Genomic DNA, 54,963 nt, shown 5'->3' with positions numbered 1-54,963 from the left:
GCGTGAAGGTCTTGATGCCGCCCTGGTCGGGCTTGCCGTTGGCCTTGTGGTTGACGATCTGCCAGTGCTTCTTGGCCATAAGATAGTGGACGGCAAACAGCGGCTGGCCGCCGAGCACGCCGACGCGCCAGTCATATTCGGTCGGAATGAATTTCTGCGCGATCAGAAGATCGGAATCCTCAAGCCATTCCGTGGCGAGCGTCTTCAACTCCTCGAAGTCAGCGCATTTCTTGACGCCGCGCGAGAACGACGAATCGGGGATCTTCAACACCAACGGAAAGCCGAGCGTCTGCGCCGCCAGTTCGAGATCCGAGCTGCCGGCGATCATCACCGTCGGCGGCACCGGCACTTTGTTGTAGGCCATCAGCTCGTTGAGATAGACCTTGTTGGTGCAGCGGATCATCGACAGTGGATCGTCGATCACCGGCATGCCTTCCTGCTGGGCACGGCGGGCGAAACGATAGGTGTGGTTGGAGATCGAAGTGGTCTCGCGGATGAACAGCGCGTCGTAGTTGGCGAGCTTGGCGAGGTCCCGCTTGGTGATCGGCTCGATTTCGACGCCCATCTTTTCGGCGATCTTGGCCCAGTAGCGCAGCGACGAGATCTCCGACGGCGGCAGTTCCTCATGCGGATCGACCAGCGTGGCGAAGGTGTAGCGCGCCGGCGTGCGGCCCTTGGTGTCGCGCCACTCGCGGCTGGTGTAGGTCTCCAGGCACTGGATGAAGCTTTTTTCTTCGTCCTCGGTCATCCGCGCCAGCGGATGGAAGCCGATCTTGCGGATCGAAGCCCATTCGGCGCTGTCCTTGATGTGGACTTCGAGCGCCGGTGCGCGGAACCAGTCGAACAACAGCTTGGCGAAACGGTCCCAGATTTTCGAGGGGCCGATGCCGAAGAAAATGCAGACCTTGGTTGGAAAGGCGCCGCCGAGATCCTTGCGGCACTTGTTGAGTGCCAGTTCCAGTTCCGGCAACGCATGTTCGTAGAGCTTGCGCTCCGACAGGTCGATCATCGTCTCGACGGTCGGAATGACCTTGTGGCCACGTGAGCCCGCCAGCAGCGAGGCGTAATAGCCGCGGCTCTGGTAGCCGTAATTGTTCGAAAGGTTGATGACCTTCGGCCGCTGGCCGCGAAACAGCGACGGATGCGCAAGATAGTCACGGTTGGTGATGATCTTGTGCGGTGTCGCCACCTGATCGAGATCGCTCTGCCGGCCGGTAAGGATGACCCAGGTCATTGTCTGTCGCGCTTTCCCAGAGTGATGGCGGCACGCAGTCCGTCGCGGCCGAACTGGGCCATGTTCATGAAGATGCCGTAGGGCACGGGAATGTTGGCGGCATCAAGGATGGTCTCCTGTCTTTCGTCCTCGACCCAGGGATCGTGGATCAGGATATGGTCGCCGTCATCGCCGATGGCCAGCACCCAGTGCGGGACCTTCTTGCCGAACATAAGGAAACCGCTGATCAGCACCAGCACCAGTTTTCCCTCCGCGATCGCGGCGCGAATGTCGTCGATGGTGAATGGACGGTAATTCACCGGGATGCCGTAAAGTTCCGCGCGGCGGCGAAAGTCGACCTGGGCCAGTTCCATCACCCGGCGCTTGTCCTCGCTGCGCACCGACTGCAGGAACAGCGCGCCGTAGAACGAAACATAGATCTCCGCCGCAAGCCCGCTTTCGTAGCCCGAGACAGCCAGGCCGAACGGTTCGCAGCCACCAGGCCCCGACATCATGAAGACAGTCGTCGCCTCGCGCCACAGTCGGATTTCCATGACCGGATCCGGCACGAAGCCGCGATCGAAATTGGCCATCGCCATCATCAGGCAGCATGGGCCGCAGGTGAATTCACAGGTCTGCTGGTAGAACGGCACCTTGGTGGCGATCGGAATGTCGCCGCGCAAGGTCTTTTCATAGCGAAGCGCTGTCTCGCCGTCCTCGTAGTAGCCGGATTCGCGGCCGATCTTGCGATAGCCGGCGTGCTCATAGATGCGGATGGCCCGGCTGTTGTCCTCGCGCACCTCGAGACGCAGCATCATGCGGCCGTGCTCGAAGGCGGCGTCTTCCGCGGATCCGAGCAGCATGCGGCCAACACCCAGCCCACCGAAGAAGGGGCCGGTCGCGATCGAGTAGAGACGCGCCACGCCGCTACCCTTGCGAAACAGCACGATTGCATAGCCGGCCACGCGGCCATCGACTTCAGCGACCAGCGTCTCGGCGGTTTCGCGCTCGATGAACAGGCGGAAGGAGCGGCGGGAAATACGGTCGCTTTGGAAAACAGCTTTCTCGATGGCGGCGAGATCATCGACGTCAGACGCGCGGGCCGTGCGGATTTCGGCAGGCATGCGGCTTGAGAAAACCTCGATTGGTGGTGGGAAATGTCCTACTCGAAAACGCTCAAGACATCAGAAGAAATACCGATGGCCACAAAGCGCTATCGCACCTCGAATAGGGCCGAATTGTGACAGATTCGGCAGCAGCCTGGCGATGCAAAACGCTTTGAACAGGATCACTATTCATGGATTGGCGTCGCCATCAAAGCGCCTTTTCAACTGGCCAGGCCAGCCATAAGCTGGCCATAGGCGCTCTTTGCCACGACTGCCAATTGCTCGCGTGGCAGCGAACCGACGACGGCACAGCCATAGCCCTTGTCCAGCCAGTAGACGGCCTGGGGACCGTCTTGCGCCGATGCATAGGTTCCCTTCGCATTCTGCGCCGATTGCGCGGTGACAAACAGAGATATGCGCTCGCCCTTGTCGTCCTCGTAGAGCAGCATCGCGGCCTTGCTTTCTCCGGCCGGCAGCAACCGGCCACCGACCAATTGGAAGCCGTTTGCCGTCAGGTCGGGCGCGACCAGCTTCAGCCCGACCCGGTTGGACAGCCAGGTCTGCAGATGATCCTTGTCGCTGGCCGGCACCTCGACCGCATGCCGCTTTTCGGCGGCGAAGACGACATGGGCCGCGATCGCCTGTTCGGCCAGCCGATCTTCGGCCGGATTCTCCTGTCCGACGCCGTCGATGCCGGCAAGGTAGCCGCCAAGCCCGCCGGCGACCACAAGCATGGCCGCCGCGGCGGCAAGCCACCAGCGCGAGCGCGACGCCGCAGCCTTGACCGGCGTCTCGCCGAACACGACCTTGCGCAACCGCACTGGGACGGTTTCGTCCAGCACGCTGGCGAAGGCGGCGCGCAATGCCGTCCGATCGGCGGTGAAACGGGCGCTCCTGGCCTTCATCTCGGGATTGGCGTCGAGCCAGGCATCATAGGCGGCGCGCTCGTCAGCCGGCAGCTCGCCATCGATCGCCATGTGGATGTCACGTTCGGAGAAGTCGCGGCGGATCATTTCTCGACGATCCTTATTGCGCGACGGCGCGCCGTGTCGTCCAGCAGCCCGCGCAATTCCTCACGCCCGCGCGCAATGCGCGACATCAGCGTGCCTGCAGGGACGCCCAGAATGTTGGCGGCTTCGGCATAGGAAAACCCTTCGATGGCGACCATGACAAGAGCCGCACGGCGGTCGGGGCTGATCGCCTGCAAAGCGTCGATGATCTCGCGCGAAGCGATGCTCTCCATTTGCTCGGCCGGCTGGGCCACCGCCTCGCCGGCTTCCAGCGGAAGCATCGTCGCCTCGCCGCGACGGTTCACCTTGCGCATCTGGTCGATGAACAAATGATGCATGATCGTAAACAGCCACCTCCTGGGGCTTTCTCCCGTCTGCCAGTTGTCGAGCCGGACAAGCGCCCGCTCTAGGCAATCCTGAACGAGATCGTCGGCAGCATCGCGGTCGCGCAAAAGCGAGCGTGCGTAGCGGCGCAGTCGCGGTATTTCGCCAAGGATTGCTGCCTTCTTTTCGTGCATGACCGCTGGTTCTGGGTCGCCCTTGTTGATCCGATATTGAACGCGCCTTCTCGGCGCGGCGCAAGCGGCCAGCGCGAAGCGGTCCGCCGCCCCGGTCACCCAAGCAATGAGATAACGAGATGACCGGCCGTTTTATTCCCACCAATCAGGGGAGAAGCCGAATTATCCTAAATCCGTCAGCAAGAAATCGCTGCCCTTGTAGAGCAGCGGAACATTGAGGGTCTTCGCACAAGCATAAGCGAAACAGTCACCGAAATTCAGATCGGCTTGATGCCCAATGGCCTTGCCATAGCGAGCGCTGGCATTGATGGCGTGGAGACCGATCTCTTCGCCGATCACCACATTTTCTCCGCCAATTTCCAAGGTGAATTGATCGACCAGATCGCGAGCCTTGAGGAGGGCCTCAGCCGTCGGTTTGCGGGAGCCGGAGGCTGCGCGCGCCAGCGCCTGTGTCGCTTCAAAACGCACCAATGGAGAAACGTAGGACCGGCCGGAAAAACCGGAAAGCCGCTTGATCAATTCCTCCCAACCCGGATCCCGGTTGAGAATGGCGACGATCACCGACGCATCGACAAACATCAGTCTTCCCACATCTCGTCGGTGAACTTCTTCATGTCGAAGTCGGGATTTGGCAGCCCTAACTTGGTCGCCTCCGCCTGCAGCCTCGCCAGCCGGTCGAGCAGCGGCACCTTGGCGCGATTGCGCTCGAGTTCGTGCACAAGTGCGGTCCTAACCGCCTCCGTCTTGCTCGGAGCGTTCGTCTCGCGCTGCAATTTGGCGGCCAGCGCATCCACTTCGTCGTCACGGATATAGAGCGGCATCTGAATATCTCCTAATCGATATTCAGATATTCCATCTTGCATATTCTATCAAGGATGCATCTTCATGTCCCTTTTGCCGCCCGCGTCAAGAGCCGCTGGTAGAACAGGCCGATGCCGATCAGCACGGCGCCAAGGCCGATGAAGGACAACGCCCGCAACACGCCTTCCAGCTCCGACATGTCGAAGACAAAGACCTTCAGCACGGCGACCGAGATCAGCACGGCCGAGGCAATGCGCAGCACCTGCGATTTCAGCCAGACGCCGGCTGTGAGCAGGACCACACCGATGACCAGCCAGAGTGCCGAGTAGGTGTAGGTTTCCAGCTGGCCGAGACCGCTCCACAGGCCAATGAACTCGCCCTTGAACAGACGCCTCACCGACAGAGTGGCGTAGGCGAAGGCAAGCACGGCCGCCACCAGCGCCAGCATCTGCGCATACCATTTCGGTCGCTTGTCCCTTGCATATAGGGCCAGCCCGCCGGCAGCGATGGCCGGCAGGAGATAGGCAAGGAACAACAGGTTGAAGACCGGGATCTGGCCTGTCGATTCGTCGGTGAACAGCGGGTTCAGCACCACGAAATGCCGAATGACGATGAAAGCCACCGAAACCACGCCCGCCGCCATCGAGCCATAGCGCAGCACCGAGCTTGGCGAGCGCATGTCGATGGCGACCAGGATGGCGCCGGCGCCGATGGCGATCAGCGTGTAGATCGCCTGCTCGGCGAGCGTCATCGCACCCGTGTCGATGACGCCGCCATGCATGGCATGGCGCACCAGCATGGCGAGCGTGAGCAACGCAAACAGTGCCGCCGCCGCTTCCATGGCGAGGCGTGGGCGGCCGTTGGTGGTGCGGGCAAGCTGCCAGGCGGCGAAACCGAAGGCGAGCGCCGGCACGCCGTAGCCCGGCAGCAGCCAGTTGAAGACCGGCGTGGTCGACAGGAACTCGGCGCCGACAATGGTCGGGTCAAAGGCGACGCGGCCAAGCACGGCAATCACCGCGCCAACCGAAATCCAGCCGAGCACCGGATAGGAACGCCAGCGCGTCGCCAGCGCCGGCACGATCGCCGCTGCGCCGATCAGGATGGTGGTCCAGCCGGAATCGAACGCCATATGCAGCATAAGGAGGCCGGCGACCGCCGCACCGCCCAGGGCAAACGACACCGCCACGCCGCCGGTGAGAGGCGGCTCTTCGCTGCGTGCGATCCACTCGCTGCCGGCCGCGAAAACCACGACCAGCAGTGCTGCGGCGGCGGCGTAGACAAAGTCGCGGTCGAGATTGCCGAAGGTGAACCAGAGCGCCAGCAGCACGACCAGCGGCACGATGACGCCCCACGCCGCCCATGAGGCCGCGCGGATCTGTGTCGCGGCGGCGAACCTGCGGGCGGCCCAGAAGCCGGCGCCTATGAAGACCAGGCCAAGCGCGATGCCGATGCGCAATGTCAGCGCGTTGGACGTGGCCACGGGCAAGCCATCGACGCCCAGAGCACCGGCCGAAAAGTCGGAGGCGATCGAGGTCGGCGGGATGATGCCGAGATAGATCATCACCGTCACCAATCCTGCGGCATAGAGGAGCGGCAGTGCCAGTGGGCGATAGAGCGCGACGGCCACCATGGCGGCGATCAGCACGGCGCCCGGCAAAGCATCGCCGGCGGCGGCGAAGACCGGGTCGACCGACAGGCCGAGCGCCGAGAATGCGACGAACAGGCCAGGCACGATGGACGGCCAGTCGAAAGCCCTGGCCGGTCCGGCCTCGCCGCCACGACGGCCGAGCCAGACAAACGCAAGCACGGCCAGCGTGACGGCGTCGATGAACAGGATGGTGGAGAGGTTCGCGCCCGGCGCATCGGTCATGTAGAGGATGGTCCAGACACCGGTGCCGAAAAAGGCGGCCGCCATCAGCAACGTCCAGTCGCGCATGCGGGCGATGACGCCGGTGGCGACAAGCACGATCGCGAGATAGCCGAACAGCGCCCAGGGATTGGGCGCCTGCGAGGCAATCAGCATCGGCGTCACCATGGCGCCGACGAGGCCAATGCCGGCCAGCGCCTGGCCATGGACCAGGGCTGCAGCAATGGTCGCCACGCCGATGGCGCCGAGCAGCGTGAAGGCGAGCGCCGGGCCAATGAAGCCGTAAATGCCATGTGCGGCATAGACAGTGCCGAACAGGATGAAGGCACCGGCCGCTGTCAGGATCGCTGGAATATAGGCGCCGGCAGCGCCTTGCACCGGCACCTTGAAGCCGGTGCGGCGGATGAACTCGCCGCCGGCGACCAGCACCAGGCCGAGAACAGCGGCCATGGTCAGCCGCACGCCGGGGCCGAAAATGCCGGCCTCGATGGTGTAGCGGATCAGGAACAGGCCACCCAGCGCCAGCGCGAGGCCGCCGACCCAGACCGCCCAGCGGGTGCCGAGTGCCGTTTCGACATCTGACTGGCGGGCGGCTTTCGCTGCCGCGGCGGGCTCGGCAGGTTCTGCTGCCTTCGGCGCCGCATCACTTGGCGCCCATGGCCCGGGCACGGCCTCGCCGGTCGGGATTTCTGCCTCCGTCACCGGAGCCTGCGCGGCGACCGGCTCGCTCACCGCCGGCAAGACGATATCGGCCGCTGCCGGAACGGCTGGAGCCACATCGTTGGGCGGCGGGCTGTCGGCCGCTGCCTGCTCGGACGGCTTGGCCGCAGGCGGCACAGCGCCCGAAAGGACAAAGCTGCGCAGTGCGCCAAGCTCGCGCTCGATCAGGCCGATGCGGTTCTGCTGGCGCGAAATGATGACGAACAAGGCAATGATGGCGACAAGGCCGATCAGGCTTTCAAACATGGCGGTTCCCCCAAACCAGGCCAGTTTTCACTGACGTTCAGTCTCACTGACATTCAAATGCGGCGGCCAAACGGCCTGAAAGTCAACGCGCCGCCAGATTGGCCGCGGAAAAGATCGAGCATGTTTCGGTGCCAAAAGCCAGCAGCTTGCCGCCGGCATCCTTCAGCGTCGCTTCCGACACCGCCAGCGTACGCCCCTTGTGGACGACCTTACCCTCGCAGATCACCTCGCCGGTCTTCGGTGTGATGGGCCGCGTCAAATTCACCTTGAACTCCGCGGTCGTATAGGCCTCACCCTTTTCGAGCAGCGTCTGCACGGCGCAACCCAATGCCGAATCGAGCAGCGTCGCCGCCCAGCCGCCATGCACGCTGCCCAGCGGGTTGAGGTGGCGCTCGTTGGGCACGCCTCGGAACACCGCACGTCCTTCCGACACTTCGGTCAGCGCGAAGTTGAGCTGGAAGGAGATCGGCGGCGCCGGATACTTGCCGTCGATGATACGCTGCAGCAGGTCCAGGCCGGTGTATTCGAGGATGTCGGCATGCGGAATCGTGCCGAGGCCGAGCGGTGAGACCCAGCCCGGATACAATTCGACCTCGCTCATGCTGCGTTCTCTCCGGTTATGGTCTTGCTGCGCGCGTGGTGTTTGCGCAGTGCGGCAAGGAAGCCGGCGCGAGCGTCGGGCGGCTCGATGCCGCGGGGCTCATAGACGTGGCGGGTGAAGAAGAAGCCGGTGAGGCGGAATGCGTCGTCTACCGCCGCCGGATCGCCGCGCTGGCCTGAGCCGCGCTGCAGGAAGGCCGGCAGCGCCAGCATCTTGTCGCGCCATGGCAAGCCTGCTTCGCGCGATACTGCGCGTCCGGATTTGGGTGAGACATAGGCTAGGTCCTGCCGCGTGCCGGTGGCGGCGCATTGACTGAGATCGAGGCCAAAGCCGAGTTCGTCCAGCACCAGAAGCTCGAAGCGCGCCACCAGTTCGCCGGCAGCGTCGGCATCGTCGAGATGAACGATCATCACGGCAAGCGTTTCGTAGAGACCTTCATGAGCGTCGCGCTCGGGCAACAGGCGCAGATGCGCGGCCATGGTCTGCAGCCCATAGACGGCCACCGCGCTGTCCATCAGCCGGGCGGCGTTCATCTCGATCGCCTCGGCCTGGAACGTGCCGAGATGCTCGTCAAGCCGCGCCCGCCACAACAGGTCGACGCGATTGCCGGGTTGGAGGACGGGCTGCTGCTTGCGCGAACGGCCGCCACGCACGAGGCCGAGATGACGGCCATGCGCACGTGTCATCACCTCGAGAATGGCGCTGGTTTCGCCATGCTTGCGGGTGCCGAGAATGATTCCCTCGTCGCGCCATTCCATTTCAAGAGCTTCTCACCGGTTGGATGGCGAAATCAAGGTATGGAGTTTGGCTCAACTGACAGAGCGATACAGCACAGTGCACAAAAAGCCGCCCGCAGCGATAACGCTGCGGGCGGCTGGTGAGATCAATCGATCCGTTAGAACGAGCGCTGGAAGCGGAGAATGCCGCCGACGCTGCTGTTCTTGTTGGCCTTGGTCCAGTTGCTGAAGTCGGCGTCGTCGAACTTTCCAGCATTGAGGTAATCGACTTCGGCCGTGACCGTAAAGCCGGGCACAACGGTGTAGGCAACGTTGGCGGCGACGCCGAGGTTCTTCCAGTCGTCATAAGAGATCTGGGCGTTGAACGCGGTCTTGTCGTTGAACTTGTAGGTGCCACCGCCCCAGACTGCCCAGTTGCCGCCCCACTGCTTGTAGAAGCCGCGACCTTTAGCGTTAATAGCGTTGGTCGGATCGTTGAGGTTGTCGTCCGTGCCGTAACCGCCGATGATGAACAGCGACAGTTCCTTGGTGACATTCACGTCCAAACGAACCTTGCCGGCCACTTCCTCGTAATTGCTGTCATAGGCGACGACGCCAGTGATCGCACCCCAGTCGCCCTTGTACTTCAAGCCGCCGACGACATGCGGAACATAGCTGTCGATGGTGCCGCCCTTGCCGGCGCCTTCTTCGAGAGAGACCAATCCCGTGAGGCCGTTGCCTGCGTCGAAGTAGTACTGAACGACGTTGCTCTCCTGCCCGCCATACGGAACCAGCGTATCCTGGATGACGTTGCCGGCATAGCCGATGAACGTATCGAAAGCCGTATCGTCCTTGCCGACGCGCAGGCCGCCGAGCTGAATCCAGGCGAAACGCAGCGAGGTAGACTTGTTGCGGCCTTGCCAGTCGTCCGCATTGGAGGCGGCCTGGTTGAGATAGTCGCCGCTGCTGTTGCCGTAGTTGAAGCGGGTCTCGGTGTAGGTCTTGAGGGTACCGAGCTCGGTCTCCTGACCGGTCCAGGTCTTCAGGGTGAAGCGGGTGTTCTTGTAGTAGGTCGAGTGCGTGTCGCCGGCGCTCTGGTGGTCCGGAACGTGGTTGACGCCATCGAACGTGCCGGCATCGCCGACGCCGATGTCATAACGGACATAGCCGCCGATGCGCAGGCAGGTTTCGGTGCCCGGGATGTAGAAGTAGCCGGCGCCGTAGACGTCGCAGATCTTGACGTATTCGGCCGGTTCCGGTTCGGCGACGACGACAGCGTCAGCCGCGCGCGCGCCACTGACCGCGATCAGTGCCGCGCCTGAGCCGAGAAGGAGGCTCTTGATGTTCATTTTCTGACTCTCCAGTCATAGTTTTAAATGGCTTCGGATTTGTGGCTGGCGGCAATGTTTTCCCGCCTCACCCCCACAACGAAAAAGGCGCGCACCGCTCGCCCTTTTCCGCGACGAACATACCCATCGACCTTCTGCCTTCAATGACGATTCCGGAAATAATTCCGTTTACATCAACAGATTAATGTTATGTTGCACAAATAACACTTGCCGTATTTCCAGTTAGCACAATTGGCACAACGTCATATATTCAATATACTTTCAGATAGTTTCGCGGCTAATTATCTCTTTGAGGCATCAAATTTCTACAATTGCCGCCTGTTCGCGAAATATGCGCCTATTTTCGGTGAAAACTGGCTGGATATTTCTTCAACCCCCGACCATCCGATGACATCCGTCCGCCACTTGCGCTCTGGCGGTGCGCCGAAATGCAGGGCGACGCCTACCTGGCCAGTTTTGCTTTTGCCGAGGCGATCGAACCCGCTGGAGCGCTGTCGCGTCGCTGATTGTGACTGCAGCCAACCGATGAACACGATTCTGTGTGAGTTCGTCGCGCGCCATTCGAGGCGGATCGTCCTGTAGCGCCAAGACAGCCGAGCGATGTCTGTCCGGCGGAAATATCGGAAATCTTTCAGAAACCGCTCGGGATTTTTGGCCGCGCCGGCGCCAATAGACACGGGTTGGCCGACCCCGGTCGACACGGACTGCCGAACAATTAGGCTGGCTCGTCTCCAGATGCATGTCGACCGATCGGGCAACCCGGCGACCTCTCGTGACCAACCTGCCCGCCGAGAGGACCTGACATGACTTCCGTCCCGAGCCTGGTGCGAAGGCACCAGCTGACCGCCTTCTTCTCGCTCGCGCTTGGCCTGACCTGGCTGGCGTTCATCCCATTCTGGCTGTCGAGTGGCGACAGCATTCCCTGGTTCACCTTCGGTCCGATGGTCGCCGGCTTCTCCGTCGCGGCCCTGTCCGGCGGGTGGGGTTCGGTCAAGGCCATCCTCGCCTCGATGGTGAAATGGCGGGTTCACCCGTTCTGGTACCTGATGGCATTCGGCCTGCCCTTCGGAACACAGTTGATCTCGATCCTAATCAATCCGCTGTTCGGCGCGACGGCACCGGCCTGGAGCAATATTCCGGCCCTCTCCGAGATGCTGCCGATCATAGCGCTATACGCAGTCTTCAGCGGCCCGCTCGGGGAAGAGCCTGGCTGGCGCGGCTTCGCAACGCCACGCCTACTCGCCAGCCATTCAGCGCTGACTGCCAGCCTGATCCTCGGCGTGATCTGGGCTGTCTGGCACTTACCGCTCGGCCTGGTCGGCGACCTCAGCCTCTACAGCACGATCAATGTCGTGCTGGCCGGAATCGTGTTCACCTGGCTCTATCAGAACACCGGCAGCGTGATGCTCGCCTTCATCATGCACGTGACGCACCAGAACAGCGTGCGCTTCCTCGGCAAGGTGTTCACCGGCGGCGACTATGTGCAGCAGCAGTGGATCGGCGTGGCCATCTGGGCGATCATCGCCGTCGCCATCGTCGCCTATTACCGCACCGAGAGCTTTGTTCGCCGGCCAAGGACGCAGCTTGCCGTGGCTGGCGCTGTCTAGGCGCGCAATGAGCGCGGTGTCCGAAGCCTGGCGCCGCGCCTTTGTCGGCGGCTCCCCGGGATTAGCGCGGGAATTCGAGCCCCATTTCGCGATAGCGCTCGGGGTCGTCCCCCCAGTTCTCGCGCACCTTGACGAACAGGAACAGGTGCACCTTCTGTTCGAGGATGCCAGCGATCTCCATGCGAGCCGCCTGCCCGATGGCGCGGATGGTTTCGCCCTTGTGGCCGAGGACGATCTTCTTCTGGCTGTCGCGCTCGACATAGATGGTCTGGTCGATGCGCACCGAGCCGTCCGGCTTCTCTTCCCATTTCTCGGTCTCGATATGCGAGGAATAGGGCAGTTCCTGATGCAGCCGCAGATAAAGCTTTTCGCGGGTGATCTCGGCCGCCAGCTGGCGCATCGGCAGGTCAGAGATCTGGTCTTCCGGATAATACCAGGGGCCGGCCGGCAAGGCTTCAGCCAGATAATCGAGCACGTCCTTGCAGCCGGAACCGGTCAGCGCCGAGACCATGAAGGTGCGCTTGAACGGCACTCTCTCATTCGCTGCCGCGGACAAAGCCAGCAGCGCCTCGTGCTTGACCCGGTCGACCTTGTTGAGGATCAGCACCATCGGCTGGCGGACATCCTTCAGCCGTTCGAGAATGGCATCGGCGTCGCCGCGGATGCCGCGCTCGGCGTCGATCAAAAGCAGCACGATATCGGCATCCTTGGCCCCGCCCCAGGCGGTGGTCACCATTGCCGTGTCGAGCCGCCGCTTGGGTTTGAAGATGCCGGGCGTGTCGACGAAGACGATCTGCGCATTGTCATGCGTGGCGATGCCGCGCACGATGGCCCGGGTCGTCTGCACCTTGTGGGTAACGATCGACACCTTGGCGCCGACCAGCTGGTTGACCAGTGTCGACTTGCCCGCATTGGGCGCGCCGATCAGCGCGACAAAGCCGGAGTGCGTGGCGGCGACCTCCGTTGCCGGAGAGGTGTCTTCGGTGGCGGTCATGACGCGCTCCCTTCATCAGAGCGGTTCATCGTTTCACGGAAACGCCGAACCGCTCTATCTCCTTGTTTTGACGCAATTCCCTGAGGGAAAGCGCTATACACTGTTCCCGGAATTGCTCCAGAGCGCCGCGCGTCCACTTGGACGCACAAAGGACGCTCTGAAACTTTGACTCTACGCATCGTGCTTTCCAAAAATCGGCTCCGATCTTTGGGTCGATGCGCTGGCCCAGACGCCTTCCCGCAACAGAAATGCCGAAGCCGCCGCTTCTTCCGCTGCCCTGCGGGAGCCGCCGGTGCCGGTGGAAGGCGCAAAGCCGCTGACTTGCAAGGACACCGTGAAGACCGGCTGATGGTCGGGCCCTTCGCGCTTTTCGATCACATATTCGGGGCGTGCATCGCTGGTCTTGGCAATCCATTCCTGCAAATCGGATTTCGGATTGAGCGGCTTTGCCACAACCGTGCGCGAACGCGGCTCCCAGTAGCGCAGGACGAAGCGCCGCGCGGCGTCGATGCCACCGTCAACATAAACCGCCGCGATCAGGGCTTCGACCGCATCCGCTAGATAGTTTCCGCCCGAGCCACGCGACCGCGTCTTTAAGGCAGCGTCGGCCCGAACCAGATCCTCCAGCTGCATTTCCATGCCGATCTCGGAGCATGTTTTCGCGTCCACCAGCGCATTGAAGCGTGGCGCGATTTCACCTTCCGGTGCGTCGGGAAACTTTTCGAAAAGCATATCGGCGACGACAAGCCCAAGCACGCGGTCGCCAAGGAATTCGAGACGCTGATTGTTGCTGGCCGCCTTGACCGCACTGGAGTGCGTCAATGCGGTCTCGAGCAAGCGGATATCCTTGAAGACATGGCCGGTTTTGGCCTTCACCAAACCGGCCAGTGTTTCGCCTGTCGGGCGCTTCAAAGCCATCAATTGACGAAGTGGAACAGGCGCGAAGCGCGCATCAGCGACGGCCATTTCCAGATTTCGAGCGGGCTCGCCTTGCCGGCGATCGAGAAGAAAACCAGATTGGCGCGGCCAACCAGATTTTCCGCCGGGACGAAGCCGACGGTGAAGCGGCTGTCCGAGGAATTGTCACGGTTGTCGCCCATCATGAAATAGTGGCCGGGCGGCACGTTCCATTCGCGGGTGTTGTCGCCGATCGAATTGGGCGAGATGTCCAGGGTGTCATAGCTGACGCCGTTGGGCAGCGTTTCCCGGTAGACGTCGATCGGCCGAGGCTCTTCGGTGATGTCGGGATTGTCGATCTGGCCGGTTTTCACGCGCGGCACGCCGACGTCGTTTATGAACAGCTGACCGTCCTTGACCTGGATCTTGTCGCCGGGCAGGCCAACCACGCGCTTGATGTAGTCGACGGACGGATCAGGTGGGAACTTGAACACCACCACGTCGCCGCGCTTCGGCTCGGAGCCCCAGATGCGGCCCGAAAAGATGTCGGGCCCGAAAGGCAGCGAGTAACGGGAATAGCCGTAGGACCATTTGGTGACGAACAGATAGTCGCCTTCCAGAAGCGTCGGGCGCATCGATCCCGACGGGATCGAAAAAGGCTGGAACAACAGCGTGCGGATGACCAGGGCGAGCAAAAGCGCCTGCACGATGACGCTGACGGTCTCGCCAAGGCCGCCGGATTTCTTCTCAGATTTATCAACCACGCTCATGTCGTCCTCGATTGTGCGTTGGATGGTATAGAGTCTCGGCGCGCGCTGGGCAACGTCGTGCCGGTCGTCAGATGCAATCAATGTGGCGCTTCTTCGACGGGCAACGCCTCGATGATCACAAAGGCTTGAGCGAGCGGGAAATCATCGGTGATGGTGAGGTGGATGGCCGCCCGATGGCCCTTAGGCAGGATTTTGTCCAGCCGCGCCTGCGCCCCTCCCGTCAGCGCCATGGTCGGCGCGCCGCTGGGCAGGTTGACGACACCCATGTCGCGCCAGAACACGCCCTGCGCCAGACCCGTGCCCAGCGCCTTGGCGCAGGCTTCCTTGGCGGCGAAGCGCTTGGCGTAGGATGCCGCACGCGCCCGGCGGTTCTCGGAGCGGGCCTGCTCGAGGTCGGTGTAGATTCTCTGGATGAAGCGCTGGCCGTGACGCTCCAGCGACTTTTCGATGCGTCTGATATCGATCAGGTCGCTGCCGATGCCGATGATCATCGTGCGGCGGAACCAATGCTTCCGCCGGGATGAGACGATTGCCCATGCCGGCTTGCGCGCTCGGCAAGGCGCTTGCGCCGTTGCTCACGGAAAGCGTTCATGCCCCAGCGCGTGACGCCATAGAACAAGAGGCCGAACACCAGCCCGAGCGGGATCGCGCCGATCAGCATCGGTTCGAGCACAGGCGTCCACAATTGCGCGAAGGAAAGCTTGTGCAGCATCTCGCCCAGATGGGCCGGTGGGCCATGCGCAGGCAGGCGGTCATGCAGGATCAGCTTGCCGGTTTCCCAGGAGGCGCCCCACAGCAGCGGAAAGGTCAGCGGGTTGCCGAAGAAAACCGCTGCAAGGGCCGCCGCCACCAGATTGCCGGCAATCACCCAGCACAGGATGGCGGCAATGGCGAAATGAAAGCCGACGGGAAAGAACGACGCGAAGACGCCGGCGGCGACACCGGCCGCCACGGCGTGCGGTGTGGCCTTCAGCCGCAGGATGCGCTTGGAGAAATACTGAAGCGAGCGCGAAAACGAGCGGCGCGGCCACAAATAGGTACGCACCCGCTCGAGAAGGCCATCAGGCTTGCGGCGTCGAAAAAGCACTCTATACCCGTTTCACAGCTCCCGCGCCGGCACTTTCAGCCGGGCGCAACAGCACTATCTTGCGCTTGACGATCCCCCGATGGCAATCGCCACGTTGATATAGCGACGCGCTGGCAGGAGAACAACCAACGCCGCCTGCGCGGCGTGCGCTTGTTGCCGCCTTTCGGGATGGCATTCCTCGCATCGAACATTGGACAATCGCGGCGAATTTAAGGAACCGGCATTGTCGCATGGCCGAAAGGCGCGGCGGCTACGGCAGATATTCGCTGACCTCGACCAGATTGCCGTCCGGGTCGCGGAAATAGACCGACATCATCGGACCACGAGCCCCGACGCGTTCGACCGGTCCGAGTTCCACCACCACGCCATTGGCCGCGAGACGGGTACTGACTTCGCCCAGCGGTCGGTCGGTGATCAGGCAGAAGTCGCCCGAGCCGGGCGTCGGCGCCTTCGCCTTCGGCTCGAAGGTGCGGCCGACCTCGTGCACATTGATCTTCTGGGTGCCGAAAGCCAGCGCTGTCGGCCGGCCGGGCGCATCGATGCGTTCAAAACCCAGCACGCGCTGATAAAAGGCGCAGGTCACGTCCAGCGAAGCGACCGTCAGCACGAAATGATCGATGCCTGCGATCATCTCGGCCTCGCCGTCAAATATTGCGGCTGCCCGGCTTGACCGCCGGTATGGCGGCCAGCTCCGGCGGCAGCCGGTCGGCCGGATAGGCGGGAACCTCATATTCGGCGAGCGCAATAAGCGGCACGCCGACATGGGTCTTGCCGGCCGAACGGTCGATGATGCAGGCGGCGGCAATCACCTCGGCGCCGAGTTCGCGCAGGCACTCGATGGTCTCGCGGATCGACAGGCCGGTGGTGACGATATCCTCGACGATGACGACGCGCGCGCCGCTGGCGATCTCGAAGCGGCGCAAGCGAAACTCGCCCCCTTCCCGCTCGACCCATATCGCCGGCACGCCGAGATGACGCGAGGTCTCGTAGGCCGGGATCAGCCCGCCGATCGCCGGACCGACGACGTAGTCGATCTTGCCCGGCACGCCAGCGCGGATCTTTTCGGCCAGCGCCTTGCACAACCGCTCGGTCTTGTCGGCATGCATGAACACGCGCGCCTTCTGCAGGAAGACCGGGCTTCTCAAGCCTGATGTCAAAATGAAATGCCCTTCGAGAACAGCACCCGCCTCGCGGAAAATCCCCAGCACTTCATCGGTGTTCATTTACGCCTATCCCCACATAGATCAGTCGTGTCAGCCGTTCACACGCCTTGCGTCGCTGACGCTCGAATTGTCCTTGAGCTGCGACAGCAGCCGGTTGAGGTGCTTCAGATCCCAGACTTCGAGATCGATCAGCATTTCCGTGAAATCGGGCGCGGTGCGCACCATCGACAGCGTGTGGATGTTGGCGTCGTTCGACGCAACGACCTGGGCGATGTCGGCGAGCGAACCCGGCGCGTTGATGGCGGTGACCGAGACGCGCGCCGGAAACCGTTCCTTGGTGCGCTCGTCAATGTCCCAGCGCACGTCGATCCAGCGTTCGGGCTGGTCGTCGAAGGCCTGCAGCGCCGGCGACTGGATCGGATAGATGGTGATGCCGGTGCCGGGCTGGACGATGCCGACGATGCGGTCGCCAGGCACCGCCCCTTCCGGCGCAAAGCGCACCGGCAGGTCGCCACGCACGCCGCGGATCGGCACGGCGCCATCGCGCGGCTGGTCCTTGTCCTTGCGCGCCGCGCGACCCGGAATCTGGAACAGCATGCCGGCGGCGTTGCGGATTTTCGACCACCCCTCCTCGCGCTGCTTGGGCGCGGCGGTGGTGACGCGCTCGTCCTTGTAGTCGGGGAATACCGCCTTCATGACGTCGGTGGAGGCGAGCTCGCCACGGCCGACAGAGGCCAGCACGTCCTCGATATCCTTGCGCGCCAGCCGGTGCAGCACCTGCTTCAGGCTCTCCTTGGTGAAGGTCTTGCCGGCGCGTTCGAAGGCGCGTTCCAGGATGCGAATGCCGAGACCCGAATACTGCTTGCGGATGGCATTCTTGGTGGCGCGGCGGATGGCCGAGCGCGCCTTGCCGGTGACGACAACCGATTCCCAGGCCGCCGGCGGCACCTGCGCCTTGGAGCGGATGATCTCGACCTCGTCGCCGTTCTTCAGTTCCGTCATCAGCGGCATGATGCGGCCGTTGACCTTGGCGCCGACGCAGGTGTCGCCGACATCGGTGTGCACCGCATAGGCGAAATCGATGGGCGTAGCACCTCGCGGCAGTGCAATCAGCATGCCTTTCGGCGTGAAGCAGAACACCTGGTCCTGGAACAGTTCCAGCTTGGTGTTTTCGAGAAAATCTTCCGGATTGTCACCCTCGGCAAGCTGTTCGATGGTGCGCCGCAGCCAGGCATAGGCGTTGGTCTCCTTCGAGATCGCATGGGCGGCGCCGTTGGTCTTGCCGCCAGTGTCCTTGTAGATCGAATGCGCTGCGACGCCGTATTCAGCGATCTTGTTCATCTCGCGGGTTCGGATCTGCAGCTCGACGCGCTGACGCGACGGCCCGACGATGGTGGTGTGGATCGACCGGTAGTCGTTCTGCTTCGGCGTCGAGATGTAATCCTTGAAGCGGCCTGGCACCATCGACCAGGCGGTGTGGATGGCTCCGAGCGCGCGATAGCAATCCTCGACCGTATCGACGACGACACGGAAGCCGAAGATGTCGGACAGCTGCTCGAAGGACAGCGCCTTGGCCTCCATCTTGCGGAACACCGACCACGGCTTCTTCTGACGGCTTTTTACGCTGGCCTTGATCGCATGCTTTTCGAACAGCGCGGACAGCGCCTTCTCGATTTCGGACAGCACATCCTTGTTTCGCTCGAAGATTTCGGCGAGCCGGGCAGTGACAGCGCGATAGGCTTCCGGATTGATATAGCGGAAGGCGATCTCCTCCAGCTCCTCGCGCATGCCCTGCATGCCCATCCGCCCGGCCAGCGGCGCATAGATGTCCATCGTCTCCTCGGCGATGCGCAGGCGCTTGGCCTCCGGCATATGGTCGAGGGTGCGCATGTTGTGCAGACGGTCGGCGAGCTTGACCAGAAGGACGCGGACATCCTCCGAAATCGCCAGCAGAAGCTTGCGCAGGTTTTCCGCCTGCTCGGCCTTCTTCGACACGAGGTCGAGCTTCTTGAGCTTGGTCAGCCCCTCGACCAGCTTGCCCATTTCGGGCCCGAACAGCTCATCGATCTCGGCCCGCGTCGCCGTGGTGTCCTCTATGGTGTCGTGCAGCAGGGCGACCGCGATCGTCGCCTCGTCCATGTGCATTTCGGTGAGAATGGCGGCGACTTCGAGCGGATGCGAGAAATAGGGATCGCCGGAAGCGCGCTTCTGGTGGCCATGCTTCTGCATGGCATAGACATAGGCCTTGTTGAGCAATGCCTCGTTGACGTCAGGCTTGTAGCGCTGGACGCGCTCGACAAGCTCATACTGACGCATCATGGGCGGGATCTCGCAGCGGTGAAATGAATCATGCGCCGCACTGCTGTACGGCGCATGCCATAGATAGCCACGAAACTGCCGATACGGAAGTGCGGAAGATTGTTCCAGCGACCTCCAGAACGGAGGCTCGCTTAGTAGTCGTCGCTCTTTTCCGGGGGCACCAGGCCCTCGATGCCGGCCAGGAGATCTTCCTCGGTCATCCGGTCGAAGGTGATGTTCTCCTCGGCGTCATCGGCGTCGGTGGCAGCGACGGCGGCGCCGGTCTGGTCGGCAATCGCCTCGCCTTCCGCCTCGGGCTCGTCGACCTCGACGTGCTTCTGCAGCGAGTGGATCAGGTCTTCCTTGAGGTCGTCGGGCGACAGTGTCTCGTCGGCGATTTCGCGCAGCGCCACGACCGGGTTCTTGTCGTTGTCACGCGGCACGGTGATGGGCGCGCCCTGGCTGATCTGGCGGGCACGGTGGCCGGCAAGGAGCACCAGCTCGAAGCGGTTGTCGACCTTGTCGATGCAATCTTCAACGGTTACGCGGGCCATGGATTGCCCCTTTCATGCGATGGATTTGATGGAAATCAGGCGCGGTCCTTAACCCGAACGCCGCTAAAATACAAGCATCATGGCAATGGCGGGGTCGCAGGGCCTCCAATCCCTTCATTTAAACACCCGATCGGCAAAATCAGGCTGTATCCATGGGTTCGGCGCCCGATCACAATTGCTTGCAGTGCGCCAACACGCCCTTGGATTGCCGTGAAACTGGCGTTATCTCGGATAGCGCGAAGGTCAGCCGGTTTATTATGAGCCTGACCGAAGTCGCTATCGCATTTCGTTAGACGGCCGATTATTTCGAAAAGGACTATTTTCCATGTTCGACCCTCGTGAAAAAATCGCCCTATTCATCGACGGCGCCAATCTCTACGCGACGTCGCGCGCCCTCGGCTTCGACATCGACTATCGCAAGCTCCTGTCGAGCTTCCAGAAGCGCGGCTATCTGCTGCGCGCTTACTACTACACCGCGCTGGTCGAGGATCAGGAATACTCCTCGATCCGTCCGCTGATCGACTGGCTCGATTACAACGGCTTCAAGGTGGTCACCAAGCCGGCCAAGGAATTCACCGACTCGACCGGCCGCCGCAAGATCAAGGGCAATATGGACATCGAACTCACTGTCGATGCGCTGGAACTCGCCGATGTCGTCGACCATTACGTCATCTTTTCCGGCGACGGCGATTTCCGCACGCTGGTCGAGGCGCTGCAGCGGCGCGGCCGTAAGGTGTCGATCGTCTCGACCATGGCCTCTCAGCCGCCAATGATCAGCGACGATCTGCGCCGCCAGGCCGACCATTTCATCGACCTGACCACGTTGAAGAACGAGGTCGGTCGCGATCCGTCCGAGCGTCCGATGCGCCGGCCCGAGCCGGCCGAAGTCGACGAGGACGACTACTGAGGCCGGTCGCGTTGACCGCCCTTTCCATCTCCGAACCAGGCCGCGACTGCCCGCTCTGTCCGCGGCTGCATGATTTCATCGCCGAATGGCGGCAACACGAGCCATCCTGGTTCAACGCGCCGGTGCCGACTTTTTTGCCACCCGATGGCGACGACGCCGTCCGGCTTCTGATCGTTGGGCTGGCGCCCGGCCTGCGCGGCGCCAACCGCACCGGACGCCCCTTCACCGGCGACTATGCGGGCGACCTGCTGTACTCGACGTTGATTTCGCACGGTTTTGCGCGCGGTGAGTTTAAGGCGCGGCCGGATGACGGCCTGGAGCTGGTCGGCACGGCGATCACGAATGCGGTGCGCTGCGTTCCGCCTGAGAACAAGCCTGTCGGCGCCGAGATTGCCACGTGCCGGACGTTCCTGGTGCCGACGATCGCCCGCTTTCCCAACCTGCGCGCCGTGCTGGCGCTGGGGTCGATCGCGCACCAATCGACGGTGCGCGCGCTGGGTGGGCGCGTCGCCGCCTATCCGTTCAAGCATGGCGGGCAGGCGCCGGCCGGGGGCATCACGTTGTTTTCGAGCTATCATTGCTCGCGCTACAACACCAACACCGGTGTGCTGACCGAGGCGATGTTCGTCAGCGTCTTCAGCGAGATCGCGGCCTTCCTGCAGGAATAGCGCCGCCCTTCAGAACCCCTCCAGCACGATCTTGCCCTTGGCCTTGCCGGTCTCGATCAGCGCGTGGGCGCGCTTCAGATTGACGGCATTGATGGCACCGAAGGTCTCGCCCAGTGTGGTGCGGATGGTCCCGGTGTCGACAAGCCGGGCCAGTTCGTTGAGGTGCTCGCCCTGCGCGGCCATGTCCTGCGTCTCGAACATCGAGCGGGTGAACATGAACTCCCAATGCACGGACACGCTCTTGCGCTTGAACGAATTGATGTCGAGCGATTTGGGATCGTCGATCAGTCCGAAACGGCCTTGCGGCGCGATCAGTTCAGCGATCTCGGCCAGATGCCGGTCGGTGTTGGTTGTCGAGAAAACAAAGGCTGGTGCGCCGAGGCCAAGGGCTGCGACTTCGGCGGCAAGCGGCCTGGAGTGATCGACGACATGATGGGCGCCGAGCCCAAGCGCCCAGTCCCGCGTCTCGGGCCGCGATGCAGTGGCGATCACCGTCAGATCGGTCAGTTGGCGCGCTAACTGCACCGCGATCGAACCGACGCCGCCGGCGCCGCCGATGATCAGGATGGCCTTTGCCGCGCCCGCGACAGGCTTCCTGACATCGAGACGGTCGAACAGAGCCTCCCAGGCGGTGATCGCGGTCAGCGGCAGCGCCGCTGCCTGCGCAAAGCCGAGCGATCCGGGCTTGCGGCCGACAAGGCGCTCATCGACAAGGTGGAATTCGGCATTGGTGCCTTGCGGTGCCAGGGCGCCGGAATAGAAGACATCGTCGCCCGCCTTGAACAGGCTGGCGTCCTGACCGGTCGCGACGACCCGGCCGGCAGCGTCCCAGCCGAGCACGCGCCACGCTCCGGCTTCTGGCCTGGCGCTTTGCCGCACTTTCGTGTCGACCGGATTGACCGAGATTGCCTTCACCTCGACCAGCAGCCCACGGCCTTTCGGCTCGGGCCTGGGCAAATCGATATCGACCAGGGAGGCCTCATCGGTGATGGGGGCTGGGATTTGATAGCCGACGGCGCGCATTTTGGTCTCCGCGATTGCTCTTGAGTGTTGTTCGGAGCAGAGATGCGGATTATGTGCCGGAAGCGCAAGAATGCACATATAAAGCACATAGTGTCGAAAAGGATACCGTCATGCCGCGCATTCGCCATGAGCGATTCGATTGCAGCCCCGGCTGCACCGTGGAGGGAACGCTCCGCTACATCGACGGAAAATGGAAAGGCGTCGTGCTCTACCATCTGTTCGAGGGCACACTGCGCTTCAACGAGATCCGCCGGCGCATTCCGAACTGCACGCAGCGCATGCTGACCAACCAGCTCCGCGAACTGGAAGCCGATGGGCTGATTGCGCGCAAGATCTATCCTGAAGTGCCGCCGAAAGTGGAGTACAGCCTGACGTCGCGCGGCAGAAGCCTGGAACCCGTGATCACCGCGCTCAAAGTCTGGGGCGATGCCAATGTCACGCTCGCGCCGGAGGCTTCCCAGGCTGCAGCTTGAGACGACGAGCGGGGTCCCGCAATAGCTTCAGGGGATCACTTGGCTTGGGAGATCACTTGGCTTGCGGAACGATCGATCCCGATGATGGCGCGGACAGTGCGTCCAACACGGCCGGACCACCCTGCAGCACGTTCAGGTCGACATCGCCGTTGATGCCGTCGACGCGTCCCTTGTTTTGGTACTGCCAGTAGATCCAGTCGCCGCGATCCGGCCGCAGCAGCAACGAGCGCAGCCAGAGCGGCCGGGCGGGGATGCGCCCGGCATAGGCCTGCTCAGCCTCGTCGGTCAGATAGACAATCGCCGGCTTGCCGAACGCGGCCTCGACTGGAGCGAGGAACGCGGCAAGTTCTGCGTTCAGTTGCTCGGGTGTTGGCCGCTGCGGGCAATTGCCGCCGAACTCGATATCGACGACCGGCGGCAGCAAGGGCTGGTCGTGCGGCACCACCGAGATGAAATTCTTCGCCTGGTCGGCACCAGGCCGGCAGAAGGTGAAGAAATGATAGGCGCCGACGGCAAGTCCGGCCGCGTGGGCCTCACGCAGATTGGTGGAGAAGGCATCGTCGACATGATCGCCACCTTCGGTCGCCTTGATGACGGCAAAGGCGACATCGTCGGCGGCAACGCGGCGCCAGTCGATCTGGCCCTGGTGATGGGACACATCAATGCCGCGTACCGGATATTTGCCCCGGTCCGGCGAGAATGCCCTGAAATAGAGATAGCCTCCCGCAGCGATGAGACAAACCAGGACCAGGCTGGCCAAACCCCAAAGGACGATCCGGTTCTTCAAACGAATGGCCCGCCTACCCCCGCTCTTTTAAGAGCCTGCCCTTCTCGCGCGACCAGTCGCGCTGCTTCTCGGTTTCGCGCTTGTCGTGCAGTTTCTTGCCGCGACCGACGGCGAGCAGCAGCTTGGCACGGCCCTGATCGTTGAAATAGATCTTCAGCGGCACCAGCGTCATGCCTTCGCGGTCGACGCTCTGTGCCAGCTTGGCCATCTCACGCTTGTTGAGCAGGAGTTTGCGCCGCCGGCGCGGCTCGTGGTTGAAGCGGTTGGCCTGCAGATATTCCGGCAGGTAGGAATTGATCAGCCAGATCTCGCCGCCTTCGACCGAGGCATAGCTGTCCTGGATATTGGCCTGGCCCTGGCGCAGCGACTTGACCTCGGTGCCGGTCAGCACCAAGCCGGTCTCGATCGTGTCGAGCACCTCATAGGAAAACCGCGCCTTGCGGTTTTCCGCAACGGTCTTGTTGTTGGGATCAGCTTTTCTGACTTGATTCATGATGTGGAGAGGTGGCGCCTCATCCCTAGTTTATCAAGCCGGCGTGCTTCATCGCCGCATCGATCCTGTCGGCGGTCGACTGTTCGACCGTCATCAGCGGCGAACGCAGCACATTCTCGACCTTGCCCAGCTTCGACAGCGCATATTTTGCGCCGGAAACACCGGGCTCGAGGAAGATCGCCTTGTGCAGCGGCAGCAGGCGGTCCTGCAAGTCCAGCGCCTTGGCGCTGTCGCCGGAAAGCGTTGCTTCCTGGAATTCGGCGCAGAGCCGCGGCGCGACATTCGACGTCACCGAAATGCAGCCGACGCCGCCATGCGCGTTGAAGCCGAGCGCCGAAGCGTCCTCGCCCGAAAGCTGGATGAAATCCTTGCCACACGTAGCGCGCTGCTCGGAAACCCGCTCGACCTTGCCGGTGGCATCCTTGACGCCGATGATGTTCTTGAAGTCGTGCACCAGCTGGCCCATCGTCTCCGGGCTCATGTCGATGACCGAGCGCGGCGGGATGTTGTAGATGATGATCGGCAGGCTGGTTGCCCTGGCGACAGCGGCGAAATGCGCGTAGAGGCCGCGCTGCGTCGGCTTGTTGTAATAGGGCGTGACGACCAATGCGGCGTCGGCGCCGGCCTTCTCGGCATATTGCACAAGCCCGACCGCTTCCTCGGTGTTGTTGGAGCCGGCGCCGGCGACGACCGGTGCGCGGCCCCTGGCCACCTCGATGCAGACCTTGACGACATGGCGGTGCTCGTCATGCGACAGCGTCGGCGACTCGCCAGTGGTGCCGACGGGGACCAGGCCCGTCGTGCCCTCGGCGATCTGCCAGTCGACGAACGCGCGAAAGGCTTTCTCGTCGAAACGCCCGCTCTTTTCGAACGGTGTCACGAGCGCAGTAAGCGAGCCTCTCAGCATGTCGTCCAACTCCTTGGCACTTCTCTGTTCATGCATGCCGTTGTCCTAAAACCGGTACCCACTTTTAGGCGACATGCATCGGTGTTTCGTCGTGCGCGCCTTCTAGCCGAAAGCGAAGCCGCGCACCATAGTCTCGACACTCTTGCGCGGCAAGCATTGCCATGGTGCCAGCAAGCGCAATTCGAGCGACCGCGCTAACTCTTTGTTTACGGGCTCTTCACGACCTAAGTTTAGGCTTCGAAGCCTCTGCGCCTGCTGGTAGAATGCCAGGACAAGGAAAGACGAAAAGACCATGCCGACCAGTCGGCCTCACCTCTTCGCGCTGCTTGGCGCCACGCTCGCGCTGATGCCGGGCATGGCGATCGGCGGCAGCGTCGATGTGCAGGTCACCTCGACCATCCCGATGCCGGGCCTGCAGGCCGAGGCGCCACAGGATGCCTCGCCAAGCGTCGCCCTGTTGAAAAGCGGGCTGGATGCACTGGCGGCTGGCGACATTCCCGGCGCCCGCGCCGTGCGTGATGCCCTTCCCGGCCACTCGCTCGACCAGCATATCCTTGCCTGGGCGATCGCGCTCTACGGCGGTGACAAGGTTCCGAGCGGCGATATTGCCGCCGCCGCGAAGATGCTGCCCAACTGGCCGGGCACCGTCGCCTTGCGCAAGAACAGCGAGCGCGCGCTCTATCGCGAAAACCCTGCCCCCGATACCGTCATTGCCGCGTTCGACGGCAGCCAGCCGCAGACATTCGAAGGCGTGATGGTTCTCGCCCGCGCCTATGTGGCGTCGGGCAATGCCAAGGCGGCGCGTTCGGTGCTGTCGCCGTTCTGGCGTACCGCGATCCTGGAGGCCAAGGACGAGGCGGCGCTGCTCAAGGAATTCGGCAGCCTGATTCCGGCCGCCGACCACCGTTTTCGCATGGAGCGCATGTTCTATGCCGATCGGGCGAATTCGGCGCAGCGCGTCGCCGGCCTCGCCGGTGCCCAGCAGCTTGCCGACGCCTGGGCGGCGGCTGACAGAGGCGACAAGAACGCGCCGAAACTGCTCAAGGGCGTGCCGGCGGCGCAGCGTTCGGCCGGCTACTTCTTCGCGCAGGCCGAATATCTGCGCAAAAAAGAGAATTTTGCCGACGCCGCGGCTGTCGTGATGCAGGCACCGACCGATCGCGAAGCTTTGGTCGATCCGGACGCCTGGTGGGTCGAGCGCCGGGTGTTGTCGCGCGAACTGGTCGACCAGGGCGACATGAAGACGGCCTACCGGATCGTCGCCACGCATGCCGCCGAAAGTGCCACCAATGCGGCCGAGGCCGAGTTCCATGCTGGTTGGTATGCGCTCCGTGGCCTGAACGATCCAAAGCTTGCTGCAACGCATTTTGAGCGCATCGCCGATCTCGCCCAGGGACCGATGACGCTGTCGCGCGCCTACTACTGGCTCGGCCGGGCGGCGGAAGTCGGCGGCCCGGGCAGCGCCAAGGACTATTTTGCACGCGCCGCTGCCTACGGCACGACATTTTACGGCCAGCTTGCCGCCGAACGCGTCGGCCGGCAGGCGCTCAACATCGCCTACCCGCAGCCCGATGCAGCCGACCGGCAGAATTTTACCGGCCACGAGGCCGTCAGCGCCATCAAGCGGCTGCAGGAGGCGGGCTACGACCGCTATGCCGATACACTCTATCGCGACCTTGCCGGGCAGTTGACCAGCCCGGGCGAACTGGCGCTGCTCGCGGTCTTGGCGGAAAAGCAAGGCAACCATTTCATGGCGCTGAAAGTCGGCAAGATCGCTGGCGCGCGCGGCATCGATGTCGGCGCGCTGTCGCATCCGCTCGGCGTCATTCCCGATTCGGCCAACATTTCCGGCTCGGGCAAGGCGCTGGCCTATGCGATCGCCCGCCAGGAGAGCGAATTCAACATCGGCGCCGTGTCGAGCGCAGGCGCCCGCGGACTGCTGCAGCTGATGCCCGGCACCGCCAAGCAATTGGCGAAGAAGGCCGGTTTGCAATTCTCGCAGACACGGCTGACCACCGACGCCGGTTACAACGCGACGCTTGGTTCAGCCTTCCTCGGCGAGCAGCTCGACCGCTTCAACGGCTCCTATGTTCTGACCTTCGCCGGCTACAATGCCGGTCCCAACCGGGCCAGCCAGTGGGTCGCGAAATACGGCGACCCGCGCGGCAAGGACATCGATGCCGTCGTCGACTGGATCGAACGGATTCCCTACACGGAAACAAGAAGTTACGTGCAGCGCGTGATGGAGAATTACGAGGTCTACAAGATGCGTATTTCCGGCAAATACGACATCGTAGGAGATCTGGTGAACGGGCGCGGCTGACGAAGCCACCCCCTCAAGAGGGAACTTCGCCGAACCTGTCGATCTGCCCCTTGGGATTGGCGGCGCTCTCCAACCCAGTCTCAATTTGACCCCACCTTCCCTCGCCTGTAGCAGTCGGAAGACGATCAGGCAGCCGGAAGGAATCGCGTCCAGATGTCGAGCGGTGAAGGTTTTTCCGACTTTTTCTACAGCGCACCGGATGGGCTAAAGCTTCACGCGCGCGTCTATGGTGACGCGAATGCCGGTCCTTGGCCGGTGGTCTGCCTGCCCGGCCTGACCCGCAATGCCCGGGATTTTCATGAGCTTGCGCTCTATCTTTCGGCTCGAGTTCAGGCTCCGCGCAAGGTCGTTGCCTTCGATTACCGCGGGCGCGGGCAGTCGGACTACGATGCCGACATCGGTCATTACAATGTCGGCGTCGAAGCCGGCGACATCCTTGCCGGGCTGGCGGCATTGGAAATAGAGGCGGCCGCCTTTATCGGAACATCACGCGGCGGGCTGATCATCCATGTGCTCGGCATGATGCAGCCGGCTATCCTGAAAGCCATCGTTTTCAACGACATCGGGCCGGTGATCGAGGCGGCCGGTCTCGCCCATATCAAGTCCTACCTTGAACGGACACCGAACCCCAGAACCTTCGCCGACGCTGTGGCTGCCCAACGCAGCGTTCACGCCCAGGACTTTTCGGCGCTCACCGACGTGGATTGGGAGCGGATGGTATGGGCGCTCAACCGCGAAACGGATCAGGGCCTGTTGCCGGATTTCGACCCGAAGCTGGTCGACACCGTTGCGGGTCTCGATCTGACGCAGCCCTTGCCTGCCCTATGGCCGCAATTCGACGCGTTGGCCGCGATCCCATTGCTCACCATACGCGGCGCCAACTCGAGACTGCTGTCCTCAGACACGCTACGGCAGATGCAAGAGCATCATTCCATGATGGAGACGATCATTGTTGAGGGCCAGGGCCACGCCCCTTTCCTCGAAACCGGCGACTTGCCGGACGCCATCGCCGCTTTCCTTGATCGCGCCGAGCGACAGCGCATCTAAAGTAAACCCCAAGACCAAACAGGGTCCTGGGGTTGACACAACAATATAAGCTAGCTGGCCTGCCTATTTGGCTTTTGAATTTTTCCGAGGCGCTTTCGGCGAGGCCGCGGCTGATTCGTCCCGCTGTTTCCGAGCCGTGGGCGGGGATGAAGGCGTGGTCACAGGCGACGAAAACATGGAGCCTTCCCCACTGCTTGCCGGTTGTTCGCCGCGAGGTGTTTCCAGGACAACCACACAGCCATCGAGGTCATTGGTGGCCAGGTGCGCATAACGCATGGTCATCGACAGCGTCTGGTGACCGAGCCACATCTGCACACGGCGGATGTCGATGCCGCCCTGGACGAGACGCGAGGCGCAGGTGTGTCGCAAGATATGCGGCACCACCTGGTCATCGGCGCCAAGGCCGACTTCGGCTTTGGCATCGTTCCAGATGGCACGGAACTGTGCCTGGCTGAGCTTGGTGAACGGGCCTTTTGGTCGTCGGCCTTCGGTAGCCGGCAGCTTGATGACCTCCTTGACCCGCTCGGTCATCGGAATGGTGCGGCTGCGACCGGATTTGGTGATCCAGAAACTGACGCGATGTTCCTGGATGTCGTTCCAGATCAGCCCAAGCGCCTCACCGAGACGGCACCCGGTATCCACCAAAAAAACTGAAAGCCTGTAGGCATCCTCGCTGCGGCTCCTAATGGCCGCGAATAGCCGTGCCTCTTCGTCCCTCTCGAGGAAACGAATCCGTCCCGCCCGCTCCTTCTGGCGGCGGAACTCGGGCAGGCTGTGGATATCTCCCATCTTATATGCCTTGCGCAGCAGTTTGCTAAGGGCAGCCATCTTTCGGTTGATGGTTGCATTGCTGTTGCCGCGCTGGCGCAAGGTACCAATGAGGTTGTCCAGGGTACTCTGGTCAAAGGCGCTGAATCGCTCTCCAAGGAGAAGCTCATCTATCTCGCCGATGAAAGAGCTGACATTGTACTTATGCCGCCCATCATCCCATAATATGTCCCGGTATGCTAAAAAGAGCTCTCCAACCCTATGCGACTTTACTTCTCTGATCTTGTTGTAACTGTATCGTATATTCGCATTTTGAGAAGAAAACATCGAAAAATGATCAGAAGGCTCACCCTCTTGAATCGCTTCGGTCGTCATCATTTGCCACACCCCCGAGTGGGATAGATCAGCCCTACCCGCTTGGAGGCGTCCTTTCAAGAGATTTGAATCACGCAGTTGTGATTTCATCCGCCCATCAGCGGATCCCACGAAATCACCCACGGACCCTATTCAGCTACCGTTACCCCCTGTTCCTTCTGTCTGCCTTGACCCAGTCACGAAACAAAAACAGCCCGGGCGTTTGTGCGCCCGGGCTGGATTTCACCTGTGTAGAACCAGCCCTTAGAACGAGCGCTGGAAGCGGAGGATACCGCCGACGCTGCTCTTCTTGTCGGCATGGGTCCAGTTGGAGAAGTCGGCGTCGTCGAACTTGCCTGCATTGAGGTAGTCGACTTCGGCCGTGACCGTGAAGCCGGGAACGATGTCGTAGGCGACGTTCGCGGCGACGCCGAGATTCTTCCAATCGTCATACGAGATCTGAGCGTTGAACGAGGTCTTCTCGTTGAAGTGGTAGCTGCCGCCACCCCAGACTGCCCAGTTGCCGCCCCACTGCTTGTACAGGCCGCGACCGCCAGCCGGGAAAGCCAAGGTATCGTCGGAGAGGTTGTCGTCGGTGCCGTAACCGGCCATGATCCACAGGGTCAGAGCGTCAGACGCTTTGACATCCAAGCGGACCTTGCCGGACACTTCTTCGTAGTTGCTGTCATAAGCGATGACGCCAGTGATGGCACCCCAGCCCTGCGTCCACTTCACGCCGCCGACAACATGCGGAACATAGCTGTCGATCGTGTAGCCACCATAGCCTTCTTCGAGCGAGACGACGGCGGAGAAGCCGTTGCCAGCATCGAAGTAGTACTGGATGACGTTGGTGTCGAAGCCGCCGTAGGGAACCAGCGTATCCTGGATGACTTCGCCGGCGTAGCCGATGAACGTATCGAAGGCCGATTCGTCCTTACCGACGCGGAGACCACCGAGCTGGATCCAGGCGAAGTTCAGCGAAGCACCCGAGTTGCCGGCTTCGTTGATGTAGGGGCTCGTGTCGGCGTTGGCATTGTTGAAGTTGAAGCGGGTCTCGGTGTAGGTCTTCAAGGTGCCCATTTCGGTTTCCTGGCCGGTCCAGGTCTTGAACGTGAAGCGGGCCCGCTTGCGCCAGGTGTCGTTGCTCTCACCGACGTCCTGATGATCTGCGCTTCTCGCGCCATCGAACGAGCCGACGTCGCCGCCGCTGATGTCGTAACGGACATAGCCGCCGATGCGCAGGCAGGTTTCCGTGCCGGGGATGTAGAAGTAGCCAGCGCCGTAGACGTCGCAGATCTTGACGTATTCAGCGGGCTCCGGCTCGGCGACGACGACGGCGTCGGCGGCGCGCGCACCGGAAACTGCGAGCAGAGCCGCAGCGGAGCCGAGGAGAAGGCTCTTAATGTTCATTTTCTGACCTCCAGTCAAAAGTTAAAAAACGGGTCTGGGTATTCTTTGCTGAAGGACAGCGTTCCCTGCCCCATCCCCACTACCGAAAAAGATGCGCACCGCGCCGCTCCTTCGAATTCGACATTACCCATGAGACGGCGGCGTTCAACCACGATCGTACCGGCGAAAGGGCTGTTCGGCTGCTATCCCCTGGCGTTGTTGCACAAATGACACGATTTGGCCTCACTCAGAAAGCTCTCGTTAACCATTGGGGCCGCGGCAACCGCTTGTTTCCAGCCGAATCCGGCAATCGGCCGACGGAATCATGGCAAGGCGCCGAGTCGCCAGCCAGGAAACTGCCGCAGAACCGCCGCATCGAAGGAAAGCCGCAGCTCGGCGCGTTCTTATTTTTCCATATAATGACGCGGGCTTGTTGATTGTGCCGGCGCTTTTCTTTATCCAGCGGCGCAACGGAGAGGTGGCCGAGTGGTCGAAGGCGCTCCCCTGCTAAGGGAGTAGAGGTCAAAAGCTTCTCGTGGGTTCGAATCCCATCCTCTCCGCCATCTCTGCCTGCCTCGAAGGCGGCCCATCAAAAATCATCCCATTAAATCAGATAGATAGGCAGGCAATCCGTTGCCGTCGGAACGCAACTCCGTGTCAAATATGCACTGAAGGCAACGCTGTTTTGTTCGATTCTGACTGGAGGTCAGAAAATGAACATTAAGAGCCTTCTCCTCGGCTCCGCTGCGGCTCTGCTCGCAGTTTCCGGTGCGCGCGCCGCCGACGCCGTCGTCGTCGCCGAGCCGGAGCCCGCTGAATACGTCAAGATCTGCGACGTCTACGGCGCTGGCTACTTCTACATCCCCGGCACCGAAACCTGCCTGCGTATCGGCGGCTATGTCCGTTACGACATCGGCGGCGGCGACGTCGGCTCGTTCGATGGCGCGCGTGCCGAAAACCAGCTTGGCGATCCCAAGCTGCAGGACACGTGGGCAAAGAACACCCGCTTCACGCTGAAGACCTGGACCGGCCAGGAAACCGAGCTGGGCACGTTGAAGACCTACACCGAAACCCGCATCCAATTCGGCAACTCCAACGGCTATGGCGACGCATACGGCAATGATGCCCACAACAAGGGCATCACGCTGAACTTCGCCTGGATCCAGCTCGGTGGTCTCCGCGTCGGCAAGGACGAATCGGCCTTCGATACGTTCATCGGCTACGCCGGCGAAGTCATCCAGGATACGATCGTCCCCTATGGCGGCTTCGACACCAACGTCGTCCAGTACTATTTCGACGGGGGCAACGGCTTCTCGGCCGTCGTCTCACTCGAAGAAGGCTCCAGTAATGCTGGCGCTGCCACCTTCGACGGGGCCGGCAACTATCTCTTCAACGCGACTTCCGGCAACGACACCATCGACAGCTACGTTCCGGACGTCGTCGGCGGCGTGAAGTACACGCAGGGCTGGGGTGCCATCACCGGCGTGGCATCCTACGACAGCACCTGGGAAGAGTGGACCGGCAAGGTTCGCCTGGACGTGAAAGCGTCTGACGCCCTGACGCTGTGGATCATGGGCGGTTATGGTTCGGACGATCACATCGACCGCAACTTCTACAAGCAGTGGGGCGGCAACTGGGCAGTGTGGGGCGGCGGCACCTACAAGTTCAACGAGAAGACCTCGTTCAACGCTCAGGTGTCGGCTGATGACGACAAGAACGTCGGCGTCGCGGCCAACGTTGCCTACGACATCGTCCCCGGCTTCACGGTCACGGGCGAAGTCGACTACAACCACGATGGCAAGTTTGGCGATGCCGACAATCGCAACTGGGTCAACGCCGACAAGAAGAACAGCGTCGGCGGTATCCTCCGCTTCCAGCGCTCGTTCTAACAGGTTTCGGCTTGTCGAAATCGAAAACCCGGCGGGCAACCGCCGGGTTTTTTCAGGACTTTGCGCGACCATTGCATGCGGTGCTGCAGTTCGCGGTCCTAACTTTGGTTCGGCCTCGAGAGCGCAGGTCGCAGACGCATCGCGCGCTTCGGTACCCACAAAGCTCGTTCGCAAGTTTCGGAATTGAGACTATTTGTCCGCCAGGTCGCCCAACGCATCAATCAGCGGCTGAATTTCATTTTCATAATTCTTCCAGCGTTTGACGGACGACCTGTAAATCGGTTGACGGACCTGCCAGCGGCTTGGCGTGTTGACCGAACCATCCCTGTCGAAAAAGCGCAGGCAGGCGTCGTCCCAAGGCAACCCAAGATAATCTATAAGCCGACGAGACTGTGCTTCCTGATCCTCGACCAACGTTTCGTACTGATTCTCGAAGATCAGGCCCGGGAAAACCTCATTCCAATGCCGCATGAGACGGTCATATTCGCGATAGTACAGGCCGAGTGCCTTCAGGTCGGCGTTGTAACTGTGCCCCTCGCCGAATCTCTGGACAAAACAAGAGACGCAATTGTCGATGGCGTCGCGACGGCAATGAATGATGCGCGCGTTGGGAAAGAGAACGGCGATAAGACCGATCAGTTCGAAATTATGAGGCATCTTATCCACGATCCGAAGCGCCGAAGGTGCCCGCTCCCTCAGATAGGTCAGATGCTCTTCCGCCAACGTTCTGGATAGGTCTTTTGTGATCGACGCGATCACCTGGTCTAAACGTCCGGCCGATGACTTTTTGAGGTCGATCGCATTCGCGACTCGTCTGAGTTTGCTCAGTTCCCCTGCGCCATGGACATCGGGATGACTGGCGCAAATCTGTTCCGTAAGCGTCGTTCCCGAGCGAGGCATGCCGACCACGAAAACAGGAACGTCCGAAGGACTTCCGTAACCGGACCTGGCAGCCAGCATCTCAGGCGTGAAGGTCTCGATCAGAGAGTCCGTCCAGCGACGGTATTGGTCGATGTCGAAGGTGCGGCCTGAAGCCTGCTTGGCCTTCTTGAAATGGTCGAATGCATCCTTATAGCGCTTGAGGTCGTTCAGCACCTTGCCGGCGGCCAGATGGAGCTTCTCTAAACCGTCCGGATCAAGCTTGGCATTGCCGAGTTCACGAATGATGGATTGGAGTTCCTTTGGCTCTTCGGCGAACTTTCGCGTCTGCACAAGGTCGTTGTAGGCAGTCGGCACTGCGATGCGGCGTTCGATTGTTTCCTTAAGATAGACGGCGGCCTCGTCCATGCGCCCCAGGCTGCTGAGCGCGCGAGCCAGTCCCGTCCGCACCTTGGGATGATCGCGGTTGGTCTTCAGCGCCTTTTCATAGAGCGGCAGAGCCATCTCGGGCTTATCAAACTGGATATAGGCATCCCCCAATGCGCAAAGTGCTTCGACGAGGTTCGGCTGCAACTCCAAGGCATACTGCATATGTTCGATTGCTGGTGAAAACTCACTGACCTTCACATAGCCCGAGGCCAGGCCAAGGTGGTAGTAGGGGTTCTTTGGCTCCTCGTTGACCGCGCGTGCGAAATACCGCAAGGCCGCCTCATCGTCGTAGCCGATGCACACGGTCCCCAAGATATACAGGGCGAGTGGATGGTTGGGCGTGCGCGCCAGCACCCGAAGGCACAGGTCCTGAGCTTCGTTAAGCCGCTTGGCCTGCTGAAACTGGTACGCCTGCTCCAGCAACGCGTCGTCTGCCTGTGTACGCGAAAGCGGATTTCCTTGCGGCAGATTTTGCTGCGGGAACTTGGGTTTCGGCCCGGTTTGGACCTTCAGGTGCTTGGACCAGGCTGGCGGCAGACGATTGTTCATTGCGCCTCGCTAGCAAAAAGGGACGAAGGAATCCAGCATTACGGTTGCAGGCCGCGGGCAACTTGCACCGACCAAGCGGGCAGGCTAGCAAGAAGACCCGTTTCAAGCGAGCTTCCTCCATGCGCCCACACCCTCCCCTAACTCCACTCGTCGCAGCGCTTCCCTCGACGGTGCCTTTTGTTGGTCCCGAGGCGCAGGAGCGCGAGCGTGGCCGCGCCTTTCGCGCCCGCATCGGCGCCAATGAGAGCAGTTTTGGTCCTTCGCCGCGCGTCATCGAGCGCATGGCCGGAATTGCCCGCGACATGTGGATGTATTGCGATCCCGACAATCACGACCTGAAAGTGGCGGCCGCCGTGCATCACGGCGTCAAGGTCGAAAACGTCGTGGTCGGCGAAGGCATAGACGGTCTGCTCAGCCTGGTGGCACGCATGTATGTGGCGCCCGGCGATGCCGTGGTCACCTCGCTCGGCGCCTATCCGACCTTCAACTTCCATGTCGCCGGTGTCGGCGGACGGCTGGTCACCGTCCCCTATGAGAACGACAGGGAAAGCCTGGACGGCCTGCTCGCGGCTGTGCGCAAGGACAAGGCACCGCTGGTCTATCTGTCCAATCCGGACAACCCGATGGGCAGCTGGTGGGAGGCGGGCGAGCTCATCCGCTTCATCGAGGCGCTGCCGGAAGCCACCATGCTGGTGCTCGACGAGGCCTATGGCGAACTCGGACCAGCCTCGGCACTGCCGCCGATCGATATCTCGCGTCCGAACATCATCCGCATGCGCACCTTCTCGAAGGCCTACGGGCTCGCCGGCATACGCTGCGGCTATGCGGTGGCCGAGGCCCAGGTGATCCGCGATTTCGAGAAGATCCGCAACCACTACGGCGTCAGCCGCATGGCGCAGATCGCCGGCGTCGAGGCGCTTGCCGATCAGGACTATCTGCAGAGTGTGGTGGCGCAGGTCGCGGCCGGCCGCCGACGCATCGCCGGCATAGCCGAACAGAACGGGCTGAAGCCGCTGGCCTCGGCAACCAATTTCGTCACCATCGACTGTGGTGGCGACGGCGCCTTCGCGCTGAAAGTGCTGCAGGGCCTGCTGTCACGCGACGTCTTCATCCGCAAGCCGATGGTACCAGTGCTCGACCGCTGCATCCGCGTCAGCGTCGGCCTGGAACACGAACTGGACATTTTCGCCGACGAACTGCCCGGCGCGCTGGCGGCAGCACGAGGGAATTAGAGCTGTTCCATCCAATGGAATCGGGATGGAACATTCTTGTTTCAGCGTGATCTTTTCCGAAAACCGGCACCCACTTTTCGGGATCATGCAAGGCCGGGTCGCGCTTACAAATCCAGCTCCCAGGTCTGGCCGGTCAAGTCCTTGCCGAAGCTGTGGTGGTGCTCCTCCGAGACCAGCTTGAAACCGGCACGCTCATAGATCGCGCGCGCCGCGACGAGGATGTCGTTGGTCCACAGCACCAATCGCTTGTAGCCGCAGGCGCGGGCCTGGCTCACGCATTCCGCGACCAGGCGCTTGCCGATGCCCAGGCCGCGCGCCGCCGCCTCGACATGCAGCATCCTCAGCTTGGCCACCTCGTCGTCCAGATGAACCAGGAACACCGCGCCAACTGGCTCTCCGCTGCCGCGCTCGGCAATCCAGCAGAAATCGCGGCCCGGCACGAAATTTCGGATGAAGTCGGCGCCGATTTCGGCAAGCATGGCTTCGAACTCGATGCTCCAGTCATATTCATCGGCGTAGAGCTGGGCCTGCCGCTGCACGACCCAGCCGACGTCGCCGACGCGGTGCGGCCGCAAGGTCACCTCGCCGTTTTCGCTGGCGGGATCACCCAGCAATTGCCCGGCCTTGCGCAAGGCGCCGCCCAGTTCGTGCAGCCTGTCGTCGGGGATGCTTTCGATCAGCCGCGCCGTGTCCCGGTCAGCCGCGGCCTGAAGCCCCGCAAGAGCGGCCTCGCCCCTGGACGTCAGCGAGAGAACCCTTCGGCGCCGGTCGGCGGGATCCGTCCGGGCCTCGGTCAGGCCCTCACCGGCGAACTTGCGCAAGATCCGCGTCAGATAGGCGGCGTCGACACGCAATTGGCTGGCGATTTCGGAGGCCGCCGGGCCGTTCTCCAGCCGAAATGCTCCGGCCAGGAAACCGCGTTCGCCGGCGATCTCGGCCGAAGCCGGGCGGCTGTGGAGGCCGAGTTCGAACAGCACCCGCGCCTCGGTCAAGGTGAACGCGCTCTGGGTCAAGGTCTCGTCGAGAAGGCCGACGGTGCGGGTGTAGAACCGGTTGAAGTGGCGGATCTGCGCCACCAATGCTTTGCGTTCGTCCAACATCTGCGTCCAACCCCGCTATGGCAGCTTCATTTTCCCAAATTAATGGACTGAGTCAACTAAATTTCAAAAGCCGAAGAGCCCGACGTCGTGCGCGCAATTCAGGTTGCATTCCCTGAGCCATGCGCCAGATTCCAGGGAGACAGGCTTGGAGAGATTTCATGGCTGGTCATCGCAGGGAAGTACGGGCGCGCGTCTACGGCAATGTGCAAGGCGTCGGCTTCAGGATCTGGGTTCGGGGCGAGGCCACAAGCCTTGGCCTTGCGGGCTGGGTTCGCAATGAAGCCGACGGGACTGTAACGACCCAGATTGCGGGACCCGATGAAGCGATCTCGACAATGATCGATCGACTGTGGAAAGGGCCGTCCGAGGCTTCGGTCTCCAGGGTCGACGTCGAGGAGTTGGCTGCCGGAAACGCTTCTGTCGAGTTCAGGATTGTCGCATGACGATGGATTTGGTTCGATCCCTCTTGAATTAATTGAACGTTCGTTTTATTATCGTCCCGCAAAGGGGCTGACATGGCGCGCACCACCGGATCCGATGGCGAAAAGACCGAAGCGACCATCCGCGAGGCGGCCGTCAATCTGATCGCGCGGTTTGGCTACGAGGCGATGTCGATGCGTCAGCTCGCCACCGAAGTCGGCGTGCAGGCAGCGGCGCTCTACCGCTATTTTCCGACCAAGGAAGGGCTTCTGTTCACGCTGATGCGCGAGCATATGGAAGGCCTGACCGATGCATGGGAAGCAGCCCGCCCGACCAGCGCGGATCCCGTGCAGCGGCTCGCCGCCTATGTCGAAAACCACATCGTTTTTCATATCGAGCGTCGCCATGCCACGCATGTGTCGAACATGGAATTGCGCAGCCTGTCGCCCGAAAGGCTGACACAGATCCTGCGGATGCGCACGGCTTACGAAAAGGAGCTGCGCGCCATCCTGCGCGATGGCGCCGAGGCCGGCGTCTTCAACATCGATGACACCGGGCTGACAGCCATGGCGCTGATCCAGATGATGACCGGCGTCATCGTCTGGTTTCGTCCGGGCGAGCGGCTGTCGATCACCGAAGTGACGGCGACATATCTTTCAATGACAATGCGTCTGGTTGGCGCCGCATCGACTACAGCGCCGCGCTTCCTTTCGGGCGCGCAAAGGACGCTGTAGCATTTTATTTCGCGCATGATCCCGTTCCGAAAATCAAAGTCGATTTTCGGAGTCATGCGGGCAGGAGGAAGGCATGTACACGAACACGCTCAGCTTCGGGCATGACGAGGATATCGAGGCGCTGCGCGATATGGTGCGGCGCTTCGCCCAGGACAGGATCGCGCCGGTCGCCGCCGATATCGACCGCTCGAACGAATTCCCGGCGCATCTGTGGGGCGAACTTGGCGCGCTCGGGCTGCTCGGCATCACCGCCGATCCCGATTTCGGCGGCAGCGGCATGGGCTATCTTGCGCATGTTATCGCTGTCGAGGAAATCTCCCGCGCCTCGGCTTCCGTCGGCCTTTCCTACGGCGCCCACTCCAATCTCTGCGTCAACCAGATCAACCGCTGGGCGACGCCGGCGCAGAAGGAGAAATATCTCCCTGCCCTGTGCTCGGGCGAGCGCGTCGGTGCGCTGGCGATGTCGGAGTCCGGCGCCGGCTCGGACGTCGTCTCGCTCAAGCTGCACGCCGAAAAGCGCAACGACCGCTATGTGCTCAACGGCACCAAGATGTGGATCACCAACGGGCCGGACGCCGAGACGCTGGTCGTCTATGCCAAGACCGATCCGGATCGGAAATCGCGCGGCATCACCGCCTTCATCGTCGAGAAGGCGATGGCCGGGTTCTCGGTGGCGCAAAAACTCGACAAGTTCGGCATGCGCGGCTCCAACACCGGCGAGTTGGTGTTCGAGAATGTCGAAGTACCGTTCGAAAACGTGCTGCATGAGGAAGGTCGCGGCGTCGAGGTGCTGATGTCGGGCCTCGACTACGAGCGCACCGTGCTCGCCGGCGGGCCGATCGGCCTGATGGCGGCGTGCCTGGACGTGGCGATCCCCTATGTGCACGAGCGCAAGCAGTTCGGCCAGCCGATCGGCGAATTCCAGCTGGTGCAGGGCAAGCTCGCCGACATGTACACGACGATGAACGCCGCGCGCGCCTACGTCTACGCCGTCGCCGCCGCCTGCGATCGCGGCCAGACGACACGCAAGGATGCCGCCGGTTGCGTGCTGTTCGCCGCCGAAAAGGCAACGCTGATGGCGCTCGACGCTCTCCAGTTGCTGGGCGGCAATGGCTATGTCAACGACTATCCGACCGGCCGGTTGCTGCGCGACGCCAAGCTCTACGAAATCGGCGCCGGCACCAGCGAGATTCGCCGCTGGCTGATCGGACGCGAGATCATGGCGGAGGGAGTGTGATACCTGGGAAGAGGATGCCGACGCTTGCCGTATGCAGTCGAAGAGCGCGGATTGCCTGACACGGCAAACACCTATCTCTTGAGCAATTGCAGTATTGCGAGACAAATGAGGCGATAGATGGTTTCGTCATCGGCGAACGCAGTTACAAGGCGAGGAATATTTGCGATGGCTTTGCTTACGTCACTTGCGAGTTTTCTCGGGCGGGCCAAGGCGCAGAAACAGCGCTTCCCAAACATTGCTGAATTCCGAGAGCTTGTAATTGCGGCCCTCAAACGGCAACCGGGCGTCGAGAGTGCCTTTGCGGATCCATCGGATTCCGCCAAGATCAATACGAAAATTGGCGACGTGGACGTAACCTCGGACACTACAAACATATTCGGTTACTTGAACTCATATCCCGAAGAGAATGCCGAAGCTGCCATTGATCGATTTGTCAGAGTCTTGGTGGAGGCGCATCTGGCCAAGGCCGGCGAGAATGATCTTATCGCGGTGATCCGGACCCAACAGTATGTCGATCAACTCGTATCGATGGGCATGGATTTGTTAACCGAGCCGTTGGTCGGCGAACTTGCAATCGTATACATGGCCGACCTTCCCGATTCACTGTCGCCTGTTGCGGAAAAGGACTTTCCGGGCCGGACGCTTTCGGACCTGCGCGGCATCGCACTAGACAATGTGAAGAAATGGTTGCCCAAAATCGTGTCCGACGGCGAACTAAATATAGCTTATCTGTATTATGTCGACGGCAATACGATGCTGTCGACAAGCCTAGTTCTTCTCGACGATTTCTGGCGGTCGATCAAACCACATTTTCCTGGCGACGTTTTGTTTGCATTGCCGCGCCGGGATCAGCTCTTCGTCTTCGATGCAAGCAATCCGCAGGCCCAGAGCGCGGCCAGACAAATGATCGACGTTACATTCAAGGACGGCTTCAATCTGCTGTCCGACAAAATTTTCGAACGTCGCAACGGCAAACTCTTGGCGCAGGTGTAGAGCTGGATATGGCCACATTGCAAACCCAGATCTCCCCGTCCTCCGAGACCTTCCGAGCCAATGCCGAGCGCATGCGGGCTTTGGTCGCCGACATTGCGGACAAGGCTGCAAGCGTCGAGCGCGGTGGCTCGGAGGAGGCACGGGAACGCCACGTCTCGCGCGGCAAGCTGTTGCCGCGCGAGCGCCTTGCGCAGTTGCTGGATGTCGGCTCGCCCTTCCTCGAGATCGGCCAGTTCGCCGCATGGTCAATGTATGGCGAGGAGATTTCCGCGGCCGGCATGATCGCCGGCATCGGCCGCGTCGAAGGCATCGAGGTGATGGTCGTCGTCAACGACGCGACGGTGAAGGGCGGCACCTATTATCCGCTGACGGTGAAGAAGCATCTGCGGGCGCAGGAGATCGCGCTGCAGAACAATTTGCCTTGCATCTATCTGGTCGACAGCGGCGGCGCCAATCTGCCCAACCAGGACGAGGTGTTTCCCGACCGCGAGCATTTCGGCCGTATCTTCTACAACCAGGCCAACATGTCGGCGGCCGGCATCCCGCAGATAGCTTGCGTCATGGGTTCCTGCACGGCGGGCGGCGCTTATGTGCCGGCGATGTCCGACGAGACGATCATGGTGCGCAACCAGGCGACCATCTTCCTCGGCGGCCCGCCGCTGGTGAAAGCGGCCACCGGTGAAGACGTCAGCGCCGAGGACCTCGGCGGCGCGGATGTGCACACGCGGCTTTCCGGCGTTGCCGACCACTATGCGCTGGATGACGACCATGCGCTTGCCATCTGTCGTCGTATCGTCAAGAACCTCAATCGAAATAAGTCTGTAAGCCTGCACTTACAGACATCGATTCCGCCGCTTCACGCAGCCGATGAACTCTACGGCATCGTGCCGACGGACCTGCGCCAGCCCTATGACGTGCGCGAAGTGATTGCGCGCATCGTCGACGGCTCCGAATTCGACGAGTTCAAGCAGAACTACGGCACCACGCTGATCACCGGCTTTGCCCATCTCCATGGCATGCCGGTCGGCATCATCGCCAACAATGGCGTGTTGTTTTCCGAGAGCGCGCTGAAGGGCGCGCACTTCATCGAATTGTGCTGCCAGCGCAAGATCCCGCTGGTCTTCCTGCAGAACATCACCGGCTTCATGGTCGGTCGAAAATACGAAGCGGGCGGCATAGCCAAGGACGGAGCCAAGCTGGTGATGGCGGTGGCCACCGCCAGGGTGCCGAAGGTGACTGTCATCATCGGCGGTTCGTTCGGCGCCGGCAATTACGGCATGTGCGGCCGCGCCTATTCACCGCGCTTCCTGTGGATGTGGCCGAACGCCCGCATCTCGGTGATGGGCGGCGAGCAAGCGGCGACGGTGCTCGCCATGGTCAAGCGCGAAGGCATCGAGCGCAAGGGTGGCGAATGGAGCGCCGAGGAGGAGGCAAAATTCAAGAAGCCGATCCTGATGAAATACGAGCATGAGGGCCATCCGCTCTACTCGTCCGCCCGCCTTTGGGACGACGGCATCATCGACCCGGCGAAAACGCGCGACGTGCTGGCGCTCAGCCTGTCCGCCGCGCTCAACGCCGAGATCGAGGAGACCCGCTTCGGCGTGTTCAGGATGTGACATGAACGACCGTCTGCGGATCCAGGTTCATACCGGCGACATCACCAAGCTGGCGGTCGATGCCATCGTCAACGCCGCCAACACCTCGCTTCTCGGTGGTGGCGGGGTCGATGGCGCTATTCATCGCGCGGCGGGCCGCGAACTCGAGTTCGAATGCCGCATGTTGAATGGATGCAAGGTCGGCGAAGCCAAGATCACCAAGGGCTATAAACTTCCGGCGCGGCACATCATCCACACGGTCGGGCCGGTCTGGCAAGGCGGTGGCAAGGGTGAAGCCGAACTGCTGGCCTCCTGCTATATCAGTTCGCTCGGACTCGCCACGGCCAATGACTGCCGCACCGTGGCGTTTCCGGCGATCTCGACGGGTGTCTACCGCTATCCGAAAGATGAGGCGACGCAGATCGCCGTCGAGACGGTCAGTACGTTCATCGAGAAACGAACAATGCCGGAAGCCGTCACTTTTTGCTGCTTCGACGACCAAACGGCGGAACTATACCGGCAGGCCGTTGCTGCCCTGCGAAAAGGCTGAACTGCATGGACCAACCGATTCACCAGAATAGGCAGCGTCGCATCTCCGCTGGCCAGCTGGCGGCGAGACAAAATATTCCCTATCGCTCATCCTGCACAGTGCAATGGGGACAGGGCGGAAATGAAACTGAAATATCGCCAGAAGACGATTGCTTCGATTCTTGCAAGTTTGCTCATATTCGCAACGCATGGCATCGGCTCGGCGGAATCGCTGGCTGGCAAGATGGGCGACAAGCGGTTTTCTCCGACCTTGTCGCTCGACCCGAAGGAAGCCTGCTACAAATCCTACCTTGCCTATATCGCGGCGAGCGGCCATTCAGCCTACGCCACGACGTTCTATTCACGCGTCGTCGATCTCCACATTTTCTGCAGCGTGAAGCTGAACGCACCTTCGCAGAAGGCCGCCGAGGAGACTGCGTTGCGTATCTGTCGGAGCGGCTTCGTCAGGTGGAAGGTCAAGACCGCAAGCGGCGGCTGCGCGATCGCTGCGTCGAAGTAAGCCGGCGGCCAGACTGGCGCCGCCCGAGGCAGACCCGGGAGGCTCCATGTTCGCCAAGATCCTGATCGCCAATCGCGGCGAGATCGCTTGTCGTGTCATCCGCACGGCGCGCAAGCTGGGCGTGCACACCGTTGCCGTCTATTCGGATGCCGATGCGAAATCCCTGCATGTCGAGATGGCCGACGAAGCCGTGCACATCGGCCCCTCGCCTGTCGGCGAAAGCTATCTGCGTGGCGACAAGATTGTCGCAGCGGCCCTGGCTGCGGGCGCGCAAGCCATTCATCCTGGTTACGGCTTCCTGTCGGAAAACCCCGATTTCGTCGACCAGGTGGTGGCGGCGGGGCTCATCTTCATCGGTCCGTCGGCGGCCTCTATCCGTGCCATGGGACTGAAGGACGCCGCCAAGAGGCTGATGGAAAAGGCCGGCGTGCCGGTGGTGCCGGGCTACCATGGCGAGGCGCAGGAGATCGTGCTGCTGGCTTCCAAGGCACGCGAGATCGGCTATCCCGTGCTGATCAAGGCGCGCGCCGGCGGTGGCGGCAAGGGCATGCGCCGGGTCGAGCATCCCGATGCGTTTTCCGAGGCGCTGTCCAGCGCGCGACGCGAGGCAAAGGCCGCTTTCGGCGATGACCGCGTGCTGGTCGAAAAATATGTCGACAAGCCGCGCCATATCGAAGTGCAGGTGTTCGGCGATAACTTCGGCAATGCGGTGCATCTCTATGAGCGCGACTGCTCGGCACAGCGCCGCCACCAGAAGGTGATCGAGGAAGCCCCCGCACCCGGCATGACACCGGCACTGCGCAAGGCGATGACGGATGCGGCGGTAAAGGCCGCCAAGGCGATCAATTATTCCGGCGCCGGCACCATCGAGTTCATTGTCGATGCCTCGCAAGGCCTGAAGGCCGACCGCTTCTGGTTCATGGAAATGAACACCCGCCTGCAGGTCGAACACCCGGTCACCGAAATGGTCACCGGCACCGACTTGGTCGAATGGCAGTTGCGGGTCGCCAGCGGCGAAAAGCTGCCGAAGACACAGAGCGAGATCGCGCTTTCCGGCCATGCCTTCGAGGCGCGCATCTATGCCGAGGATGCGGCAAAGGGGTTCCTGCCGGCGACTGGCACCTTGCATCATCTGAAGTTTCCGGACGCGGCGGTTGAAGGCGCCACGATGCGCATCGAGACCGGCGTGCGGGCCGGTGATGCCATCTCGCCCTATTACGACCCGATGATCGCCAAGCTGGTCGTCCACGCTAAGGACAGGCAGACGGCCCTGGAAGCGCTCGGCGCGGCGCTGTCGCAAACCGAGATCGCCGGCTCGACCGTCAACACTGCCTTTCTTGTGGCCCTGGCCGCCGATCCGGACTTTGCCGCTGGCGATGTCGACACCGGCTTGATCGCCCGGCATCAACCGGCACTGACCGAGGTCGCGCCGCCGAGCGACGAGACTGTTGCGGCAGCCGCGCTTGCGGCCTCGGGTGCCGGCGCGTTGCCGTCGTCGAGCGACCCCTGGTCGTCGCTTGCCGGCTATGCGCATTTCCACAGCGTGGCACGCCGCACACGGCTGAAGTTCGGCGAAATCGATATCGCGGCAAGGGTTTCGATGCGACCGGACGGGCGGTTCCAGGTGGCGCTGGACGAGCCCTATGACAACGCCAACGCGCATGATTTTCGCGCCACGCCACGCCTCGCCCGCTGGCCTGGCCATATCACCGTGTTCGAAGGCGCTGTTGGCCATACCTTCGCCGTGCCGGACCCGCTGTCTCGGGAGGATGAGGCGGCGGCAGGCGCCGGCAGCCTGCGCGCGCCGATGCCGGGGCTGGTCAAGCTGGTGCGCGCGGCAAAGGGCGATACGGTGATCAAGGGCCAGCCGCTGTTGATCCTTGAAGCGATGAAGATGGAACACACCATCGCCGCGCCGCATGACGGGGTGATCGCCGAGATCGCTACCGAAGGAGCGCAGGTCACCGATGGGACGGTGCTGGTACGGTTCGTCGAAGACCAGAGCACCCCGACCGCGGCCACAAGCTGACAGCCGAAAGCGACGGAGCGCAAAGAAAAATGGCCGGGACGAACCCGGCCGTTTCCTTACGCTTATGTGGTCGCTAGGCGACGATTACTGCGCGATCGGCGCGTATTTGCCATCGTGCCACTGGTTGATGTCGTAGCTGGCGTTCTTGAGGTCGCCCTTCTCGTCGAAGATGACGTTGCCGACAACCGTGCTGATCGGCGTGCCATTCTTCAACGCTTCGGCAACCTTGCCCGGATCGTCGCTGCCGGCGCGCTTGACGCCTTCGGCGAAAGCCTGGACCACCGCGTAGGAGAACAGCGTGAAGCCTTCCGGCACGAAACCGCCGGCCTTGATCTTCTCGACGGCTGCCTTGGCTTCTGGCTTTGCCTGCGGATCCGACGGGAAGACGAACATGGTGCCCTCGCCGGCTGGGCCGGCAACCTGCCAGAATTCCGGCGAAGCGATGGAGTCCGGCATGATCAGCTGGAACTTCAGGTTCTGTTCCGCCGACTGGCGCAGGATCAGGCCGGCTTCAGGATGATAGCCGCCGAAATAAACGACGTCGGCCTTCAGATCCTTGAGCTTGGTGACGAGAGCCGAATAGTCCTTCTCGCCGGCATTGATGCCGTCATAATACACCTCCTTGAGGCCACCGGCATTCATGGTTGCCCTGACGGCGTCGGCCACGCCCTGTCCGTAGGCGCTCTTGTCGTGCAGAACGACGACGTTCTTGCCGGCAAACTTCTTGGCGATCCATGGGCCAATGAAGGCGCCTTGCGCATCGTCACGCGTATAAAGGCGCATGATTGTCGGCCAGCCGGCCTTGGCCGCCGCGTCGGTCAGCACCGGGTTTGACGAGGCCGGGCTCATCATCAGTGCGCCGGCTTCGGCATAGACAGCAGAGGCCGGAATGCTCGAGCCCGAACAGGCGTGGCCATCGATGAACTTGACGCCATCGGCGACGATGCGATTGGCAACCGACACGGCCTGCTTTGGATCGCACTGGTCGTCCTGGATACTCAGCTTGATCTGGCGACCGTCGACACCACCCGCCGCGTTGATCGCGTCAGCAGCGGCCTGTGCGCCCTGCTTGAACTGATCGCCGATGGTGGCGAGTTGTCCGGTCATTGGACCGACCACCGCAAAGGTGATGTCGTCGGCGAATGCGACCGGCGCACTCATCATCAGGCCAAAAACGGCCGCGCTCAAAATACTCATTTTTTTCATGGTGATAGACTCCTCCCACTCACGCGCGGCCGCCCGGCCGCGCTTCTTCCAGAGAGGCGGGACAATTTCATCCTTCACCGGGCCTGTCTAGGCGCATCGGCGGCACTCGATTGGGCCTGCAAGACGTCATCCACGCAAAAAGCCACGCCAGCCTTGTTTCGGCTGGTCGTGGCTTTTTGCTCGTCAAGCGGCCCCAAGCGCCCCCGCGCCCCGAAATCCCGCTCGCCTTCCCCGCATCGCGCGACTGAGCCTGGCCGGCCTGCCGCGTTCTTTTTCTCTTTGTTTGAGCCTGGTTCCGAAAAACCGTGCTCCAGGACCGTCTTGCGCGGCCTCCATTCCGCCGGGTCTGGCCGTCTGTGCGGTCTTGATCCCGGGCTTCCCTGTCTTGGATAGGTCTATCCGCGGTCGGCGGATCTCAGTGCATGGTCATCCATTCGCGGGCTTCGCGAAGCGCCTTGGCGATCTCGACCTTCGACATCGCTGCCGACAGTTCGGAACGCAGTTCCGCAGCGCGGGCCGATCCCTTGATCGCGGCGATGTTGAACCATTTGTGGGCGGCAACGACATCGGTCTCGCAATCGCGGCCGGTCGCATACATCATGCCCAGTTCGAAAAGAATGTCGGCCTGGGCAGTTGCCCCCATGGCGCCGAAGCCTGCTTCAAGCATTTCAAAACGTGCCATTTCAATCCCCTGTTCTTGGCCCTGTCTGGCTCCCGAGAGCTGCCTTCGTTTGTCCTTGCGGGCTGCTCTTCCGATGCTTTCGAGAATGCCGTGGAGGCTTGAATCCGTCGTTAAATGGCGTGCTTAATTTGAGGAAAACAAAGCTAAAACAAGAGGTAAACGCCGAAATTCGTTAAGGATACAAAGCCAGCAATCGGGCCGGTTTTCTTCAAATTCGACGAAAATTTTTGTGGCCGGGATCAACACTCCGCTAACCACGGGAAACAAACACGATCCGCGGATGCTTTCCTTTCTTGCCCGTGCGGCCCGCGTGGGCGTCTTTCAGAATCCCAGAGTCTTACGCCGCGGCACCGCTTTTGTTTTGCCGGGAGCTGGATTAGCTTACGTTTGCGTAAGCGGCAGACCGGCGAGGGCGGAGCGTCGGCCGGATATCCAAAGGGAGGAAGCCCATGTTTCGAAAAGTGAGCCTGGCCCTGGCGGCCACATTGATCATGGCGGGTGCGGCGTGGGCCGATCCGATCGAAGGCAATTGGAAGACACAGGCCGGCGATACGGCAGCGATCGCCGGCAGCGACACGTTTTCCATCACGCTCAAGTCCGGCAAATTTGCCGGTAAGACCATTGGTTCGCTCAAGGCCGCCGGCGACAACAAATATGCCGGCAACATCACCGACCCGGCAAACGACAAGACCTATTCAGGCAAGGCGACATTGTCGGGCACCTCGCTCAAGATGAGCGGCTGCGTGCTTGGCGGACTGATCTGCAAAAGCCAGACCTGGCACAAGCTCTGATCGACCGCATCACTACGACATGAAAACGGGGCCTCGACAGGCCCCGTTTTTATTTGTCCGGGCGTGAGCAGCCCGTGCCTGGTTCGCCTCGCACTGCGCCGGCCGGGGATGACGCCGGCACCGTCAAAATCCAATCAACCAATTTGAACCGCAGATGAACGCCGGCATCAGAGCCGGTTCAGTCGCGCTCGGGCATTCTCCTGCGTGTTGAAGGAGACACGACCAATGCTTGCTCGCCGCTTCACCATCGTCTGCCTGCTGATGAGCCTGTTTGGAATGTTCTTCGCCATCCTCGTCGCCGAAACGGGCCGTCCGGCCCACGCCTGGGACGAAGCCGGCTCCAGGACCTGCCACCTCGCCTGCCCCAACCATCTTCGCAACTGAACAAAGAAACCAAGACCTCGAAAAGAAAAGCAGAACAACATGGACCGCATCGCCGCCAACGCTCTCAAGACCCTTCGGCTTCTGCCGCGGGCGGCGCTTATCCTTATGGTTCTGGCTGCTCCGGTTCTGGCCGTGCCGATGATGCGCGCCGATACCGGTTCGACGATCGAAGCGCCAGCCTTGAGGAAGTCCGGCGTCGGCTTCGTGCTCCTGGTCAGCCTGCAGCGCGGTTGAAGAAAAAGGGCGCTTTGGCCGCCTTCGGTCGCGACACCCCTCCCAAGTGCCGATCCAAGTCTCTATATTGAGCCATGGAAAAGCGAATCTACCCACAAGCCATCGAATCGGTCGTCATGCCGGAGCCTTTTGGCCGGCAAAGCTTTGATAGCCCCAAAAAGGCCGTCGCCGCGCTGCAGGCGTTGTACGACCGCAACACCAAGTTCCTGCGCGATTCCTTTGCGGCGCTGGCGGCAGCGGGTGGCGACAACAGCAAGCGCTACCGCGCCTTCTACCCGGAGATCGGCGTCACCACCAATTCGTTCACCCAGATCGACTCGCGCCAGGCCTACGGCCATATGCCGACGCCGGGACATTTTTCGACCACCGTCACCCAGCCGGGCCTGTTCGAGAGCTACCTGGTCGAGCAGCTGCGCCTGATCATGCGCAACCATGGTGTCGCGGTCACCGTGTCGGAATCGACCACCCCCATCCCGCTGCACTTCGCCTTTCTCGAAGGCACCCATGTCGACGGCTCGGCCGCCGAGCGCATCAAGCGGCCGATCCGCGACCTGTTCGACGTGCCGGACCTCGACGGCACCGACGACCAGATCGCCAACGGCACGTTCGAAGTGGCCTTCGGCGAACCACGGCCATTGGCGCCCTTCACGGCGCAGCGCATCGACTATTCGCTGCACCGTCTGTCGCACTATACGGCGACCACGCCGCAGCATTTCCAGAACTTCGTGCTGTTCACCAATTACCAGTTCTACATCGACGAGTTCGTTGCCCGGGCGCGCGACCTGATGGCCGGCGGCGGCGGCGGATATAGTGAATTCGTCGAGCCGGGCAATGTCATCACCAAGGGCGGGCAAAGCGCACCCGGCGAAGGGGTTGCGCCGCCACGCCTGCCACAGATGCCGGCCTATCATCTGAAGAAGCCGAACCATGGCGGCATCACCATGGTCAATATCGGCGTCGGGCCTTCCAACGCCAAGACGATTACCGACCATATCGCGGTGCTGAGGCCGCATGCCTGGGTCATGCTTGGCCACTGCGCCGGGCTGCGCAACACCCAGGCGCTCGGCGACTATGTGCTGGCGCATGCCTATGTGCGCGAGGATCACGTGCTTGACGACGACCTGCCGGTCTGGGTGCCGATCCCGCCGCTGGCCGAAATCCAGGTGGCGCTGCAGGAGGCGGTTGCCGAAGTCACCGGCCTGTCCGGCTATGACCTCAAGCGCATCATGCGCACCGGCACCGTCGCCACCATCGACAACCGCAACTGGGAGCTGCGCGACCAGCGCGGACCGGTGCAGCGTCTGTCACAGTCGCGCGCCATCGCGCTCGATATGGAATCGGCGACCATCGCGGCCAACGGCTTCCGCTTCCGCGTGCCCTACGGCACGCTGCTGTGCGTTTCGGACAAACCCCTGCATGGCGAACTGAAGCTGCCAGGCATGGCGACCGAGTTCTACAAGCGGCAGGTGGCGCAGCACCTGACCATCGGCATCCGGGCGATGGAGAAACTTGCGGAAATGCCGATGGAGCGGCTGCATTCGCGCAAGCTGAGAAGTTTTTCGGAGACGGCGTTCCAATAGGCTGATCGCGCATCGCCTAAAGCGTGTCGCGTTGAAACCGCCGCGCACCTTTTGGGCGACATGCGTTCGTTTTTACGTATATCGTTGCCCCAAAACCGCTGGGCACTTTTGGGCGACATGCATTTGTTTATGCATGTCGTTGCCCCAAAACTGCTGGGCACTTTTGGGCGACATGCATTGGGCATTTCGTCATCTTGATTGGGCCGCATTTTTGCCGATAACCGTGCAGCACCACAGTTGGCAACCCGTGCAGACCTGACCCGATGAGACGCAGTCGAGACATGGCAGCTTCACTGGCATTCATCGCGATGATGATGTTATCGGTTGCCCTGGTCGCCGGGTTCTTCGGCGCCTTGCACCCAGCCTTCGATTCCTTCTCGCATTTCCGCGTTCACCTTGCCGTGCTGATGGCGCTTTGCGCGCTGCCGCTGCTGGCCACGACATTTCGCCTGCAAGCGGCCGCGGCATTGCTTTTTGCCGTGGCGGCCTTTGCCACCACAATGAGCGCGCTACCACAGCCGTGGCCGGTGGAAGCGGTCGCCAAGCCCGCTGGCCAGATGGTCTACAAGCTGCTGCAGATGAACCTGCGCTACGACAATCCAACGCCGAAGAAGGTGCTGTCGCTGATCGGCCAGACCAATCCCGACGTGATCACCCTCGACGAGGTGTCGGCGATGTGGACGACCGAGCTTGGCTATATCACCAGCGCCTATCCATACCGGATCCTCTGTCCCTACCCCAACGGCATATTCGGCGTGGCGTTGCTCTCCCGGCGACCCTTTGCGGCCGGCACCGAACCGCATTGCGAGCGGCGCGGCGCCATGGCGACGGCGACCGTCGATTTCGGCGGCATTGGCGTCGACGTCGCGGCGATCCATCTCAGTTGGCCTTGGCCACGCGAACAGCACTGGCAGATCGGTGAGCTTACCGAATCGCTCTCCTCGCTCGGCGAGACGGCCATCATGGCGGGCGACTGCAACGCCGTGCCATGGAGCGCCGCCGTGCGCCGCGTCGCCGCGCTCGGCGGGCTGACCGTCATGCCATCCGCCGGACCGACCTGGACATACATCAAGCTGCCGGACTTCCTGCGGCGTTTCGCCGGCCTGCCGATCGACCAGGTTTTCAGCAAGGGCGGCGTGACCATTCATTCCGCGACACGGCTGGAAGAAACCGGCTCGGACCACCTGCCGGTGCTGGTCGAGTTCTCGCTCAGGCTAAACGAGCAAAAGCCGACCGACGAACACGAGACCGCGACTGCGTTGCTGACATCGGCCGGAAAATCGCGAAACGGATATCGGGGTTAGAGCCCGTAGAAGATAATCCTTTCCGACAACCGGATTCCACTTTTTGGGATCATGCTCTAAGTCAGAGTTCAGACCCTTGGCGTGTTCGATTTGACATGGCTCGATGGTCCGCCGAAGGTCGGCCCGCTCAACATACGGGGTGCCGTGCATGTCCCCCACCTTCATCGTCAGACGCGCCACGCCAGAAGACGAAGCTGGGGTAAGCGAGTTGCTTCTCGCTTCCTACCCTGGCCTGATGCGCACTGCATACGATCAGACCATTCTTGAAGCTGCGCTGCCTTTGATCACTCGGGCAAACCCTGCGCTGCTTTCGGCTGGCACCTACTATCTCGCGGTCAATGACGATGGCTTTGCCGTCGGCTGCGGCGGTTGGTCCCGGGAACGGCCGGGAAGCTCCGAGGTGGAGCTCGGACTCGCGCACATCCGACATTTCGCCACACGTCCCGAATGTTTGGGCCGTGGGATCGGGCGCCAGCTTTACCGGCGTTGCGAAGAAGATGCACGTTCGTCCGGTGTGCGCTGTTTCGAATGCCAGGCAAGCCTCAACGCAGAGGGGTTTTATTCAGCCTTGGGCTTCATCTCGGTAAGGCGGATCGAAGTGCGCATTGGCCCTGGGCCGATGTTGCCGTCCGTCCTGATGGAACGGACCATTTGAACGTCAACCGTGGCGCACTGTGCTCGTTCCCGCCGATTGAGTTTTGCCCTTAAGGCCGCTCCAGCGCCTCGACCAGATATTCTACGTGACCGCCTTCCCGGTGTTCGCGCGCGTCGAAGGCATTCTGCCTGGCTTCATAGTCGGCAAAAACCGCGTCGATCCGCCGCCGTGCCTCACGCCGTGCCTTGGAACACTGGGAGTCATTAGGGACTGTCAGGCCCCTGAGCGATTTCTCGGTCGCACTCATCATCTGCCTGGCAATGTCGCCATGGGTCGCCTCATGCGCGCGAACGCCGGCGAAGAACCGCGCCCAGCGCTTGTCGAGGGCCGGCGGGAGGGCGGACACGACACGGGGGTAGGTAAAATTCAGGTTGAGCGTTCCATTGACTTGCCCGATGCGGCAGGTGCCCTTGACCTCAACAAGGTCGAACTCCCAAGCCTTTGTATAGCTGGTCTGTGCGATGGCGCGAGTCATGAAGCCATGCCTCGGCCCGTTGCGGTCCATGGACTCGATCAGAGCCTCTCCGGTCTTGCCGGAGATGTCGTATGTCTGCGTCTTGACCAGGATTTTTACGCCTGCCGATGCAGCCGTCGCGGAACCGCACAAGGCGCCGACGATCGCCAGACCTGAAAGAATGAGCAAGCGCATATCCGGCTCCTTTCCAACGACGATGGGTGGACCGGCGGCACAGTGCCGCCGGCGCGGTCCACTTTACATGCCTTGGTAGACCGGTCCCTCGCCGCCCTGCGGCGGGACCCAGTTGATGTTCTGGTTCGGATCCTTGATGTCGCAAGTCTTGCAGTGGACGCAGTTCTGCGCGTTGATGACGAAGCGCACGTCCTTCGCCGCCGGATCGGCGGCGGCGTTGCCGTCCTTGTCGACCCATTCATAGACGCCGGCCGGACAATAGCGCGTCGAGGGTCCGGCAAAGACATCGTGTTCGGAGCGCTGCTGCAGAGCCATGTCGCCGACCAGCAGATGCACCGGCTCGTTTTCCTCATGATTGGTGTTGGACAGGAACACCGAGGACAAGCGGTCGAAGGTCAGCACGCCATCGGGCTTCGGATAGGCGATCTTCTCGTGCTTGGCGGCCGGCTCAAGTGTCGCATAGTCGGCCTTGCCATGCTTCAGCGTGCCGAAGGGCGAGACACCGAACAGCGTGTTCAGCCACATGTCGAGGCCGCCGAGACCGACGCCGACGATGGTGCCGAAGCGCGACCATAGCGGCTTGACGTTGCGCACCTTCTTCAGGTCCTTGCCGATGTCGGTTGCCCGCCAGGCCGCCTCGTAGGAGGAAAGCTCGTCATTGGCGCGGCCAGCGCCGATCGCCTCTGCGACATGTTCGGCCGCCAGCATGCCGGACAGCACCGCATTGTGCGAGCCCTTGATGCGCGGCACGTTAACGAAGCCGGCCGCGCAGCCCATCAGCGCGCCACCTGGGAACGACAGTTTCGGCACCGACTGCCAGCCGCCTTCGGTGATGGCGCGCGCACCATAGCCGAGGCGCTTAGCGCCCTCGAAGGTGCCTCTGATCGCCGGATGCGTCTTGAAACGCTGGAATTCCTCGAACGGCGACAGCCAGGGGTTCTTGTAATTGAGGTGGAGCACGAAGCCGACCGCCACCTGGTTGTCCTCGAGATGGTAGAGGAACGAGCCGCCGCCGGTCTTCATGTCGAGCGGCCAGCCGAAGGAATGCTGGACCAGGCCCGGCCGGTGGTTCTCCGGCTTGACCTGCCAGAGTTCCTTGAGGCCGATGCCGTATTTGCCGGGCTCGCGGCCATCGGACAGCTTGTATTTGGCGATCAGCTGCTTGGCGAGCGAACCGCGTGCGCCCTCGCCGATCAGCACATATTTGCCCATCAGCGCCATGCCAGGCGCAAAGCCCGGGCCGTGCGTACCGTCCTTCTCGACGCCCATGTCGCCGGTGACGACGCCAGTGACGGCGCCTTCCTCATTGTAAAGCAGGCCGGCGGCAGCAAAGCCCGGATAGATCTCGACGCCAAGCGCCTCGGCCTTGGTCGCCAGCCACCGGCAGACATTGCCCAGCGAAACGATGTAGTTGCCGTGATTGTTCATCAGCGGTGGCATCAGGATATTGGGCAGACGGAACGAGCCGGCCGGGCCAAGCACCAGGAAATGATCATCGGTGACCGGCGTCTTGAACGGGTGGCCTTCCTCGTCGCGCCAGCCCGGCAGCAGCCGGTCGATGCCGATCGGATCGACGACGGCGCCGGAGAGGATATGGGCGCCGACTTCACCGCCCTTTTCCAGGACGACGACCGAGAGGTCCGGATTGACTTGCTTGAGGCGGATGGCGGCGGCGAGGCCGGCCGGGCCGGCGCCGACGACAACCACGTCGAATTCCATGCTTTCGCGTTCGATGTCGCTCATCTACCCCTCCGCACTGGCTTATCCCATTCGGGTATCTTGCTGGCTCCTGCGCTGCATAGCGCATCAATTGGCGACAGGAAACCGGCGCATATGTGACAATACCGTTTTGGCCAAAAAGTCGCGCATCGCGAGGGCTTAGCGGCAAGTTTTGGTCTTGCAGGGCCGTCGGCGCTTACGTTTTTAATTGTTCGACGGCTCGCTTATCGGCCATACTTCATGCCATGCGCATTCCTGGGCCAGGCGGCTTTTCATCGACGCGCTTTCCATCGACGCCCGGCCGGGCCTGCCGGGCGCTTCTTTTGGCCCTTCCGATGCTGGCACCGGGTCACGTCGCCGCGGACGAGGTGAAAGTCTGGGCGACGGGCGCCTACTCTTTCTCCGACGAGCTTGGCGGCTTCCACATCACCGGCGCTTCCGGCATCGGAACGAAAGACGACCCGCTGGTCATCACCGAAGAGCTGAATTCGTCAACGCCGGTGACGCTGACCATCCGCACGACAAAGCCGATCCAGGCTTTCGGTCCGTCTGGCGAATTCGCCAATGGCATCATGTATATGCGCATCGACGTTCTCAACAACAGCGGCCAGGCCTGGGTCGAATTCCAGTTCGAACTGCAGGAAATCCTGAACCAGCCAAGCGTGTTCGGCGACGGACTTTCGTTCGACCAGCGCAACAAGACGCCGGACAATATCTGGTCGAGCAATTTCGCCGATTTCGATCGCGATTTCGAACCCTATGATCGCCTGCTGTTCAAGAACGGCAAGGTCGACCCGCTGAAAACCGCCAGGTTCGAATTCCTGATGACCGACTATACGCCGCGCTGGACCTTCTATCTGGTGCAGGACCCACGCATACCTACGGGCTAGAGCAAGCGGCCAGCCTTGCAAATTCCCGTCATGCGGACGAATGTGCCGCCATGACTGCCGCTTCCCCAAACAACAGACA

Annotated in this window: 56 protein-coding genes and 1 tRNA gene (2 of these 57 only partly in view); 25 read left to right on the top strand and 32 right to left on the bottom strand. The window is 61.9% G+C overall.

From position 1 onward, the window contains the following. The 11 genes from AC0ZT5_RS03350 to AC0ZT5_RS03300 all read right to left on the bottom strand — a co-directional run. A protein-coding gene (locus AC0ZT5_RS03350) for a RimK family ATP-grasp domain-containing protein (RefSeq protein WP_477287371.1) crosses the window boundary here: on the bottom strand, positions 1-1,234 show its 5' portion. The gene continues 230 nt to the left of window position 1, outside the view; 1,234 of the gene's 1,464 nt are visible here — the first part of the coding sequence; its start codon is at positions 1,232-1,234; its stop codon lies off the left edge, out of view. Beyond that, positions 1,231-2,337, bottom strand: a complete 1,107-nt coding sequence (locus AC0ZT5_RS03345; RefSeq protein WP_184871205.1) for a peptidase C39 family protein — start codon at positions 2,335-2,337, stop codon at positions 1,231-1,233. Before AC0ZT5_RS03345 ends, AC0ZT5_RS03350 begins: the two co-directional genes overlap by 4 nt. Positions 2,338-2,540: 203 nt before the next feature. Next, positions 2,541-3,332 (bottom strand): anti-sigma factor family protein, encoded by a 792-nt coding sequence (locus AC0ZT5_RS03340; RefSeq protein ID WP_477287373.1) that lies wholly within the window; start codon positions 3,330-3,332, stop codon positions 2,541-2,543. After that, a complete protein-coding gene (locus AC0ZT5_RS03335; protein WP_184871207.1) occupies positions 3,329-3,847 on the bottom strand; it encodes an RNA polymerase sigma factor in 519 nt (172 codons plus the stop codon). The genes AC0ZT5_RS03340 and AC0ZT5_RS03335 overlap by 4 nt, the downstream gene beginning before the upstream one ends. Before the next feature lie 162 nt (positions 3,848-4,009). After that, positions 4,010-4,426, bottom strand: coding sequence for a type II toxin-antitoxin system VapC family toxin (locus tag AC0ZT5_RS03330; protein ID WP_488495245.1), 417 nt, complete (start codon positions 4,424-4,426; stop codon positions 4,010-4,012). Then, positions 4,426-4,668: a type II toxin-antitoxin system VapB family antitoxin gene (locus AC0ZT5_RS03325; RefSeq protein WP_488495244.1), complete on the bottom strand. Its 243-nt coding sequence runs from the start codon at positions 4,666-4,668 to the stop codon at positions 4,426-4,428. Before AC0ZT5_RS03325 ends, AC0ZT5_RS03330 begins: the two co-directional genes overlap by 1 nt. A 62-nt stretch (positions 4,669-4,730) precedes the next feature. Continuing rightward, positions 4,731-7,481, bottom strand: coding sequence for a DUF2339 domain-containing protein (locus AC0ZT5_RS03320; RefSeq protein WP_488495243.1), 2,751 nt, complete (start codon positions 7,479-7,481; stop codon positions 4,731-4,733). An 82-nt stretch (positions 7,482-7,563) separates the two neighbouring features. Next, the gene (locus AC0ZT5_RS03315; protein ID WP_488495242.1) at positions 7,564-8,082 is read right to left on the bottom strand and encodes a PaaI family thioesterase; all 519 of its coding nucleotides are present in this window, start codon (positions 8,080-8,082) and stop codon (positions 7,564-7,566) included. Further along, positions 8,079-8,840, bottom strand: coding sequence for a DNA repair protein RecO (gene recO / locus AC0ZT5_RS03310; protein WP_488495241.1), 762 nt, complete (start codon positions 8,838-8,840; stop codon positions 8,079-8,081). Before recO ends, AC0ZT5_RS03315 begins: the two co-directional genes overlap by 4 nt. A gap of 137 nt (positions 8,841-8,977) precedes the next feature. Beyond that, the gene (locus AC0ZT5_RS03305; protein WP_488495240.1) at positions 8,978-10,147 is read right to left on the bottom strand and encodes a porin; all 1,170 of its coding nucleotides are present in this window, start codon (positions 10,145-10,147) and stop codon (positions 8,978-8,980) included. A gap of 305 nt (positions 10,148-10,452) precedes the next feature. After that, the gene (locus AC0ZT5_RS03300) at positions 10,453-10,848 is read right to left on the bottom strand and encodes a hypothetical protein (RefSeq protein WP_488495239.1); all 396 of its coding nucleotides are present in this window, start codon (positions 10,846-10,848) and stop codon (positions 10,453-10,455) included. 102 nt (positions 10,849-10,950) lie between these two features. Between AC0ZT5_RS03300 and AC0ZT5_RS03295 the strand changes: the two genes are divergently transcribed. Then, positions 10,951-11,754 carry a CPBP family intramembrane glutamic endopeptidase gene (locus tag AC0ZT5_RS03295; protein WP_488495238.1) on the top strand — a complete coding sequence of 268 codons (804 nt, stop codon included), beginning with the start codon at positions 10,951-10,953 and terminating at the stop codon, positions 11,752-11,754. 61 nt (positions 11,755-11,815) lie between these two features. Here the strand turns inward: AC0ZT5_RS03295 and era are convergent, their stop codons facing one another. The 9 genes from era to rpoZ all read right to left on the bottom strand — a co-directional run bounded on the left by era (position 11,816) and on the right by rpoZ (position 19,517). Beyond that, positions 11,816-12,748 (bottom strand): GTPase Era, encoded by a 933-nt coding sequence (gene era, locus AC0ZT5_RS03290; protein WP_477287388.1) that lies wholly within the window; start codon positions 12,746-12,748, stop codon positions 11,816-11,818. 171 nt (positions 12,749-12,919) lie between these two features. Then, positions 12,920-13,666 carry a ribonuclease III gene (gene rnc, locus AC0ZT5_RS03285; protein ID WP_488495280.1) on the bottom strand — a complete coding sequence of 249 codons (747 nt, stop codon included), beginning with the start codon at positions 13,664-13,666 and terminating at the stop codon, positions 12,920-12,922. Then, positions 13,666-14,415 (bottom strand): signal peptidase I, encoded by a 750-nt coding sequence (lepB, locus tag AC0ZT5_RS03280; RefSeq protein WP_477287391.1) that lies wholly within the window; start codon positions 14,413-14,415, stop codon positions 13,666-13,668. The genes rnc and lepB overlap by 1 nt, the downstream gene beginning before the upstream one ends. A gap of 77 nt (positions 14,416-14,492) precedes the next feature. Then, complete coding sequence (gene acpS, locus AC0ZT5_RS03275) at positions 14,493-14,906, bottom strand: holo-ACP synthase (protein ID WP_095086581.1); 414 nt, start codon at positions 14,904-14,906, stop codon at positions 14,493-14,495. Continuing rightward, entirely contained in the window at positions 14,903-15,502 is a 600-nt protein-coding gene (locus AC0ZT5_RS03270; protein ID WP_488495237.1) for a DUF2062 domain-containing protein, read from the bottom strand. The genes acpS and AC0ZT5_RS03270 overlap by 4 nt, the downstream gene beginning before the upstream one ends. Positions 15,503-15,752: 250 nt before the next feature. Next, positions 15,753-16,133 carry a VOC family protein gene (locus tag AC0ZT5_RS03265; RefSeq protein ID WP_488495236.1) on the bottom strand — a complete coding sequence of 127 codons (381 nt, stop codon included), beginning with the start codon at positions 16,131-16,133 and terminating at the stop codon, positions 15,753-15,755. 13 nt (positions 16,134-16,146) lie between these two features. Then, the gene (gene pyrE / locus AC0ZT5_RS03260) at positions 16,147-16,725 is read right to left on the bottom strand and encodes an orotate phosphoribosyltransferase (protein WP_477399799.1); all 579 of its coding nucleotides are present in this window, start codon (positions 16,723-16,725) and stop codon (positions 16,147-16,149) included. Between the two features lie 30 nt (positions 16,726-16,755). Continuing rightward, the gene (locus AC0ZT5_RS03255) at positions 16,756-18,984 is read right to left on the bottom strand and encodes a RelA/SpoT family protein (RefSeq protein WP_095086593.1); all 2,229 of its coding nucleotides are present in this window, start codon (positions 18,982-18,984) and stop codon (positions 16,756-16,758) included. Positions 18,985-19,115: 131 nt separating this feature from the next. Next, entirely contained in the window at positions 19,116-19,517 is a 402-nt protein-coding gene (gene rpoZ, locus AC0ZT5_RS03250) for a DNA-directed RNA polymerase subunit omega (RefSeq protein ID WP_477287398.1), read from the bottom strand. A gap of 325 nt (positions 19,518-19,842) precedes the next feature. Between rpoZ and AC0ZT5_RS03245 the strand changes: the two genes are divergently transcribed. Together AC0ZT5_RS03245 and AC0ZT5_RS03240 are read left to right on the top strand one after the other, a co-directional pair. Next, on the top strand, positions 19,843-20,424 hold the full coding sequence (locus AC0ZT5_RS03245; protein WP_095086599.1) for a LabA-like NYN domain-containing protein: 582 nt from the start codon (positions 19,843-19,845) through the stop codon (positions 20,422-20,424). 11 nt (positions 20,425-20,435) lie between these two features. After that, complete coding sequence (locus AC0ZT5_RS03240; protein ID WP_488495235.1) at positions 20,436-21,092, top strand: uracil-DNA glycosylase; 657 nt, start codon at positions 20,436-20,438, stop codon at positions 21,090-21,092. Between the two features lie 9 nt (positions 21,093-21,101). On the opposite strand, the gene AC0ZT5_RS03235 is transcribed toward AC0ZT5_RS03240, so the two are convergent. Next, entirely contained in the window at positions 21,102-22,115 is a 1,014-nt protein-coding gene (locus AC0ZT5_RS03235) for a zinc-binding alcohol dehydrogenase family protein (RefSeq protein ID WP_488495234.1), read from the bottom strand. A 110-nt stretch (positions 22,116-22,225) separates the two neighbouring features. Here AC0ZT5_RS03235 and AC0ZT5_RS03230 point away from each other — a divergent pair, with 110 nt between their 5' ends. Further along, on the top strand, positions 22,226-22,588 hold the full coding sequence (locus tag AC0ZT5_RS03230) for a winged helix-turn-helix transcriptional regulator (RefSeq protein ID WP_488495233.1): 363 nt from the start codon (positions 22,226-22,228) through the stop codon (positions 22,586-22,588). A 52-nt stretch (positions 22,589-22,640) separates the two neighbouring features. Here the strand turns inward: AC0ZT5_RS03230 and AC0ZT5_RS03225 are convergent, their stop codons facing one another. Genes AC0ZT5_RS03225 through dapA form a run of 3 tightly spaced genes read right to left on the bottom strand, consistent with a single transcriptional unit; the run spans position 22,641 to position 24,775 of the window. Beyond that, positions 22,641-23,375, bottom strand: a complete 735-nt coding sequence (locus AC0ZT5_RS03225) for a glycoside hydrolase family 25 protein (protein ID WP_488495232.1) — start codon at positions 23,373-23,375, stop codon at positions 22,641-22,643. A 13-nt stretch (positions 23,376-23,388) separates the two neighbouring features. After that, a complete protein-coding gene (gene smpB, locus AC0ZT5_RS03220; RefSeq protein ID WP_013896388.1) occupies positions 23,389-23,868 on the bottom strand; it encodes an SsrA-binding protein SmpB in 480 nt (159 codons plus the stop codon). Positions 23,869-23,893: 25 nt separating this feature from the next. Beyond that, the gene (gene dapA / locus AC0ZT5_RS03215) at positions 23,894-24,775 is read right to left on the bottom strand and encodes a 4-hydroxy-tetrahydrodipicolinate synthase (protein ID WP_095086797.1); all 882 of its coding nucleotides are present in this window, start codon (positions 24,773-24,775) and stop codon (positions 23,894-23,896) included. A 292-nt stretch (positions 24,776-25,067) separates the two neighbouring features. Between dapA and AC0ZT5_RS03210 the strand changes: the two genes are divergently transcribed. Both AC0ZT5_RS03210 and AC0ZT5_RS03205 read left to right on the top strand, forming a co-directional pair. Then, entirely contained in the window at positions 25,068-27,098 is a 2,031-nt protein-coding gene (locus AC0ZT5_RS03210) for a lytic transglycosylase domain-containing protein (RefSeq protein WP_488495231.1), read from the top strand. A gap of 153 nt (positions 27,099-27,251) precedes the next feature. Then, positions 27,252-28,145, top strand: a complete 894-nt coding sequence (locus AC0ZT5_RS03205; protein WP_488495230.1) for an alpha/beta fold hydrolase — start codon at positions 27,252-27,254, stop codon at positions 28,143-28,145. A 63-nt stretch (positions 28,146-28,208) separates the two neighbouring features. Here AC0ZT5_RS03205 and AC0ZT5_RS03200 read toward each other — a convergent pair whose 3' ends face one another. Both AC0ZT5_RS03200 and AC0ZT5_RS03195 read right to left on the bottom strand, forming a co-directional pair. Then, entirely contained in the window at positions 28,209-29,291 is a 1,083-nt protein-coding gene (locus AC0ZT5_RS03200; RefSeq protein WP_488495229.1) for a tyrosine-type recombinase/integrase, read from the bottom strand. A 240-nt stretch (positions 29,292-29,531) separates the two neighbouring features. Further along, positions 29,532-30,677: a porin gene (locus AC0ZT5_RS03195; RefSeq protein ID WP_488495228.1), complete on the bottom strand. Its 1,146-nt coding sequence runs from the start codon at positions 30,675-30,677 to the stop codon at positions 29,532-29,534. 451 nt (positions 30,678-31,128) lie between these two features. On the opposite strand from AC0ZT5_RS03195, the gene AC0ZT5_RS03190 reads away from it, so the two are divergent. Further along, positions 31,129-31,219, top strand: a tRNA-Ser gene (locus AC0ZT5_RS03190). A gap of 150 nt (positions 31,220-31,369) precedes the next feature. Further along, positions 31,370-32,545: a porin gene (locus tag AC0ZT5_RS03185; RefSeq protein ID WP_488495227.1), complete on the top strand. Its 1,176-nt coding sequence runs from the start codon at positions 31,370-31,372 to the stop codon at positions 32,543-32,545. 189 nt (positions 32,546-32,734) lie between these two features. Here the strand turns inward: AC0ZT5_RS03185 and AC0ZT5_RS03180 are convergent, their stop codons facing one another. Beyond that, positions 32,735-34,402, bottom strand: a complete 1,668-nt coding sequence (locus tag AC0ZT5_RS03180) for a tetratricopeptide repeat-containing sulfotransferase family protein (protein WP_488495226.1) — start codon at positions 34,400-34,402, stop codon at positions 32,735-32,737. Between the two features lie 119 nt (positions 34,403-34,521). Between AC0ZT5_RS03180 and AC0ZT5_RS03175 the strand changes: the two genes are divergently transcribed. Next, a complete protein-coding gene (locus AC0ZT5_RS03175; protein WP_488495225.1) occupies positions 34,522-35,634 on the top strand; it encodes a pyridoxal phosphate-dependent aminotransferase in 1,113 nt (370 codons plus the stop codon). 104 nt (positions 35,635-35,738) lie between these two features. On the opposite strand, the gene AC0ZT5_RS03170 is transcribed toward AC0ZT5_RS03175, so the two are convergent. Next, positions 35,739-36,734 carry a bifunctional helix-turn-helix transcriptional regulator/GNAT family N-acetyltransferase gene (locus tag AC0ZT5_RS03170; protein WP_488495224.1) on the bottom strand — a complete coding sequence of 332 codons (996 nt, stop codon included), beginning with the start codon at positions 36,732-36,734 and terminating at the stop codon, positions 35,739-35,741. 158 nt (positions 36,735-36,892) lie between these two features. Between AC0ZT5_RS03170 and AC0ZT5_RS03165 the strand changes: the two genes are divergently transcribed. From AC0ZT5_RS03165 to AC0ZT5_RS03130, 8 genes are all read left to right on the top strand, one after another. Further along, positions 36,893-37,177: an acylphosphatase gene (locus tag AC0ZT5_RS03165; RefSeq protein ID WP_477283316.1), complete on the top strand. Its 285-nt coding sequence runs from the start codon at positions 36,893-36,895 to the stop codon at positions 37,175-37,177. 72 nt (positions 37,178-37,249) lie between these two features. Further along, complete coding sequence (locus AC0ZT5_RS03160) at positions 37,250-37,888, top strand: TetR/AcrR family transcriptional regulator (RefSeq protein ID WP_488495223.1); 639 nt, start codon at positions 37,250-37,252, stop codon at positions 37,886-37,888. 73 nt (positions 37,889-37,961) lie between these two features. Then, positions 37,962-39,125 carry an isovaleryl-CoA dehydrogenase gene (locus AC0ZT5_RS03155; protein ID WP_488495222.1) on the top strand — a complete coding sequence of 388 codons (1,164 nt, stop codon included), beginning with the start codon at positions 37,962-37,964 and terminating at the stop codon, positions 39,123-39,125. Between the two features lie 165 nt (positions 39,126-39,290). Further along, entirely contained in the window at positions 39,291-40,118 is an 828-nt protein-coding gene (locus AC0ZT5_RS03150; RefSeq protein ID WP_488495221.1) for a DUF1444 family protein, read from the top strand. Between the two features lie 8 nt (positions 40,119-40,126). Then, the gene (locus AC0ZT5_RS03145; protein WP_488495220.1) at positions 40,127-41,734 is read left to right on the top strand and encodes a carboxyl transferase domain-containing protein; all 1,608 of its coding nucleotides are present in this window, start codon (positions 40,127-40,129) and stop codon (positions 41,732-41,734) included. A gap of 1 nt (position 41,735) precedes the next feature. After that, the gene (locus tag AC0ZT5_RS03140; protein ID WP_488495219.1) at positions 41,736-42,263 is read left to right on the top strand and encodes an O-acetyl-ADP-ribose deacetylase; all 528 of its coding nucleotides are present in this window, start codon (positions 41,736-41,738) and stop codon (positions 42,261-42,263) included. A 120-nt stretch (positions 42,264-42,383) separates the two neighbouring features. Continuing rightward, on the top strand, positions 42,384-42,761 hold the full coding sequence (locus AC0ZT5_RS03135; RefSeq protein WP_488495218.1) for a hypothetical protein: 378 nt from the start codon (positions 42,384-42,386) through the stop codon (positions 42,759-42,761). A 46-nt stretch (positions 42,762-42,807) separates the two neighbouring features. After that, positions 42,808-44,790: an acetyl/propionyl/methylcrotonyl-CoA carboxylase subunit alpha gene (locus tag AC0ZT5_RS03130; RefSeq protein ID WP_488495217.1), complete on the top strand. Its 1,983-nt coding sequence runs from the start codon at positions 42,808-42,810 to the stop codon at positions 44,788-44,790. A gap of 84 nt (positions 44,791-44,874) precedes the next feature. On the opposite strand, the gene AC0ZT5_RS03125 is transcribed toward AC0ZT5_RS03130, so the two are convergent. Next, positions 44,875-45,996 (bottom strand): ABC transporter substrate-binding protein, encoded by a 1,122-nt coding sequence (locus AC0ZT5_RS03125; RefSeq protein ID WP_488495216.1) that lies wholly within the window; start codon positions 45,994-45,996, stop codon positions 44,875-44,877. Positions 45,997-46,411: 415 nt separating this feature from the next. Beyond that, positions 46,412-46,678 (bottom strand): SEL1-like repeat protein, encoded by a 267-nt coding sequence (locus tag AC0ZT5_RS03120; RefSeq protein WP_010915070.1) that lies wholly within the window; start codon positions 46,676-46,678, stop codon positions 46,412-46,414. Positions 46,679-47,127: 449 nt separating this feature from the next. Between AC0ZT5_RS03120 and AC0ZT5_RS03115 the strand changes: the two genes are divergently transcribed. The 6 genes from AC0ZT5_RS03115 to AC0ZT5_RS03090 all read left to right on the top strand — a co-directional run bounded on the left by AC0ZT5_RS03115 (position 47,128) and on the right by AC0ZT5_RS03090 (position 51,626). Beyond that, on the top strand, positions 47,128-47,469 hold the full coding sequence (locus AC0ZT5_RS03115; RefSeq protein ID WP_184871246.1) for a DUF2147 domain-containing protein: 342 nt from the start codon (positions 47,128-47,130) through the stop codon (positions 47,467-47,469). A gap of 225 nt (positions 47,470-47,694) precedes the next feature. Then, complete coding sequence (locus tag AC0ZT5_RS03110) at positions 47,695-47,853, top strand: hypothetical protein (protein ID WP_488495215.1); 159 nt, start codon at positions 47,695-47,697, stop codon at positions 47,851-47,853. Between the two features lie 39 nt (positions 47,854-47,892). Continuing rightward, a complete protein-coding gene (locus AC0ZT5_RS03105; RefSeq protein ID WP_488495214.1) occupies positions 47,893-48,087 on the top strand; it encodes a hypothetical protein in 195 nt (64 codons plus the stop codon). A gap of 116 nt (positions 48,088-48,203) precedes the next feature. Continuing rightward, positions 48,204-49,667 carry an AMP nucleosidase gene (locus tag AC0ZT5_RS03100; RefSeq protein WP_488495213.1) on the top strand — a complete coding sequence of 488 codons (1,464 nt, stop codon included), beginning with the start codon at positions 48,204-48,206 and terminating at the stop codon, positions 49,665-49,667. 281 nt (positions 49,668-49,948) lie between these two features. Then, positions 49,949-50,971: an endonuclease/exonuclease/phosphatase family protein gene (locus AC0ZT5_RS03095; RefSeq protein WP_488495212.1), complete on the top strand. Its 1,023-nt coding sequence runs from the start codon at positions 49,949-49,951 to the stop codon at positions 50,969-50,971. A gap of 148 nt (positions 50,972-51,119) precedes the next feature. Continuing rightward, the gene (locus AC0ZT5_RS03090; protein WP_488495211.1) at positions 51,120-51,626 is read left to right on the top strand and encodes a GNAT family N-acetyltransferase; all 507 of its coding nucleotides are present in this window, start codon (positions 51,120-51,122) and stop codon (positions 51,624-51,626) included. A gap of 49 nt (positions 51,627-51,675) precedes the next feature. On the opposite strand, the gene AC0ZT5_RS03085 is transcribed toward AC0ZT5_RS03090, so the two are convergent. Beyond that, complete coding sequence (locus AC0ZT5_RS03085) at positions 51,676-52,275, bottom strand: DUF922 domain-containing protein (RefSeq protein ID WP_488495210.1); 600 nt, start codon at positions 52,273-52,275, stop codon at positions 51,676-51,678. 63 nt (positions 52,276-52,338) lie between these two features. Beyond that, positions 52,339-54,018, bottom strand: coding sequence for an electron transfer flavoprotein-ubiquinone oxidoreductase (locus AC0ZT5_RS03080; RefSeq protein ID WP_488495209.1), 1,680 nt, complete (start codon positions 54,016-54,018; stop codon positions 52,339-52,341). Positions 54,019-54,239: 221 nt separating this feature from the next. Here AC0ZT5_RS03080 and AC0ZT5_RS03075 point away from each other — a divergent pair, with 221 nt between their 5' ends. Together AC0ZT5_RS03075 and AC0ZT5_RS03070 are read left to right on the top strand one after the other, a co-directional pair. Beyond that, positions 54,240-54,884, top strand: coding sequence for a hypothetical protein (locus AC0ZT5_RS03075; RefSeq protein ID WP_477283347.1), 645 nt, complete (start codon positions 54,240-54,242; stop codon positions 54,882-54,884). Between the two features lie 50 nt (positions 54,885-54,934). Next, positions 54,935-54,963 carry the beginning of a uracil-DNA glycosylase gene (locus tag AC0ZT5_RS03070; protein ID WP_488495208.1) on the top strand. It continues 835 nt past the right edge of the window, so 29 of the gene's 864 nt are visible here — the first part of the coding sequence; the start codon lies at positions 54,935-54,937; its stop codon lies beyond the right edge, outside the window.

Source organism: Mesorhizobium sp. CNPSo 4670 (genome assembly GCF_057784235.1).
This window is presented reverse-complemented; position numbering and strand designations above follow the sequence as displayed.

Excerpts from the sequence above, each read along its gene's own strand:
- AC0ZT5_RS03345 (WP_184871205.1), bottom strand. The coding sequence starts at position 2,337 with ATGCCTGCCGAAATCCGCACGGCCCGCGCGTCTGACGTCGATGATCTC.
- AC0ZT5_RS03340 (WP_477287373.1), bottom strand. The coding sequence starts at position 3,332 with ATGATCCGCCGCGACTTCTCCGAACGTGACATCCACATGGCGATCGAT.
- AC0ZT5_RS03335 (WP_184871207.1), bottom strand. The coding sequence starts at position 3,847 with ATGCACGAAAAGAAGGCAGCAATCCTTGGCGAAATACCGCGACTGCGC.
- AC0ZT5_RS03330 (WP_488495245.1), bottom strand. The coding sequence starts at position 4,426 with ATGTTTGTCGATGCGTCGGTGATCGTCGCCATTCTCAACCGGGATCCG.
- AC0ZT5_RS03325 (WP_488495244.1), bottom strand. The coding sequence starts at position 4,668 with ATGCCGCTCTATATCCGTGACGACGAAGTGGATGCGCTGGCCGCCAAA.
- AC0ZT5_RS03320 (WP_488495243.1), bottom strand. The coding sequence starts at position 7,481 with ATGTTTGAAAGCCTGATCGGCCTTGTCGCCATCATTGCCTTGTTCGTC.
- AC0ZT5_RS03315 (WP_488495242.1), bottom strand. The coding sequence starts at position 8,082 with ATGAGCGAGGTCGAATTGTATCCGGGCTGGGTCTCACCGCTCGGCCTC.
- recO (WP_488495241.1), bottom strand. The coding sequence starts at position 8,840 with ATGGAATGGCGCGACGAGGGAATCATTCTCGGCACCCGCAAGCATGGC.
- AC0ZT5_RS03305 (WP_488495240.1), bottom strand. The coding sequence starts at position 10,147 with ATGAACATCAAGAGCCTCCTTCTCGGCTCAGGCGCGGCACTGATCGCG.
- AC0ZT5_RS03295 (WP_488495238.1), top strand. The coding sequence starts at position 10,951 with ATGACTTCCGTCCCGAGCCTGGTGCGAAGGCACCAGCTGACCGCCTTC.
- era (WP_477287388.1), bottom strand. The coding sequence starts at position 12,748 with ATGACCGCCACCGAAGACACCTCTCCGGCAACGGAGGTCGCCGCCACG.
- rnc (WP_488495280.1), bottom strand. The coding sequence starts at position 13,666 with ATGGCTTTGAAGCGCCCGACAGGCGAAACACTGGCCGGTTTGGTGAAG.
- lepB (WP_477287391.1), bottom strand. The coding sequence starts at position 14,415 with ATGAGCGTGGTTGATAAATCTGAGAAGAAATCCGGCGGCCTTGGCGAG.
- acpS (WP_095086581.1), bottom strand. The coding sequence starts at position 14,906 with ATGATCATCGGCATCGGCAGCGACCTGATCGATATCAGACGCATCGAA.
- AC0ZT5_RS03265 (WP_488495236.1), bottom strand. The coding sequence starts at position 16,133 with ATGATCGCAGGCATCGATCATTTCGTGCTGACGGTCGCTTCGCTGGAC.
- pyrE (WP_477399799.1), bottom strand. The coding sequence starts at position 16,725 with ATGAACACCGATGAAGTGCTGGGGATTTTCCGCGAGGCGGGTGCTGTT.
- AC0ZT5_RS03255 (WP_095086593.1), bottom strand. The coding sequence starts at position 18,984 with ATGATGCGTCAGTATGAGCTTGTCGAGCGCGTCCAGCGCTACAAGCCT.
- rpoZ (WP_477287398.1), bottom strand. The coding sequence starts at position 19,517 with ATGGCCCGCGTAACCGTTGAAGATTGCATCGACAAGGTCGACAACCGC.
- AC0ZT5_RS03245 (WP_095086599.1), top strand. The coding sequence starts at position 19,843 with ATGTTCGACCCTCGTGAAAAAATCGCCCTATTCATCGACGGCGCCAAT.
- AC0ZT5_RS03235 (WP_488495234.1), bottom strand. The coding sequence starts at position 22,115 with ATGCGCGCCGTCGGCTATCAAATCCCAGCCCCCATCACCGATGAGGCC.
- AC0ZT5_RS03230 (WP_488495233.1), top strand. The coding sequence starts at position 22,226 with ATGCCGCGCATTCGCCATGAGCGATTCGATTGCAGCCCCGGCTGCACC.
- smpB (WP_013896388.1), bottom strand. The coding sequence starts at position 23,868 with ATGAATCAAGTCAGAAAAGCTGATCCCAACAACAAGACCGTTGCGGAA.
- dapA (WP_095086797.1), bottom strand. The coding sequence starts at position 24,775 with ATGCTGAGAGGCTCGCTTACTGCGCTCGTGACACCGTTCGAAAAGAGC.
- AC0ZT5_RS03210 (WP_488495231.1), top strand. The coding sequence starts at position 25,068 with ATGCCGACCAGTCGGCCTCACCTCTTCGCGCTGCTTGGCGCCACGCTC.
- AC0ZT5_RS03205 (WP_488495230.1), top strand. The coding sequence starts at position 27,252 with ATGTCGAGCGGTGAAGGTTTTTCCGACTTTTTCTACAGCGCACCGGAT.
- AC0ZT5_RS03200 (WP_488495229.1), bottom strand. The coding sequence starts at position 29,291 with ATGATGACGACCGAAGCGATTCAAGAGGGTGAGCCTTCTGATCATTTT.
- AC0ZT5_RS03195 (WP_488495228.1), bottom strand. The coding sequence starts at position 30,677 with ATGAACATTAAGAGCCTTCTCCTCGGCTCCGCTGCGGCTCTGCTCGCA.
- AC0ZT5_RS03185 (WP_488495227.1), top strand. The coding sequence starts at position 31,370 with ATGAACATTAAGAGCCTTCTCCTCGGCTCCGCTGCGGCTCTGCTCGCA.
- AC0ZT5_RS03180 (WP_488495226.1), bottom strand. The coding sequence starts at position 34,402 with ATGAACAATCGTCTGCCGCCAGCCTGGTCCAAGCACCTGAAGGTCCAA.
- AC0ZT5_RS03175 (WP_488495225.1), top strand. The coding sequence starts at position 34,522 with ATGCGCCCACACCCTCCCCTAACTCCACTCGTCGCAGCGCTTCCCTCG.
- AC0ZT5_RS03170 (WP_488495224.1), bottom strand. The coding sequence starts at position 36,734 with ATGTTGGACGAACGCAAAGCATTGGTGGCGCAGATCCGCCACTTCAAC.
- AC0ZT5_RS03165 (WP_477283316.1), top strand. The coding sequence starts at position 36,893 with ATGGCTGGTCATCGCAGGGAAGTACGGGCGCGCGTCTACGGCAATGTG.
- AC0ZT5_RS03160 (WP_488495223.1), top strand. The coding sequence starts at position 37,250 with ATGGCGCGCACCACCGGATCCGATGGCGAAAAGACCGAAGCGACCATC.
- AC0ZT5_RS03155 (WP_488495222.1), top strand. The coding sequence starts at position 37,962 with ATGTACACGAACACGCTCAGCTTCGGGCATGACGAGGATATCGAGGCG.
- AC0ZT5_RS03150 (WP_488495221.1), top strand. The coding sequence starts at position 39,291 with ATGGCTTTGCTTACGTCACTTGCGAGTTTTCTCGGGCGGGCCAAGGCG.
- AC0ZT5_RS03145 (WP_488495220.1), top strand. The coding sequence starts at position 40,127 with ATGGCCACATTGCAAACCCAGATCTCCCCGTCCTCCGAGACCTTCCGA.
- AC0ZT5_RS03140 (WP_488495219.1), top strand. The coding sequence starts at position 41,736 with ATGAACGACCGTCTGCGGATCCAGGTTCATACCGGCGACATCACCAAG.
- AC0ZT5_RS03135 (WP_488495218.1), top strand. The coding sequence starts at position 42,384 with ATGAAACTGAAATATCGCCAGAAGACGATTGCTTCGATTCTTGCAAGT.
- AC0ZT5_RS03130 (WP_488495217.1), top strand. The coding sequence starts at position 42,808 with ATGTTCGCCAAGATCCTGATCGCCAATCGCGGCGAGATCGCTTGTCGT.
- AC0ZT5_RS03125 (WP_488495216.1), bottom strand. The coding sequence starts at position 45,996 with ATGAAAAAAATGAGTATTTTGAGCGCGGCCGTTTTTGGCCTGATGATG.
- AC0ZT5_RS03120 (WP_010915070.1), bottom strand. The coding sequence starts at position 46,678 with ATGGCACGTTTTGAAATGCTTGAAGCAGGCTTCGGCGCCATGGGGGCA.
- AC0ZT5_RS03115 (WP_184871246.1), top strand. The coding sequence starts at position 47,128 with ATGTTTCGAAAAGTGAGCCTGGCCCTGGCGGCCACATTGATCATGGCG.
- AC0ZT5_RS03110 (WP_488495215.1), top strand. The coding sequence starts at position 47,695 with ATGCTTGCTCGCCGCTTCACCATCGTCTGCCTGCTGATGAGCCTGTTT.
- AC0ZT5_RS03105 (WP_488495214.1), top strand. The coding sequence starts at position 47,893 with ATGGACCGCATCGCCGCCAACGCTCTCAAGACCCTTCGGCTTCTGCCG.
- AC0ZT5_RS03100 (WP_488495213.1), top strand. The coding sequence starts at position 48,204 with ATGCCGGAGCCTTTTGGCCGGCAAAGCTTTGATAGCCCCAAAAAGGCC.
- AC0ZT5_RS03095 (WP_488495212.1), top strand. The coding sequence starts at position 49,949 with ATGGCAGCTTCACTGGCATTCATCGCGATGATGATGTTATCGGTTGCC.
- AC0ZT5_RS03090 (WP_488495211.1), top strand. The coding sequence starts at position 51,120 with ATGTCCCCCACCTTCATCGTCAGACGCGCCACGCCAGAAGACGAAGCT.
- AC0ZT5_RS03085 (WP_488495210.1), bottom strand. The coding sequence starts at position 52,275 with ATGCGCTTGCTCATTCTTTCAGGTCTGGCGATCGTCGGCGCCTTGTGC.
- AC0ZT5_RS03080 (WP_488495209.1), bottom strand. The coding sequence starts at position 54,018 with ATGAGCGACATCGAACGCGAAAGCATGGAATTCGACGTGGTTGTCGTC.
- AC0ZT5_RS03075 (WP_477283347.1), top strand. The coding sequence starts at position 54,240 with ATGCGCATTCCTGGGCCAGGCGGCTTTTCATCGACGCGCTTTCCATCG.